The sequence below is a fragment of the Streptomyces sp. NBC_00483 genome, from assembly GCF_036013745.1.
Lineage (GTDB): Bacteria > Actinomycetota > Actinomycetes > Streptomycetales > Streptomycetaceae > Streptomyces.
Genome location: NZ_CP107880.1, coordinates 3647292 through 3704962 on the forward strand (window position 1 = coordinate 3647292; position 57671 = coordinate 3704962).

At 69.9% G+C, this 57671-nt stretch carries 48 protein-coding genes and 4 tRNA genes (2 of these 52 cut by a window edge); 11 read left to right on the forward strand and 41 right to left on the reverse strand.

The window, feature by feature from the left end; all coding sequences use genetic code 11:
• Positions 1–377, forward strand: partial view of an NADH-quinone oxidoreductase subunit NuoF family protein gene (locus tag OHA73_RS16120; protein WP_266719731.1) — the 3' end only. It extends 1201 nt beyond the left edge of the window; only the last 377 of its 1578 coding nucleotides appear in the window; the start codon falls outside the window, past its left edge; the stop codon is at positions 375–377.
• A 75-nt stretch (positions 378–452) separates the two neighbouring features.
• Here OHA73_RS16120 and OHA73_RS16125 read toward each other — a convergent pair.
• Positions 453–525: transfer RNA gene (locus tag OHA73_RS16125), tRNA-Ala, on the reverse strand.
• 148 nt (positions 526–673) lie between these two features.
• Here OHA73_RS16125 and OHA73_RS16130 point away from each other — a divergent pair.
• Positions 674–1861 carry a glycosyltransferase 87 family protein gene (locus OHA73_RS16130; protein WP_327655385.1) on the forward strand — a complete coding sequence of 396 codons (1188 nt, stop codon included), beginning with the start codon at positions 674–676 and terminating at the stop codon, positions 1859–1861.
• Here OHA73_RS16130 and OHA73_RS16135 read toward each other — a convergent pair.
• The 9 genes from OHA73_RS16135 to OHA73_RS16175 form a co-directional block, all read right to left on the reverse strand.
• Positions 1830–2063 carry a hypothetical protein gene (locus OHA73_RS16135; RefSeq protein ID WP_266719727.1) on the reverse strand — a complete coding sequence of 78 codons (234 nt, stop codon included), beginning with the start codon at positions 2061–2063 and terminating at the stop codon, positions 1830–1832. The two genes, OHA73_RS16130 and OHA73_RS16135, sit on opposite strands and share 32 nt — an antisense overlap.
• Positions 2064–2072: 9 nt before the next feature.
• Positions 2073–2267 carry a hypothetical protein gene (locus OHA73_RS16140; RefSeq protein WP_266719725.1) on the reverse strand — a complete coding sequence of 65 codons (195 nt, stop codon included), beginning with the start codon at positions 2265–2267 and terminating at the stop codon, positions 2073–2075.
• 225 nt (positions 2268–2492) lie between these two features.
• Positions 2493–2565: transfer RNA gene (locus tag OHA73_RS16145), tRNA-Ala, on the reverse strand.
• A gap of 141 nt (positions 2566–2706) precedes the next feature.
• Complete coding sequence (locus OHA73_RS16150; RefSeq protein WP_266719723.1) at positions 2707–3357, reverse strand: histidine phosphatase family protein; 651 nt, start codon at positions 3355–3357, stop codon at positions 2707–2709.
• Positions 3354–3806 (reverse strand): ribosome silencing factor, encoded by a 453-nt coding sequence (rsfS, locus tag OHA73_RS16155; protein WP_266719721.1) that lies wholly within the window; start codon positions 3804–3806, stop codon positions 3354–3356. Before rsfS ends, OHA73_RS16150 begins: the two co-directional genes overlap by 4 nt.
• A 140-nt stretch (positions 3807–3946) precedes the next feature.
• Positions 3947–5578, reverse strand: coding sequence for an LCP family protein (locus OHA73_RS16160; RefSeq protein ID WP_327655386.1), 1632 nt, complete (start codon positions 5576–5578; stop codon positions 3947–3949).
• 26 nt (positions 5579–5604) lie between these two features.
• Positions 5605–6267, reverse strand: coding sequence for a nicotinate-nucleotide adenylyltransferase (gene nadD / locus OHA73_RS16165; protein WP_267070483.1), 663 nt, complete (start codon positions 6265–6267; stop codon positions 5605–5607).
• A 43-nt stretch (positions 6268–6310) separates the two neighbouring features.
• Positions 6311–6472 (reverse strand): hypothetical protein, encoded by a 162-nt coding sequence (locus tag OHA73_RS16170; RefSeq protein WP_266719715.1) that lies wholly within the window; start codon positions 6470–6472, stop codon positions 6311–6313.
• 65 nt (positions 6473–6537) lie between these two features.
• Positions 6538–6678: a hypothetical protein gene (locus OHA73_RS16175; protein WP_266719713.1), complete on the reverse strand. Its 141-nt coding sequence runs from the start codon at positions 6676–6678 to the stop codon at positions 6538–6540.
• Between the two features lie 121 nt (positions 6679–6799).
• Between OHA73_RS16175 and OHA73_RS16180 the strand changes: the two genes are divergently transcribed.
• Positions 6800–7915 carry a M48 family metallopeptidase gene (locus OHA73_RS16180; protein WP_327655387.1) on the forward strand — a complete coding sequence of 372 codons (1116 nt, stop codon included), beginning with the start codon at positions 6800–6802 and terminating at the stop codon, positions 7913–7915.
• 37 nt (positions 7916–7952) lie between these two features.
• Here OHA73_RS16180 and OHA73_RS16185 read toward each other — a convergent pair whose 3' ends face one another.
• From OHA73_RS16185 to proB, 5 genes are all read right to left on the reverse strand, one after another.
• Positions 7953–9041, reverse strand: coding sequence for an SCO2583 family membrane protein (locus OHA73_RS16185; protein ID WP_267070481.1), 1089 nt, complete (start codon positions 9039–9041; stop codon positions 7953–7955).
• Between the two features lie 90 nt (positions 9042–9131).
• The gene (locus OHA73_RS16190; protein ID WP_443063085.1) at positions 9132–9713 is read right to left on the reverse strand and encodes an SCO2584 family spore wall biosynthesis protein; all 582 of its coding nucleotides are present in this window, start codon (positions 9711–9713) and stop codon (positions 9132–9134) included.
• A gap of 81 nt (positions 9714–9794) precedes the next feature.
• A complete protein-coding gene (locus OHA73_RS16195; protein ID WP_327655388.1) occupies positions 9795–11081 on the reverse strand; it encodes a glutamate-5-semialdehyde dehydrogenase in 1287 nt (428 codons plus the stop codon).
• Positions 11082–11228: 147 nt separating this feature from the next.
• Positions 11229–11705: a hypothetical protein gene (locus tag OHA73_RS16200; protein WP_266719704.1), complete on the reverse strand. Its 477-nt coding sequence runs from the start codon at positions 11703–11705 to the stop codon at positions 11229–11231.
• A 167-nt stretch (positions 11706–11872) separates the two neighbouring features.
• Complete coding sequence (gene proB / locus OHA73_RS16205) at positions 11873–12979, reverse strand: glutamate 5-kinase (protein ID WP_266719702.1); 1107 nt, start codon at positions 12977–12979, stop codon at positions 11873–11875.
• 306 nt (positions 12980–13285) lie between these two features.
• Here proB and OHA73_RS16210 point away from each other — a divergent pair, with 306 nt between their 5' ends.
• A complete protein-coding gene (locus OHA73_RS16210; RefSeq protein ID WP_327655389.1) occupies positions 13286–15385 on the forward strand; it encodes a hypothetical protein in 2100 nt (699 codons plus the stop codon).
• A gap of 2887 nt (positions 15386–18272) precedes the next feature.
• On the opposite strand, the gene obgE is transcribed toward OHA73_RS16210, so the two are convergent.
• The 7 genes from obgE to OHA73_RS16245 all read right to left on the reverse strand — a co-directional run bounded on the left by obgE (position 18273) and on the right by OHA73_RS16245 (position 28217).
• Positions 18273–19721 (reverse strand): GTPase ObgE, encoded by a 1449-nt coding sequence (gene obgE, locus OHA73_RS16215; protein WP_266719698.1) that lies wholly within the window; start codon positions 19719–19721, stop codon positions 18273–18275.
• A 127-nt stretch (positions 19722–19848) separates the two neighbouring features.
• A complete protein-coding gene (rpmA, locus tag OHA73_RS16220) occupies positions 19849–20103 on the reverse strand; it encodes a 50S ribosomal protein L27 (protein ID WP_266719696.1) in 255 nt (84 codons plus the stop codon).
• 14 nt (positions 20104–20117) lie between these two features.
• Positions 20118–20438: a 50S ribosomal protein L21 gene (rplU, locus tag OHA73_RS16225; RefSeq protein ID WP_266719694.1), complete on the reverse strand. Its 321-nt coding sequence runs from the start codon at positions 20436–20438 to the stop codon at positions 20118–20120.
• A 186-nt stretch (positions 20439–20624) separates the two neighbouring features.
• A complete protein-coding gene (locus OHA73_RS16230; protein ID WP_266719693.1) occupies positions 20625–21959 on the reverse strand; it encodes a phospholipase D-like domain-containing protein in 1335 nt (444 codons plus the stop codon).
• Between the two features lie 254 nt (positions 21960–22213).
• Positions 22214–26278 carry an Rne/Rng family ribonuclease gene (locus OHA73_RS16235; protein ID WP_327655390.1) on the reverse strand — a complete coding sequence of 1355 codons (4065 nt, stop codon included), beginning with the start codon at positions 26276–26278 and terminating at the stop codon, positions 22214–22216.
• Positions 26279–26527: 249 nt separating this feature from the next.
• Positions 26528–27331: a TIGR03936 family radical SAM-associated protein gene (locus OHA73_RS16240; protein WP_266719690.1), complete on the reverse strand. Its 804-nt coding sequence runs from the start codon at positions 27329–27331 to the stop codon at positions 26528–26530.
• A gap of 46 nt (positions 27332–27377) precedes the next feature.
• Entirely contained in the window at positions 27378–28217 is an 840-nt protein-coding gene (locus OHA73_RS16245) for a hypothetical protein (RefSeq protein WP_266719688.1), read from the reverse strand.
• A gap of 123 nt (positions 28218–28340) precedes the next feature.
• On the opposite strand from OHA73_RS16245, the gene OHA73_RS16250 reads away from it, so the two are divergent.
• Positions 28341–28925 (forward strand): TerD family protein, encoded by a 585-nt coding sequence (locus OHA73_RS16250; protein ID WP_266719686.1) that lies wholly within the window; start codon positions 28341–28343, stop codon positions 28923–28925.
• Positions 28926–28984: 59 nt separating this feature from the next.
• Here the strand turns inward: OHA73_RS16250 and OHA73_RS16255 are convergent, their stop codons facing one another.
• The 10 genes from OHA73_RS16255 to folC all read right to left on the reverse strand — a co-directional run bounded on the left by OHA73_RS16255 (position 28985) and on the right by folC (position 41746).
• Positions 28985–30928, reverse strand: coding sequence for a TIGR03960 family B12-binding radical SAM protein (locus OHA73_RS16255; protein ID WP_266719684.1), 1944 nt, complete (start codon positions 30926–30928; stop codon positions 28985–28987).
• A gap of 41 nt (positions 30929–30969) precedes the next feature.
• Entirely contained in the window at positions 30970–32523 is a 1554-nt protein-coding gene (locus OHA73_RS16260) for a CYTH and CHAD domain-containing protein (protein ID WP_327655391.1), read from the reverse strand.
• Between the two features lie 86 nt (positions 32524–32609).
• Complete coding sequence (rodA, locus tag OHA73_RS16265) at positions 32610–33755, reverse strand: rod shape-determining protein RodA (RefSeq protein ID WP_266725480.1); 1146 nt, start codon at positions 33753–33755, stop codon at positions 32610–32612.
• Between the two features lie 54 nt (positions 33756–33809).
• Positions 33810–36002: a penicillin-binding protein 2 gene (gene mrdA / locus OHA73_RS16270; RefSeq protein ID WP_266719680.1), complete on the reverse strand. Its 2193-nt coding sequence runs from the start codon at positions 36000–36002 to the stop codon at positions 33810–33812.
• Between the two features lie 104 nt (positions 36003–36106).
• Complete coding sequence (gene mreD, locus OHA73_RS16275) at positions 36107–36784, reverse strand: rod shape-determining protein MreD (protein ID WP_327655392.1); 678 nt, start codon at positions 36782–36784, stop codon at positions 36107–36109.
• An 18-nt stretch (positions 36785–36802) separates the two neighbouring features.
• The gene (gene mreC, locus OHA73_RS16280) at positions 36803–37792 is read right to left on the reverse strand and encodes a rod shape-determining protein MreC (RefSeq protein ID WP_266719676.1); all 990 of its coding nucleotides are present in this window, start codon (positions 37790–37792) and stop codon (positions 36803–36805) included.
• A gap of 155 nt (positions 37793–37947) precedes the next feature.
• Positions 37948–38967, reverse strand: coding sequence for a rod shape-determining protein (locus tag OHA73_RS16285; protein WP_266719674.1), 1020 nt, complete (start codon positions 38965–38967; stop codon positions 37948–37950).
• A gap of 380 nt (positions 38968–39347) precedes the next feature.
• The gene (gene ndk, locus OHA73_RS16290) at positions 39348–39761 is read right to left on the reverse strand and encodes a nucleoside-diphosphate kinase (RefSeq protein ID WP_267070475.1); all 414 of its coding nucleotides are present in this window, start codon (positions 39759–39761) and stop codon (positions 39348–39350) included.
• 99 nt (positions 39762–39860) lie between these two features.
• Positions 39861–40202 (reverse strand): DUF4233 domain-containing protein, encoded by a 342-nt coding sequence (locus OHA73_RS16295; RefSeq protein ID WP_267070474.1) that lies wholly within the window; start codon positions 40200–40202, stop codon positions 39861–39863.
• Between the two features lie 5 nt (positions 40203–40207).
• Positions 40208–41746, reverse strand: a complete 1539-nt coding sequence (gene folC / locus OHA73_RS16300) for a bifunctional tetrahydrofolate synthase/dihydrofolate synthase (RefSeq protein ID WP_267070473.1) — start codon at positions 41744–41746, stop codon at positions 40208–40210.
• Positions 41747–41879: 133 nt separating this feature from the next.
• Here folC and OHA73_RS16305 point away from each other — a divergent pair, with 133 nt between their 5' ends.
• Complete coding sequence (locus tag OHA73_RS16305) at positions 41880–42902, forward strand: rod shape-determining protein (protein WP_327655393.1); 1023 nt, start codon at positions 41880–41882, stop codon at positions 42900–42902.
• Positions 42903–42991: 89 nt separating this feature from the next.
• On the opposite strand, the gene OHA73_RS16310 is transcribed toward OHA73_RS16305, so the two are convergent.
• On the reverse strand, positions 42992–44188 hold the full coding sequence (locus OHA73_RS16310; protein WP_327655394.1) for a sensor histidine kinase: 1197 nt from the start codon (positions 44186–44188) through the stop codon (positions 42992–42994).
• 174 nt (positions 44189–44362) lie between these two features.
• A complete protein-coding gene (locus OHA73_RS16315; RefSeq protein ID WP_327655395.1) occupies positions 44363–46987 on the reverse strand; it encodes a valine--tRNA ligase in 2625 nt (874 codons plus the stop codon).
• A 115-nt stretch (positions 46988–47102) separates the two neighbouring features.
• On the opposite strand from OHA73_RS16315, the gene OHA73_RS16320 reads away from it, so the two are divergent.
• Entirely contained in the window at positions 47103–48152 is a 1050-nt protein-coding gene (locus OHA73_RS16320) for a hypothetical protein (RefSeq protein WP_327655396.1), read from the forward strand.
• Positions 48153–48254: 102 nt separating this feature from the next.
• On the opposite strand, the gene clpX is transcribed toward OHA73_RS16320, so the two are convergent.
• From clpX to OHA73_RS16345, 5 genes are all read right to left on the reverse strand, one after another.
• On the reverse strand, positions 48255–49541 hold the full coding sequence (gene clpX, locus OHA73_RS16325) for an ATP-dependent Clp protease ATP-binding subunit ClpX (protein WP_266719660.1): 1287 nt from the start codon (positions 49539–49541) through the stop codon (positions 48255–48257).
• A 155-nt stretch (positions 49542–49696) separates the two neighbouring features.
• Positions 49697–50356 (reverse strand): ATP-dependent Clp protease proteolytic subunit, encoded by a 660-nt coding sequence (locus OHA73_RS16330; RefSeq protein ID WP_266719658.1) that lies wholly within the window; start codon positions 50354–50356, stop codon positions 49697–49699.
• A gap of 61 nt (positions 50357–50417) precedes the next feature.
• Positions 50418–51023, reverse strand: a complete 606-nt coding sequence (locus tag OHA73_RS16335) for an ATP-dependent Clp protease proteolytic subunit (protein WP_266725478.1) — start codon at positions 51021–51023, stop codon at positions 50418–50420.
• A 414-nt stretch (positions 51024–51437) separates the two neighbouring features.
• Complete coding sequence (tig, locus tag OHA73_RS16340) at positions 51438–52820, reverse strand: trigger factor (protein WP_266719656.1); 1383 nt, start codon at positions 52818–52820, stop codon at positions 51438–51440.
• A gap of 150 nt (positions 52821–52970) precedes the next feature.
• A tRNA-Pro gene (locus tag OHA73_RS16345) sits at positions 52971–53047 on the reverse strand.
• 139 nt (positions 53048–53186) lie between these two features.
• On the opposite strand from OHA73_RS16345, the gene OHA73_RS16350 reads away from it, so the two are divergent.
• Positions 53187–53257: transfer RNA gene (locus tag OHA73_RS16350), tRNA-Gly, on the forward strand.
• Positions 53258–53347: 90 nt separating this feature from the next.
• Here OHA73_RS16350 and OHA73_RS16355 read toward each other — a convergent pair.
• Positions 53348–53542, reverse strand: a complete 195-nt coding sequence (locus tag OHA73_RS16355) for a hypothetical protein (RefSeq protein WP_255971564.1) — start codon at positions 53540–53542, stop codon at positions 53348–53350.
• 510 nt (positions 53543–54052) lie between these two features.
• On the opposite strand from OHA73_RS16355, the gene OHA73_RS16360 reads away from it, so the two are divergent.
• On the forward strand, positions 54053–55210 hold the full coding sequence (locus tag OHA73_RS16360) for an acyltransferase family protein (RefSeq protein ID WP_266719651.1): 1158 nt from the start codon (positions 54053–54055) through the stop codon (positions 55208–55210).
• Between the two features lie 72 nt (positions 55211–55282).
• Entirely contained in the window at positions 55283–56077 is a 795-nt protein-coding gene (locus OHA73_RS16365; protein WP_327655397.1) for an SDR family NAD(P)-dependent oxidoreductase, read from the forward strand.
• A 28-nt stretch (positions 56078–56105) separates the two neighbouring features.
• On the opposite strand, the gene OHA73_RS16370 is transcribed toward OHA73_RS16365, so the two are convergent.
• Positions 56106–56543, reverse strand: coding sequence for an HD domain-containing protein (locus OHA73_RS16370; RefSeq protein WP_327655398.1), 438 nt, complete (start codon positions 56541–56543; stop codon positions 56106–56108).
• Between the two features lie 177 nt (positions 56544–56720).
• On the opposite strand from OHA73_RS16370, the gene OHA73_RS16375 reads away from it, so the two are divergent.
• Positions 56721–57671 carry the 5' portion of a cation:proton antiporter gene (locus OHA73_RS16375; RefSeq protein WP_266719645.1) on the forward strand. The gene runs 231 nt beyond the window's last position, so 951 of the gene's 1182 nt are visible here — the first part of the coding sequence; the start codon lies at positions 56721–56723; its stop codon lies off the right edge, out of view.

Here is a 57671-nt window from a genome sequence, read left to right on the forward strand (position 1 = left end):
CGTTCACTGACGACCTGGCGGCGCACGTCCTGGGCGCCGGCTGCGGCCGCCCGGTGCTCGGTGTGCTGCCGTTGCACGCAGAGGCGCCGGCGGCCTCGACGCCGAGCGGGAAGCGGCTCGCCGTCGACTGGACGCTGTGCCGGGGCCACGGCCTGTGCGCGGACATCGTGCCGGAGCTGCTGCAGTTGGGACCCGACGGCTTCCCGACGGTCGCGGAGGCGGCGGTCCCCGGCTACTCGGAGGCGAACGCGGTACGGGCCGTGCGCCGCTGCCCCGCGCTGGCGCTGCGGATCGAGGAGGACGCATCGGCGGCCGCGCAGGACCGGAGGCCGGCGCGCCCCGCGCTCCCGCCCGGCCGCAGCCGCGCCCGGAGGTAGCCCGTCGACACAAACACCCGTGGACACGAACAAAGGCGGGCCATCCGATTCGGATGGCCCGCCTTCACGTTCCTGTGGAGCTAAGGAGAATCGAACTCCTGACCTCCTGCATGCCATGCAGGCGCTCTACCAACTGAGCTATAGCCCCGTGCTTTGGTCCTCCGGGGCTTCCCTGTCGGTCTCCCCGGCGGCGTCGCCAACATTACACGGTCACCGGGGTGCATCACCAAATCGTTTCCGTTCCGCCCCCTTCTGTAGGGAAAAGTCGCCGTTGACGACTACTAGTGTTCCCTCATGTGACTGTGCTCGCCCTGCCCCGCACCCGCCACGCACCGGCAGCGCTCGGGGCCTGCCTGCTCTCGTTCGCGGCCTTCGTGATCGCCCAGCGCGCGGCCGACGTCTCGATGATCGATCTGATGGTCTACCGGGCGGAGGGCTGGACGGTCCGCACAGGTGGCGACCTGTATGCGATGCGCGCGACCCACGCCGGTCTGCCGACCACCTACCCGCCGTTCGCCGCGCTGCTGTTCCTGCCGCTGACGTTCCTGGACGTGGTGACCATGAAGGTCGCCGCGACCGCCCTGAACCTCGCCCTCCTCTTCGGTCTTGTGCACCTCTCCCTGCGTCTCGTGCGACGCCACGCGCGCGTGGAGCACGCCTTGTGGGTGGCCGCCGCCGCCGTGTGGTGCGAGCCGGTGTGGACGACGCTGCGCTACGGGCAGGTCAATCTGCTGCTCGCCGTGCTCGTCCTGTGGGACCTGACGCGCCGGCCCGGGCACCGCTGGGCGGGCGTGGGGATCGGCATCGCGGCCGCGATCAAACTGACGCCCGCGCTGTTCGCCGTCTTCCTGCTGTGCACGGGGCTCGCGCAGTTGGCGCGGGGCGGGGCCTGGCGGCCATGGGTGCGCGGGGCCTGCGTGGCGGTGGGCTCGTTCGTCTGCGTGACCGTCCTGACGGCCGTCGTCCTGCCGCACGACTCCCGGCACTTCTGGACGCGGATGGTCTTCGAGTCGGACCGCCCCGGCCACGCCGAGGAGACCGCCAACCAGTCGCTGCGCGGCGTACTGGCCCGACTGCTGCACACCGGAGATCCCGGGACCTGGTGGGCAGTTGCCGCCGCCGTGACCGCCGTAATCGGACTCGCGGTCGCGGTCGCGGCGGCGCTGCGCGGGCGCAGGGCCCAGGCGGTGGTGGCGTGCGCGACGACGGCGCTCCTGGTCAGCCCGGTCTCGTGGTCCCACCACTGGGTCTGGTGCGTGCCGTTGGCGCTGTTCGTGTGGGAGTCGGGCCGCCAAAAGGCCGCGCTCGCCCTGGCCTTGACGTTCTGCACCTACGCACTGTGGTGGGTGCCGCACACCGACGGGCGGCCCGAACTCCACCAGAACGTAGGGGAGTCGATGCTTTCGGCGCTCTACGTAGGAGTGGCCTGCGCCTTCCTCGCGTACTCCGCGGTCAGGCTCTGGCGAACGAATAGAAGCGCTTGAGCGTGCAGTGCTCGTCCAGGAGCCGGCCGTAGATCGGCTCGCCCTCCAGCTCGCGGTACGTCTCGATCGGGTCGCCTTTTATGATCAGCGCCCGCGCGCATTCCTCGCACCAGTACTGGTAGTCGGGGTTCAGCGGCTCCATGTCCCGCACGATGGGCGTGCCGCTGCCGCACCAGTCGCACTTCCTCCTGTGTGCACCCATGTGTTCCGCTCAGCTCCAGCTGTGGCCGCAGGCCGTGCACACGTACGAGATCCCGCCGTTGTCGCCGAGCATCTGCGCGACGTGGGAGGAGCCGCAGGACGGACAGTCGAGGGACGGGACGTCTTCGGAACCGGCCGGGGGCTCGGCGGATATCGCTGCCATGCCGAGGAAGCGATCGGCTTCCTCGTTGATGCTCAAGGGCATCGCGCACTCCCTCCCCAGCGGGCCGCCTTCGTCGGTCGGACACAGCCCCGTTCCGGCCGTCCGATTCTGCCACGGCGGAAGCGACCCGGTCAGCGACGCCCGCGTACCAGTCCGGACACGACGTCCGCTGAGGTATACGCCCCGGGCGCCCTCGACGCCTCAAATCTGCCGCAAAATCGGCAACGAAAAATCCCGCCCCTTACGGGACGGGATCTTTGATTCCTGTGGAGCTAAGGAGAATCGAACTCCTGACCTCCTGCATGCCATGCAGGCGCTCTACCAACTGAGCTATAGCCCCTCGCGTTCTTCCCCCTCCGGGCTTTCCCCCGGCGGGCCGAACAAGAAGAACTTTAGCCTGCGACCTGCCGGAAAGTGAAATCCGGCCCCTGCGGCCCGAGGGGCCGGTCCTGGCAGGCACTCGGGCACCCGGCGAAGGTGCCTAGTCGTCGTCGCCGAGGACCGGTTCCGGCAGCGTGCCCGCGTTGTGCTCCAGCAGACGCCAGCCGCGAGCGCCCTCGCCGAGGACGGACCAGCAGCAGTTCGACAGGCCGCCGAGCCCCTCCCAGTGGTGGGACTCCAGGCCGAGCAGCCGGCCGATGGTGGTGCGGATGGTGCCACCGTGGCTGACCACGACCAGCAGGCCGTCGTCGGGCAGCTTGTCCGCGTGCCGCAGCACGACGGGGGCGGCCCGGTCGGCGACCTCGGTCTCCAGCTCGCCGCCACCGCGACGCACGGGCTCGCCGCGCTTCCACGCGGCGTACTGGTCGCCGTACCTGGCGATGATCTCCTCGTGCGTGAGGCCCTGCCACTCACCCGCGTATGTCTCGCGCAGGCCCTCGTCGTACGTGGCTTCGAGGCCCGTGAGCGCGGTGAGTTCGGCGGCCGTCGCCGCGGCCCGCCTGAGGTCGGAGGCGACGATCGCGTCCGGCCTCAGGGAGGCGAGCAGCCGGGCCGCGCGGCGGGCCTGGCCGACGCCGTCCTCGGTCAGCTCGATGTCCGTGGTGCCCTGGAAACGGCGCTCCAGGTTCCAGGAGGTCTGACCGTGCCGCCACAGGACGACGCGCCGCCCCCGAGGTGAGGCGCTGGTCACAGCACCTCACCACCGAGCTCACGCATCTCCTCGGCCGCGGCCTCGCGCTCCTTGGCGTGCTCCTCGCCCTTGCCGCGGGTGGCCTTGGCCTCCTCGGGCAGGTCGATCTCGGGGCAGTCCTTCCACAGCCGCTCCAGGGCGTAGAAGACGCGCTCCTCGCTGTGCTGGACGTGGACGACGATGTCGACGTAGTCGAGCAGGATCCAGCGGGCGTCACGGTCGCCCTCGCGGCGCACCGGCTTGGCGCCGAGCTCCTTGTTCAGCTTCTCCTCGATCTCGTCGACGATCGACTTGACCTGGCGGTCGTTGGGCGCCGAAGCGAGCAGGAAGGCATCCGTGATGGACAGCACATCGCTGACGTCGTAGGCGATGATGTCGTGCGCGAGCTTGTCTGCGGCCGCCTGCGCGGCGACGTTGATGAGCTCGATGGAACGGTCAGTGGCGGTCACTACAAGGCTTTCCGTCGGCGGTCTGGATCCCCTGAGAGATCCCTCAGGGGGGTACCCCAAGGGTCTCACGGTCCGCCGACACGCCTCACGGCCTTACCGGTGGCCCCACGCGCGCGGGGCGCCGGGCCACCGGTGGGCGGTCACTGACCGGTGTAGTTCTGGCCCAGCACCACGGAGACGTCCGCGTTCCTCGCCGCCTTGCCCTTGGTCACGGCCGACGTCGGCAGACCCAGAGTCTTGGCGACCTCGACGGCGTCCTTCTTGTGCGAGGCGTCCGCGTACGTCACCCGGGAGGTCGCGACCGCCGTTCCGGTTCCACCGGACACGAACGTGTAGCCGCCGTTGACCAGGGCGACGCGGGCCTTCTCGGTACGGGCCTTGTTGCCCGTGGCGTTCTCGATGCCGACGCGCAGCGAGTCGCCGCTGGACGGGGACTTCACGGTGCCGCCGAGCACGTTCTCGACCACCGAGTCCGCGGTGGACCGGGAGATGGCGCCGCCGCGCTGCACCGGCAGCACCTCGCTCTTGTAGTCGCCCTCCTTGGCCCGGTCGGCGAGCTTGGCGAGGAAGGCGCCGAGGTCCTTCTCGGTCAGCGACGGGTCGAGGATCTGGGCGAGCGTCTGCACGGTCGTCGTCGCGGCCTGCGGGTCGGACGACAGCTTGCGCAGCACGCCCTGCATGACCTGACCGAACCGCTCGAGCTGCGCCGTCTGCGGCTCGCCCTTGGCCCGGTACGTCGCGTACGCCACGGCCGCCGGGCCGCTGAGGGTCTGGTCCGCGCCCTTGTGGACGAGCACGGTGCCCTTCTTGGCGGGGTCGGGCACGGTCGCGTTCGTGGTGACGTCGATGTTGCCGACGAGCTCGACGAGGTTGTTGAGGTACGGGGTGTCGAGCCGCCAGGTGCCCTGGATGTCGGTGCCGAGCAGGGTGTCGAGGCCGTCGCTTGTTCCGGAGGAGCCGTCCTCGTCGACGGACTTGGCGAGCGTGGTGCTCGTGCCGTCCTCGTCGGACAGGGCGAGGGAGTTCGGCAGCAGGACGGAGGTGGCCCGCTTCGTGGTCGTGTTGTTCACGAGCAGCGCCGTGGACGTGCCGCCGCCCTTGGTGTTGTGCAGGTGGACGACGATGACGTCACGGTTCTGCGGACCGACCGCGGAGGCCGCACCCGCCTTCGCCGCGTCCTTCGACAGGAACGGCAGCTTGCCCTGGTACCAGAGGTAGCCGGCGCCGCCGACCAGGCACAGGGCGAGGACGACGACGAGGGCGATGCCCCGGCTGCGGCTGCGGCGCCGCGCCTCCTCGCGCCGCTCGGTGCGCGATTCGGTGAACTTCAGCCAGTCGATGACGTCTTCGGAGTCCTCGTCCGGCTCCTCGACGAACTCGAACTGCTCGGTGCGGTAGTCGCGGTCGGGCTGCTGGGCCTGCGACGGCGCGGGCGGCGGGGCCTGCTGCGGGATGTACGCCGTGGCCTGCTGAGCTTGCTGGGGCTGCTGCGACTGTTGGAACTGCTGCGGCTGTTGCGCCTGCTGAGACTGCTGGAACTGCTGCGGCGCCCCGCCGTAGGGGTCGTACGAAGGGGGCTGCTGGGGCTGTTGGTGTTGCTGCCCGGTCGGCTGCTGCTGTCCGCCCACATACGGGTCGTAGCCGTACCCGTACGCTGAGTTCTGCTCGTACGACGGCGCCTGCTGGACCGGCCGGTAGACCGGCTGGCCGAACTCGTCATAGCCGACCAGTTCGTAGTTCTGCTGGTCGTAACCGTCGTATCGGTCGTTCACCGATGCCCCTCTCGGCGGTGCAGGGTTCAGTCGCCTCGGTACAGCTGGCGCTTGTCGATATAGCGCACCACACCGTCCGGCACCATGTACCAGATGGGGTCACCCTTGGCGACCCTGTCACGGCAGTCCGTGGACGAGATGGCGAGGGCGGGAACCTCGACGAACGAGACGCCGCCCTCCGGCAGACCCGGATCGGCGAGCGTGTGGCCCGGCCGCGTGACTCCGATGAAGTGTGACAGGGAGAACAGCTCGTCGGTGTAACGCCAGGTGAGGATCTGGCCCAGAGCGTCGGCACCCGTGATGAAGAAGAGGTCGGCGTCGGGGTTGAGCTGACGCAGATCACGCAGCGTGTCCGTCGTGTACGTCGGACCACCGCGGTCGATGTCGATGCGGCTCACCGAGAACTGCGGGTTCTCGGCGGTCGCGATGACCGTCATCAGATAGCGGTCCTCGGCCGGAGAGACCTTCTTGGCGCTCTTCTGCCAGGGCTGCCCGGTGGGTACGAACACCACCTCGTCGAGGTCGAACTGCGCGGCGACCTCACTGGCCGCCACCAGGTGTCCGTGGTGGATCGGGTCGAACGTCCCGCCCATGACGCCGAGGCGTCGCTTGGCCGGTGAGGCCCACTCGTGATCCGGGCCGCCGGCCGGGCTGTTGACCGGGCCGGTAGGCATGTCCTGCGCTCCCATGCGTGCAGAGCCTACTGGCCCGTTCCCAGTGCTTCCGCCCGGGTCAGCGGTCGCGGTTGAAGCGCGTGGTGATCCACAGCAGCAGGATCAGGATGATGAAGGCGCCGCCGCCCGTCACGAGGGGGCTGAGGCTTTCGTGGTTGCCGCCGTTCTCGCCCTCGGCAGCGAGAGTGGCGAGCTGGGCAGCGGTGCTGTGGAGGCTCATCTTCAGCAGGACCTATCCGGTGTGGGATCGGGATAAAGACTTCTGACCCATCGTAAGCGGTGGGGTCAGTCGTCGCTCTTGTAGCCCCGCAACAAGAACCAGGCGAGGAAGGCCGCGCCCAGAACGCCCACGATCAGCACGCCGCGCAACAGGTTCCCCGCACCCTGGTCCGACGCCGCGCTGATGACCTGATCGATGTGCTCCATGACGGTTCGCTCCTTCGGTGTGCTGCCCCGTCACGGTATATCCGCCTAGTGTGGACTCCACCTTGGGGGCACACCGGATACGGCGGGACACGTCGCACACACGGAACATGGGGGAAGTCGGATGCCCGACGAACCGAACGAGCAGCACGAGAACGTACCCAGCAGGCAGCGTCGGCGCTTCCCGGGGATCTCCTCGCGGGCGTACGAGCACCCCGCGGACCGCTCGGCGCTCGTCGCGCTGCGCAAGCTCAGCGGGTTCGACACGGTCTTCAAGGCGCTCAGCGGACTGCTGCCCGAGCGCAGCCTCCGCCTGCTGTTCCTGTCGGACTCGGTGCGGGTCTCCGACGAGCAGTTCGCACACCTCAACACGATGCTGCGGGACGCCTGTTACATCCTGGACCTGGAGAAGGTCCCGCCGATGTACGTCAATCAGGACCCGCAGCCGAACGCGATGTGCATCGGCCTGGACGAGCCGATCATCGTCGTCACCACGGGACTTGTGGAGCTCCTCGACGAGGAGGAGATGCGGGCCGTCGTCGGCCACGAGGTGGGCCACGCGCTGTCGGGCCACTCGGTGTACCGGACGATCCTGCTGTTCCTGACCAGCCTCGCGCTGCGCGTCGCGTGGATCCCGCTCGGCAACCTCGCGATCATGGCGATCGTGACGGCGCTGCGCGAGTGGTTCCGCAAGTCCGAACTCTCCGCGGACCGCGCCGGGTTGCTGGTCGGCCAGGACCTGCAGGCGTCGATGCGCGGCCTGATGAAGATCGCGGGCGGCAACCACCTGCACCAGATGAACGTGGACGCGTTCCTCAAGCAGGCCGAGGAGTACGAGGCCGGGGGCGATCTGCGCGACTCCGTGCTGAAGATCCTCAACGTGATGCCGCGCTCGCACCCGTTCACCACGGTGCGCGCCGCCGAGCTGAAGAAGTGGGCGGAGAGCCGCGACTACCAGCGTCTGATGGACGGTCACTACCCGCGCCGCAGCGAGGACAAGGACACCTCGGTGACGGACTCGTGGCGCGAGTCGGCCTCGCACTACACGGATTCCGTGAAGACCTCGAAGGACCCGCTGATGAAGCTGGTCAGCGACATCGCGGGCGGCGCGGGCGACCTGGGCGGCCGGGTGCGGCGCGGCTTCGGCGGCTTCGGCGGCACGGGTGGCGGGGGCGCCAGCGGGAACCACGGCACCGACGACGACAGCAACGGCACCGGCACCGGCAACGGCGAGCGCTGATCCCCGAAGGCCAGACCGGCTGACCCCGCAGACCGGACTACACGTGCGGCTGGGCGTCCGGCGCGAGCGCGCCGCACAGCGCGGTCGCACTGTCCGTCGCGTACGGGTCGGTGCCGGCCGGGCCGCCCTTCTTCGCGCTCTGGCCCGCGAGCAGCGGATGCAGATACCCGGCGGAGTCGGACGAGCAGGCGAGCGGGCCCGCCTGGACGTACGAGACCAGTAGCTCGGTCTGGTGGTTGCGCAGGTCCTGGCGGTCGAAGCGGAAGTGCATGGAGCGGCGGACGGTGAAGAGGGAGGCCTCGGCCTTCTTGCCGTCGGCCGCCTTCGCCGTGGGCCGCAGCGCGTAGACGAACGTGTGGTCCGAGGTCACTTCGAGGGTGTCCGCGTCGGTCTCGGCCACATGCAGCGCGCCGCGGACGCGGATGCGTGAATCGGCGAGGGTGGCCTGCGCCGGGTCGAAGCGGACGAGCCAGCCGGTGGCCGCGTGCCGCCCGTCGGTGACCGGCCTGTTGACGCTCTGGTCGAACTGCGGGAGCTGCTGCGGGTCGATCAGCATCCGCACCGGGCGCACGGCGCCGCGCGTGAGCACGTCGGGGTCGAGCGAGGAGTCGACGAGGTAGTCCTTGGCCGTCGTCAGCGCGGTGACGACCTGGCTGTCGGAGAAGTGCGCGGTGGCCTTCGGGTCGTCCGGCAGAGCGATGGCACGGCCGGCGCGCTTGAACCGGGCGGCAGGGCTGTGCTCGTACAGCTCGTGCACGGACTCGGAGCCGGGGACGCGGCCCGTCGGGGCCAGGGGTATGACGGTCATGCGCAGCGGTTCGGTGTTCCGGGCGACCGGGGTGGTCCGGTACGGGCTTCGTACGCCCATGTAGACCGCGGTGCCGAAGGCGACCACGATCAGGACGACGAGTATGACGGCCTGCCGTGTGAGGCCCCGGCGCAGCACGGGCAGGCGGCGCACGGCCGGCGAGTGGTCGCCGATGCGCTCCTGCGCGGAGAACTCCTGGAGCCGGGCAGCCTTGACGAACGATTCGTCGAACACGACGGATCGGTACTCTTCCTCGCTGCCGCCACTACCGGGACCGCTGTCCGGTGTCCCCTCCGGTGGGTCTCCTGGCCCGCTCATACCTTCAGGGTAGGTCTCCCCGACGCCAGGTAAACGCCCTGGTGCACGGTCAACTTTCCGGACCCCCGCGCGAGCGCCTCGAGCGCCCCCTCACGGGGTCCGCGGAACGGCCGAAACCGCCGGTTGCGAGTAGTCCGCGGAGGCGGAGGGCGAGCCCGGAACGTTCTTCTCCAGTTCGGTCGTCGCGGGCGGCGGGACCTCGTCCTGGCTGCCCGAGGACGCGCCCCGATAGACGGCCGTGAAGGCGAGGGCGACCATGCCGATGCCCATCAGCAGGGCGAGCGCCCAGGCGACGGGCCTGCGCCAGCGGATACCGCCCGCTGGACGGCTTTCGCGGTCGCGCTCCTCCTCGTACAGCTCGTCCGACTCGTCCCCGTAGCAGCCGAATTCGCCGTCTTCGCCGCGGCCGTACCCGTCCACGTCGTCGTAGAACTCGTCGTCGGGCGACGGCCGGATCCGGGTCCTGCGGGACTCGGCCTCCTGGGCCTCGGCGCGCGCCTGCGCAGCGGCGAGCAGCCGCTCGACCGCGGTGGGCTCATGGACCTCGGCAGCCTTGATGAAGTCCTCGTCGAAGACCACGGAGGCGAACTCTTCGTCCCAGCCCCCGCGGTCGTGGTCGTCGTCGGGCTCCCAGCCGTCCGGGAACGGCGAGCCCCCCACGTCCTCCGGCACCCGTCCAGGGTAGACCGAAGGGGTCAATTTGGGCAGACGGTAAGGGAATTCACCACATGCGACCGTGCGCGTCGGCGGGTGTCAGCGGGTGTGACCGTCGCCCGTGACGATGTACTTCGTGCTCGTCAGCTCCGGCAGTCCCATGGGTCCGCGGGCGTGCAGCTTCTGCGTGGAGATGCCGATCTCTGCGCCGAAGCCGAACTGGCCGCCGTCGGTGAACCGCGTCGAGGCGTTGACCGCGACGGTCGTGGAGTCGACGAGCTGCGTGAAGCGGCGGGCGGCCGCCTGCGAGGTCGTGACGATTGCCTCGGTGTGACCCGAGGACCACAGGCGGATGTGCTCGACGGCCCGCTCCATGTCGTCGACGACCGCGGCTGCGATGTCGTACGAGAGGTACTCGGTCTCCCAGTCGTCCGGAGTCGCCTCGACGACCTCCGCCTTCGACTGCGGGGCGTACGCGAGGATCCGCGGGTCCGCGTGCACGGTGACGCCCGCCTCGGCGAGCGCGTCGAGGGCGCGCGGCACGAACGCGTCGGCGATGTCCTGGTGGACGAGGAGCGTCTCGGCCGCGTTGCACACGGAGACGCGGTGCGCCTTGGAGTTGACGAGGATGTCGACCGCCATTTCGAGGTCGGCGTCGGCGTCCACGTAGACGTGGCAGTTGCCGGTGCCGGTCTCGATCACGGGGACGGTCGAGTTCTCGACGACGTTCTTGATGAGCGAGGCGCCGCCGCGCGGGATCAGCACGTCGACGAGGCCGCGGGCCCGCATCAGCTCGGTCACCGAGTCACGGCTCTCGCCGGGCACGAGCTGGATCGCGTCGGCGGGCAGCCCTGCACCACCGACGGCGTCGCGCAGCACGCGCACAAGCGCGGTGTTCGACTCGTACGCCGATGAACTGCCGCGCAGGAGTACCGCGTTGCCCGACTTGAGGCAGAGGGCGGCGGCGTCGACCGTGACGTTCGGGCGGGCCTCGTAGATGATGCCGACGACGCCGAGCGGGACGCGGACCTGGCGCAGGTCGATGCCGTTCGGGAGGGTGTTGCCGCGCACGACCGTGCCGATCGGGTCGGGCAGGGCGATGACGTCGCGCACATCGGAGGCGATGGCGCGGATCCGCTCCGCGGTGAGCGTGAGGCGGTCGACGATGGCCTCGGAGGTGCCGGCCTCCCGGGCGCGCGCGATGTCCTTGGCGTTGGCCTCGATGATTTCCGCCGTACGCACTTCCAGTGCGTCGGCCATCGCGCCGAGGGCGTCGTCCTTTTCCGCGCGCGGCAGCGAGGCGAGATCGTGGGCGGCGGACCTCGCGCGGTACGCGGTCTGGGTGACCGGGGTCATCGAGTCGTACGGGGTGAGCGGCAGCGTCATGCTCCGCAGGATATCGGGGGCCGGGGGGCGGTCCAGGGGGTGTTTCGGGGGGTGAGACGTGGCTTGAAACGGCCTGGGCCACAGGGGGTGAGGTTTCCGCCTCGTGACGTCACCGTGCTTCTGCGCGCAGTTCCCCGCGCCCCTTGGTCAGAAGGGGTGGACGCCTACTGGAGTTGCCGGGAGGGGGCCGTAGCCCTCGGCGATGCGTTGGTGGTAGGTCTGGCGGTCGATGACCTCCAGGCCGACGATTTCCCAGGGCGGGAGCTGCGACGTGCGGCGGTGTTCGCCCCACAGGCGCAGGGCCACCGCCGCCGCGTCGTGCAGGTCGCGGGCCTCTTCCCAGTAGCGGATCTCCGCGTGGTCCACCGCGTAGCGGCTCGTCAGCAGGAAGGGGTGGTCGTGCGCGAGCTGTTCGAGGCCGCGGCGCACCTCAGCGAGCGGCGCCTCCGCACCGGAGACGCTGAGCGTGACGTGCCACAGGCGGGGGCCCTCCTCGGCCCTCCCCTCGGCGGCCTCCCCCGCGGTCTCCTCGTCGTACGCGTCTCCCGCGGCCACGCTCGTCAGCGCCCGCTCCGCCGACCCTCGGGGCCCCTTGGACGCGACCCCCGGGCGCGCTCGTCTCACGACGGCCTCCTTTGCGCAATGGTCGTGCGGACCTTCCCCGGATGAACTCCCTGCCTCAAGAGTTGAGCAGGACACGGAGCTTCTTGGGGCGGTTTTGGGGAAGGTCCCCCACGGGTGGCAGGCTTTCGGCCTTTCACACAGGGGGTTTCGAAGGCGCGCGGCCCGTTTCAAGCCTGGAGGATGACCAAGTCGTCCCTGTGTACGACTTCCCGCTCATAGGCGGGACCGAGGTCGCGGGCCAGCTCACGCGTGGAGCGGCCGATCAGCTGCGGGATCTCCTTGGCGTCGAAGTTGACGAGCCCACGGGCGACCGCGCGCCCGCGCTCGTCGCGCAGCTCGACCGGGTCGCCCGCGCCGAACTCGCCCTCCACGGCCGCGATCCCGGCGGGCAACAGCGACTTGCGCCCCTCGACCACGGCCCGTACGGCACCGTCGTCGAGGGTGATCGCACCCTGCGGCGTCGAGGCGTGCTGCAGCCACAGCAGGCGGTCGGCGCTGCGACGGCCGGTGCGGTGGAAGTACGTGCCGGTGTCGCGGGCCGCGAGGGCGTCGGCGGCGTACGAGGCAGAGGTGAGGACCACCGGGATGCCGGCGGCCGCGGCGATCGAGGCGGCCTCGACCTTGGTGACCATGCCGCCGGTGCCGACGCCCGCCTTCCCGGCGGAGCCGATCTTGACGTGCGCTATGTCGGCGGGGCCGCGCACCTCGGCGATGCGGGAGCTGCCGGGCTTCGCGGGGTCGCCGTCGTAGAGGCCGTCGATGTCGGAGAGCAGCACCAGCAGGTCGGCGTGGACGAGGTGGGCGACGAGGGCCGCGAGCCGGTCGTTGTCGCCGAAGCGGATCTCGTCCGTGGCCACCGTGTCGTTCTCGTTGACGATCGGGAGGGCGCCCATCGCCAGGAGCTGGTCGAGGGTGCGCGAGGCGTTGCGGTGGTGGGCGCGGCGGGCCATGTCGTCGCTGGTCAGGAGGACCTGGCCGACGCGGACTCCGTAGCGCGCGAAGGAAGCGGTGTAGCGGGCGACCAGGAGGCCCTGTCCGACGCTCGCCGCGGCCTGCTGGCGGGCGAGGTCCTTGGGGCGGCGGGTCAGGCCCAGTGGGGCGAGTCCCGCGGCGATGGCGCCGGAGGAGACGAGGACGATCTCCTTCTCCCCGCCTCCGCGCTGCTTCGCCAGGACGTCGACGAGCGCGTCGACGCGGTCGGCGTCCAGGCCCCCCGCCGCCGTGGTGAGTGACGACGATCCGACCTTGACGACGATCCGGCGGGCATCCGCCACGCCCTGCCGTGACGTCCCCGACGCTGCCCCAGTTGTAGCCCCTGACATGCCTGGCAATGTACGTGACCTGCCCCTTCGACCGCTCTTGGGTTTCGAGGTACGGACAGGGCCGTGGACGCCGGGTAACCAAGAGAGGGAGTTGGTCCCTGTCCTTTCACGCCATTTGCCCTTGTTTCCCCTGCTTACAGGCCTGGAGGATTGCTAGGGGGCCACTGAAAGTCATACGGTCAGTGGTCAGCATTCCGCGAGGTGGACCTCCCCCACGGTCCCCCCACCCTCCGAGACCCCCTGCCAGGAGCCCAGCCCGTGCCCTCCGCCGGACGTGCCTCGCGCCGCCTCGTGCAGCTTTCTGCGCTGTTCACGATGTTCGCGCTCTATGTGGCCCAGCTCGTCAGCGCGCTCGTTCCGTATGTTCCCGTCTTCGTCGCCGCGAGCGCGGCCGGACTCGCTCTAGACACCTACCTGCAGTACAAGCAGCCGGGGCTGCTCTCGCTGCTCGGCAAGATCCGCTTCGACGTCACGGTGCGGCAACTGCTGCGCGACATGCTGATCTTCGTCGGTCTGCTGCGCATCAGCGGTATCAACCCGCTCGACGAGCAGGCTCCGCTGCTGGTCATGGTGCTCGCGATGTACCTGCTGCACTTCGCCTGCCAGGCGGCCGCGGTCCTGGTGCGCCGCTCCCGCACGCTGCCGATCGTCACGCGCAACATCGACGCGTCCGCGCTGAACCTGTGCGCGTCGCCGCCGCGCCTGCTCGCCCGGCGCGCGGCCCACCGCCTGCTGACCTTCGCGATCCCGTCCACCATCGGCCTGGTGATCACGGCGGCGACGACCAACGCCGTGTGGGGCGTCATCGGCATCGGCGTCTCGATCGCCCTGTTCCTCTTCGGCACGGTCTTCCTCGGTACGTGGCTGCTGCCGAAGAAGCGTCCGGTGAGCGACGCCAAGGTCATGGAGTGGCTCGACAAGTGGCTGGCCGATTACCGGCCGACCGTCGGCATGTACTTCTCCGGCGGCACCACCTCCGCGTACCAGGCGAACATGTGGCTCTCCACGCTCGCCGCGGTCGACGGCAAGCCGCTGATCGTGCTGCGCGAGCGCTTCATGGTGAACAAGATCGACGCCACCGACGTGCCGATCATCTGCTTCCCGAAGGTCGCCACGATGTTCTCCCTGGAGAACTCGACGCTGAAGATGCTGCTGCACCCGGCGAACGCCGCGAAGACCTCGCAGGTCCTGCGCATCCCCACGATCAAGCACGCGTTCACCAACCACGGCGAGTCCGACAAGCTCTCGTCCTGCAACCCGTACGCGAAGGCGTACGACGAGGTGTGGGTGGCCGGTCCCGCGGCGCGCGACCGCTACCAGCTCGCCGACGTCGGCGTCGACGACCGGGACGTCGTCGAGGTGGGCCGCCCGCAGCTGGCGCCCATCAAGCTGGCCGACGGCCCGGCCACGGGTGAGTACACGACGGTCCTGTACGCCCCCACCTGGGAAGGCTGGGACGGCAACCCGGGCAACACGTCCGTCATCCTGGCCGGCGAGAACATCGTGCGGCACCTGCTCGCCGACCCCAAGGTCCGGCTGATCTACAAGCCGCACCCGATGACCGGTTCGCAGGTCCCCGCCGCCGGTGAGGCCAACAAGCGCATCATGGCGATGATCGAGGAGGCCAACACCCGCCGCTCCGGCGCGCGTCCCGGCCCCGAGGCCGCCGTCGAGCTCGAGCGCCGCGCCGAGGCGCTGAACGAGCTGACCTCCACCAAGTTCCGCAAGGGCACGGACGAGCAGGAGCGGATGATGCTCCAGGGCCGGCCCGACGGGGACCGGGCGGCGGCGGTGGCCGAGGCGACCGAGGCGTGGGAGGAGGCGTACTGGGCGTCGTTCCCCGAGTGGGAGCACCTGATCATCACCCAGGCGCGGCCCGCGATCTTCACCTGCTTCAACGCGGCCGACGTCCTCATCTCCGACGTCTCCTCGGTCGTCTCCGACTGGCTGAGCAGCGAGAAGCCGTACGCGGTGGCCAACACGTCCGGCCTCACGGAGGACGAGTTCCGCACCGGTTTCCCGACCGTGCGTGCCGCGACGGTCCTCGCGCCCGAGGCGACGGAGGTCCCCGAGCTGCTCGCGGTCGTCCGCGGCGAGGCGGAGGACGCCCACGCCGAGGCCCGCGCGGCCCTGAAGGAGCACCTCCTCGGCCCCTCGGACCCGCCGTCCATCGACCGCTTCAACGTTGCCGTACGCGCCCTGTGCGACAAGGCCGACGAGCGGCGTGCGCGGATGGCGGCACGTGGCGAGGACGAGGTACCGCCGACCCGTGAGGACTCCGTCGAGGAGGCTGCGGCCGAGGCGGAGGCCGCGGAGGCGGCGACCGAGTCGGAGCCGGAGGACACGGTGACGGCGTAACGCCTTTGCGGCGCGCGTGCGAGGGGCCCGGGAGACGTCTCCCGGGCCCTTCCGCGTGTGCGCCGCCCCCGTCCCCTACGCCTCGGGGCTCCACCCCGGCCCCTGCGCCTCAACCGCCGGCGGGACTAAAGAGACCGGGGCTCCACCCCGGACCCCGCGCCTCAAACGCCAGCGCGGCTGAAGAGACCGGGGCTCCACCCCGGACCCCCGCTGGCTCCCGCCCCAGAGCGGAACTCAACAGTCGTGAACGCCACGGGGCCCCGCCGCGGACGCCTGCGCGGCTGAAGAAATCGGGGCTCCGCCCCAGACCCCGCTGGCTCCCGCCCCAAAGCGGAACTCAACAGTCGTGAACGCCACGGGGCCCCACCCCGGGCCCCACGCCTCAAACGCCGGCGGCACTGAAGAGACCGGGGCTCCACCCCAGACCCCCGCTGGCTCTCACCCCAAAGCGGAACTCAACAGTCGTGAACGCCACGGGGCCCCGCTCCGGACGCCGCTGGCTCTCGTCCCAGAGCGGGGCCCAATAGCCGTGAACGCCACGGGACTTCGCTCCGGACCCTGCTACTCAATCGCCGCAGGGGCTGGGTGTGCATCGGTCCCACATGGCTCACGGTCTGCGGTGCCCCACGCCGCGGGGCTCTGCCCCGGTCCCCGCGCCTCAATCGCCGGCGGGGCTGATTGTGCTGAACCGGCGTTACGGCCTCGGGGCTCCGCCCTGAACCCTGCCAGCGTTACGGCCAACCACCCCTACGCCACAGGACTCCATCCCGGCCCGCGTCGGCGTTGCGGCCACCCGCCCCCTACGCCTCGGGGCTCCGCCCCGGCCCCCTTGTGCCGAACCGCCGTTGCGGCCTCGGGGCTGTGCCCCGGGCCCCGGGAGTCTCGTCCCAGAGCGGGGCTTGGGTTGTCCCGCCCGCCCGCAGGCAATGGCCCGACTCCCGCTCATCTCCCACCGCCCGCCCCCTCCGGGGCTTCGGCCCGACGGGGTACCGCCCCCGCGCCTTGGGCGATCCGCCGCAGCCGCGACTCCCCGGGACGGCGAAGGGCGGAGTCCCCGCCCTGGACGATCCGGCGACGGCCACGGCTCCCCACCCGTTGCGGTCGACGCCGCCCCCGCCTTAAGCGGTCCCCCGGCAGCCACGCTCAACTCCCCACCCGGAACGGCGAGGGGCGCCCCCGCCCTGGGCAACCCGCCGGCAGCGGCCACGGCTCACCACCCGTTGCGGTCGACGCCGCCCCGCCTTGGGCAACCCGCCGCCAGCCACGGCTGCCCACCCATGGCGGCCGGCCGTCGCCGACTTGGGCAATCTGCCGCCTGGGGCGGCAGGGTGGGCAAGGCGGCACCCCGGTGCCGCGCACCCATGACGCGGGGCCCGACCCCGGAACGGCCAGCACCGCACACCGGCCCCGGCGAACTCCCGCCCCGGGCCGAAGCGCCCCCGACCACCGGCCGAAGCCCCCGGAGGGGGCGGGAGGGCGGGAGGTAACCGGGCACCGGCACAGCCGGACAGGCACCGGCGCCGCGCACCGAACGCAAGGGTGACAACCCCGGCAAGGCTCCAGGCCCCGGTGCCACGCACCCCGCACCACAAGCCCCAACCCCGGCACAGCAACCCGGACTCCGGGCTGGCCGAAGCCCCCGGAGGGGGCGGGAGGGTGGGAGATGAGCGGGAACCGGCGCGGCCGGACAAGGACCAGTGCCGCGCACCCATCACATCGGCGCCGAACCCGGCAAAGCTCCGGGCCCCGGTGCCGCGCACCCGTCACATCGGCGCCCGCCCCGACAAAGCTCCAGACCCCGGCGCCACGCACCGATCACAGGGCGCCCACCCCGACAACGTTCCAGACCCCGGTGCCACATACCCGTCACATCGGCGTCGACCCCGGTAAAGCTCCGGGCCCGGTGCCGCGCACCCACCACCACAGGCCCCGGCCCCGGCCCCGGCACAGCCACGAGGGCCGAAGCCCCGGAGAGGGCAGGCGGGCGGGAGATGAGCGGGCACCGGCACAGCCGGACAGGGACCGGTGCCGCGTGCCAATCGCGGGAGCAACCACCCCGACAAAGTTCCAGGACCCGGTGCCACGCACCACAAGCCCCGGCCCCGGCCCCGGCACAGCCCCAGCCACGGGGGCCGAAGCCCCCGGAGGGGGCGGGAGGGTGGGAGACGAACGGGCAACGGCACAGCCGGACAAGGACCGGTACCGCGCACCCATCACATCGGCGCCGAACCCGGCAAGGCCACAGGCCCCGGTGCCGCGCACCCAACACGACGGGCCCCGACCCCGACACAGCGACCAAGCCCCGCGTCGGGCCGAAGCCCCCGGAAGGGGCGGGAGGGTGGGAGATGACCGGGCAACGGCGCAGCCGGAGAGAGACCGGCGCCGCGTGACGAGCGCAGGGGCAACCACCCCGGCAAAGCCCCAGGACCCCGGTGCCATGCACCCACCACCACTGGCTCCGACCCCGGCACAGCACCCCGGCCCCCGGGCAGGCCGAAGCCCCCGGAGGGGACGGGCGGGAGGGAGATGGGCAGGGGGACACGTTCGGGTACGAACCCGGACCCGGAGCCGGACCTGGAGTTGGCCCCGGACCCAGACCCGAACCCGGACCAGAAGCCGAACCCGGACCTGGACCCGGACCCAACCCCGGACCCGGACCCGGACCCGGACCAGGACCCGGACCAGGACCCGGACCAGGACCCGGACCAGGAGCAGAAGCCGAACCTGGACCCGGACCAGGCCCCAGCCCACCCCCACCCCAACAACAAAGCGGACCGCACCCTTCGGTGCGGCCCGCCCAGATGTCCCGGTCGCCGGAGGCCCAACGCCCCGGTCGCCGGAGGCCAAACGTCCCGGTCGCCAGAGGCCAGAGGCCAAAGGCCAAAGACTAAAACGGCTCGAAGTCGTCGTACTCCTGCTGCGAGTCGTCCCGCTCCGCCTGCCGGTCACGGCGACGCTGCGCCGCCGGCCGGGGCGCCTCCATACGGTGGTCCTCGCCACGCCGCCCGAGCATCTCGGCGCCCGCCATCATCGTGGGCTCCCAGTCGAAGACGACCGCGTTGTCCTCGGGACCGATCGCGACGCCGTCACCGTGCCTGGCGCCCGCCTTCATCAGCTCGTCCTCGACACCGAGACGGCTGAGCCGGTCCGCGAGGTAGCCGACGGCCTCGTCGTTGTTGAAGTCGGTCTGCCGCACCCAGCGCTCCGGCTTCTCGCCGCGCACGCGGAACAGCGGCTCGCCGTCGGCGTCCTCGCGCTTGACGGTGAAGCCCGCGTCGTCCACGGCCTTCGGCCGGATGACGACCCGGGTCGCCTCGTCCTTCGGCTTGGCGGCACGCCCCTCGGCCACCAGCTCGGCGAGCGCGTACGACAGCTCCTTGAGGCCCTTGTGGGCGACGGCGGAGACCTCGAAGACGCGGTAGCCGCGCTCCTCCAGGTCCGGGCGGACCATGTCGGCGAGGTCCTGGCCGTCGGGCACGTCGATCTTGTTGAGGACGACGAGGCGCGGCCGGTTCTCCAGACCCGCGCCGTACTCCTTGAGCTCCGCCTCGATGATGTCGAGGTCGGAGACCGGGTCGCGGTCGGACTCGAGCGTCGCCGTGTCGAGGATGTGCACGAGGACGCTGCAGCGCTCCACGTGCCGCAGGAACTCCAGGCCGAGGCCCTTGCCCTGGCTGGCGCCGGGGATGAGGCCCGGGACGTCGGCGATCGTGTAGACGGTCGAGCCGGCCGTCACCACGCCGAGGTTCGGGACCAGCGTCGTGAACGGGTAGTCCGCGATCTTCGGCTTGGCGGCGGAGAGCACCGAGATCAGCGAGGACTTGCCGGCGCTCGGGTAGCCGACGAGCGCCACGTCCGCGACGGTCTTCAGCTCCAGCTGGACGTCGCCCTCGTCGCCCGGCACACCGAGCAGCGCGAAGCCGGGCGCCTTGCGGCGGGCCGAGGCGAGGGCCGCGTTGCCGAGGCCGCCGCGACCGCCCTGCGCGGCGATGTACGTGGTGCCCTGGCCGACGAGGTCGGCGAGCACATTGCCCTGCTTGTCGAGGACGACCGTGCCGTCCGGCACCGGCAGGACCAGGTCCTGGCCGTCCTTGCCGGAGCGGTTGTCGCCCGCGCCGGGCGCACCGTTGGTGGCCTTGCGGTGCGGCGAGTGGTGGTAGTCGAGCAGCGTCGTGACGTCCTGGTCGACGACCAGGATCACGTCACCGCCACGGCCGCCGTTGCCACCGTCCGGGCCGCCGAGCGGCTTGAACTTCTCCCGGTGAACGGAGGCACAGCCGTGGCCCCCGCTACCCGCGGCGACATGAAGTTCGACGCGGTCCACGAAGGTGGTCATGGTTCAGTGCCTCCAGAAACGTACGGAAATGTCTCTACTTCAACACGCGAAAGGCGGACCCGCTTCCCCGATGGGGAAGTGAGGTCCGCCTCGCGAAAAAATCCAGGTCAGAAAGCCCTCAGGCGTTTCAGACGACCGGGACGATGTTCACGACCTTGCGGCCACGGTGAGTACCGAACTCCACCGCACCGGCGTCCAGCGCGAACAGGGTGTCGTCCTTGCCGCGGCCGACGCCGTTGCCCGGGTGGAAGTGGGTGCCGCGCTGGCGGACCAGGATCTCACCGGCGTTGACGGCCTGACCGCCGAAGCGCTTCACGCCGAGCCGCTGAGCATTGGAATCGCGCCCGTTCCGAGTGGACGATGCGCCCTTCTTGTGTGCCATCTTGTCTCAGTCCCTTACTTCGCAGCCGTGGGGATACCGGTGACCTTGATCGCCGTGTACTGCTGGCGGTGACCCTGGCGACGGCGGTAGCCGGTCTTGTTCTTGTAGCGAAGGATGTCGATCTTCGCGCCCTTGTGGTGGTCCACGACCTCGGCCTGGACCTTGATGCCGGCCAGCACCCACGGGTCGCTGGTCACGGCGTCGCCGTCGACAACGAGCAGCGTAGAGAGCTCTACGGTGTCGCCAACCTTGGCGGTGGGAAGCTTGTCAATCTCAACGATGTCGTCGACAGCAACCTTGTGCTGGCGACCACCGCTGCGCACGATGGCGTACACGCGGATCTCTCTTTCGCTCGGAACGGAACGCCCGCAGTCCAGCCGCACGAGGCAGCCTCTCCCGGATTTCACGAGGAACTCCGGGAGGAAAAAGGTTTACGGGAGTAAGGCGCATCGATGGACACGCCGACGGTCAAGGTTACGGGGCGCCCCACAGAAGGGCAAACCGGCCCCTGACCGACGGGCTCACGTGGTCTTGACCTCACCGTCCTGCGGGAGCACCTTGACGCCCTTGCACAGGTTCGTGTTGTCCGAGGCCCCCGGGTACGCGACGCCCCACACCTTGTTGAAGTGCTGCACGTACGTGTCGTGCACGGAGTCGTCGTCGATCTTGACGTACGCCTCGTCGTTCTCGCGCAGCGCCGGGTTCGAGGCGTTCTGCGAGCCGGTGAACGTGATCTTGTTGCGCGCGCCGTCGTACATGCCGTCGATCGCCACGTACTTGGTGTGGATGATGAACGGCGTCCCGAGCTTCGCACCGCCGGGGTTCAGCGGGTCCCGGTTGTCGTTGTAGCAGCGCAGCGGCGGGGCGCCGGTGGTGTGCATCGACTTCCAGGTGCCGCTGTCGGACGTCGCGTACTCGATCTGGACCGTGCAGCCCGCCTTCTTCAGCGAGACCAGCTTGTCGGCGATGGCCTGCCGGGTGATCTGGAAGACCGCAGCGCGCACGATCGTCTTCTTCGTGGCGCCGGTCGCCGCGTCCTTGTAGGTGCACGAGACGTTGTTGAGCACCGAGTGCAGCGTGTCCGTGGAGTTCGTGGTGCCGGCCCGCGGGAAGAAGTACGCCTTGTAGTGGCCGTTGCTGACCGTGCGGTAGTCCCAGTTCGCCCAGTCCTTGACGACCATGTCGTCGAAATAGTCCGCGTACGCGCCGTACAGGACCGGGTTGTTGGGCAGCTGGAGCGCGTCGTTGAAGAACCTCGTGCTCGCGGACGGCGTGGAGTTCGCCGTGGTCTGCACGACGACGTTCGTGGCGCCCTCGACGGCCGAGAACAGCCAGAACTTGTTGTGCATGATCGACTTCCCGAACTTCGGGTCGCCGAGGCAGGACTTGTTCGTGGGGCACAGCGACACGAAGGACGGGTTGGCGCGGCTGGTGCCGAACAGCGCGACCAGCTGCGAGTACACCGTGTTGTCCGGCCGGTCCGTCTTGCTCGTCGAGTCGAGCAGGATCTGTACGCGTACGCCGCGGTCCCTGGCGCGCTTCAGAGCGTCGACGATCGTCTGCTCCCACACGTGGTACACGGCGACCTTGATGGTCGAGCCCGGCAGCGCCGCGTCCGTCAGCTCGACGAGCCTGGTGCGGATGGCGTACTGCTCCTGGGCGGTGCCCAGCGGATCGTTGAAGATCGGCCCCTCGGTCCAGGTCCTGGCCTCGTCCGCCTGCGCGGTTCCCGCGGCGACCCCCGCCTGCACTCCCGCCGCCGAGAGCACGGTGGCCAGGGCCACCATCTGCCGTCCGGCCTTGACCGGCTTCACGGCACGGTGTCTGCCCGTGCCTCTGAGACGCACGTGCGCCATCGCATTCCCTCCCCTGACACGAGTACGCGTCTCCCCAACGCCCACCCATGTCCTTCACCTGTATGACTGCATGATTTTTACAGGCAGTTGGCCGCGCACCAAGAGGCAGGGGGCGAATCGAGCGCTCTTCGAGACCTCTCACGTCGCCCACGTCGCCGAAAACCACGGCAATGACCGACTTGCCCGTACATACGGCGACGCCCCGCACAGCAGCGCTGTGCGGGGCGTCGTCACTCGGTCTGGGCGGCGGAGCCTCAGGCCTCGTCGGCCGCGGCCGAGACGGACGGCAGCGACTGCTGCTCGGCCGCCGCGGTCTTCTTCGCGGTCGTCTTCTTGGCCGTCGTCTTCTTGGCGGTGGTCTTCTTCGCCGCCGTCGTCTTCTTGGCGGTGGTCTTCTTCGCCGCCGTCGCCTTCTTGGCCGTGGTCGCCTTCTTGGCAGCCGTCGCCTTCTTGGCGGCCGTCTTCTTGGCAGCCGTCTTGGGGGCGGCTTCGTCGGTCGCGGCTTCGTCGGCCGGGGCCTCCTTGGTCGCGGCCGTCTTGGCGGCAGCCGTCTTGGGCGCGGCCGTCTTCTTGGTGGCGGCCTTCTTCGCCGTCGCCTTCTTGGCCGTCTTACGGGCGGCCTTCTTGGCGGCGGGCGCCTCCTCGGCCTCCTCCGGCGCGGGCGCCTCGGCGGCCTCGTCCGAGGCCGAAGGGACGACCACGACGGCCGTGTCCTCAGTGGTGGTGGTCGGAGCGGTCGCCTTGCGGACGGCGCGACGACGCGGGCGGGCCGGGGCCGCGGCCTCGGTCACCTCGGCCTTCGGCGCCTCGGGCTCGACGGCCTTCGACTCCTCCACGGGCTCGGCCTTGACCGGCTCCGTGACGGTCACCGCAGCGGCCTCCTCCGAGGAGGCCTTCGGGGAACCGGCGGGAGCGGACGCCTTGCGCGTGGCACGGCGGCGCTGACGGGGCGCGGGGGCCTCGTCCTGCACGGGCTCGGGCGCGGGGGCCGGGGCCGGCTCGGCGACCTTCGGCTCCTCGACGACCGGCTCGGGCGCCGGAGCCTCGGCCTCAGCGGCCTTCCGCTCCTCCAGCTTCGCGGCCCGCTCGGCCCTCGACTTCCTGCCGGACCTCGCCGGCTTCTCGGCCGCCTCCGCCTGCGGGGCACCGGCCGGGGCCGACGCCTTGCGCGTGGCGCGGCGACGCGAGCGGCCACGACCCGCGGCGGCCTCGGCCTCCGCGGCGCTGGAGTACAGCTCCTCGTCCGCAACGAACTCCGGCTCGGGCAGCGCCGCCGGGGCGGCCGCCTCCGCGGCGACCTCGGCCTCGCTCTCGGGCTCGGACTGCTCCGCGGCCGGAGCCTCGTGCGTCTCGTGCTGGTGGTCCGCACCGTTGCCGCCGCGGCCGCGCTTCTTGCGCTTGCCACCGCCGCCATTGGCTGCGGGCTGCTCCATGTGCACGATGACGCCGCGGCCGTTGCAGTGCACGCAGGTCTCGGAGAAGGACTCCAGGAGGCCCTGGCCGACGCGCTTACGGGTCATCTGGACCAGGCCGAGCGAGGTCACCTCGGCGACCTGGTGCTTCGTACGGTCCCTGCCCAGGCATTCGAGCAGGCGCCGCAGCACCAGGTCCCGGTTGGACTCCAGGACCATGTCGATGAAGTCGATGACGACGATGCCGCCCAGGTCGCGCAGCCGCAGCTGGCGGACGATCTCCTCGGCCGCTTCGAGGTTGTTCCTCGTCACGGTCTCTTCGAGGTTGCCGCCCTGGCCGGTGAACTTACCGGTGTTGACGTCGACGACGATCATCGCCTCGGTCTTGTCGATCACCAGGGAGCCGCCGGACGGCAGCCACACCTTGCGGTCGAGCGCCTTGGCGAGCTGCTCGTCGATCCGGTACGTCGCGAAGACGTCGACCTCGGACGTCCACTTGGACAGCCGGTCCGACAGGTCGGGCGCCACGTGGTTGACGTAGCCGTGGATGGTGTCCCACGCCTCGTCACCGCTGACGATGACCTTGGAGAAGTCCTCGTTGAAGATGTCGCGCACGACGCGGACGGTCATGTCCGGCTCGCCGTACAGCAGGCTCGGCGACGACGTCGAGATCTGCTTGGACTTCTTCTGGATGTCCTCCCACTGCTCCTGCAGACGCTCGACGTCGCGGCGCAGCTCGTCCTCGCTCGCGCCCTCGGCGGCGGTGCGCACGATGACGCCCGCGTCCTCGGGGACGATCTTCTTGAGGATGGTCTTCAGACGCGCGCGCTCGGTGTCGGGCAGCTTGCGGCTGATGCCGGTCATCGAGCCCTCGGGCACGTAGACCAGGTAGCGGCCGGGCAGCGAGACCTGGCTGGTCAGGCGGGCGCCCTTGTGGCCGATCGGGTCCTTGGTGACCTGCACGAGCACGGACTGGCCGGACTTGAGGGCGGTCTCGATGCGGCGCGGCCCGTGGGCCATGCCGAGCGCCTCGAAGTTGACCTCACCGGCGTACAGGACGGCGTTGCGGCCCTTGCCGATGTCGATGAAGGCGGCCTCCATCGACGGCAGCACGTTCTGGACCTTGCCCAGGTACACGTTGCCGACGTAGGAGGTCGACTGCTCCTTGTTGACGTAGTGCTCGACGAGGATGTCGTCCTCGAGCACGCCAATCTGGGTGCGCTCGCCGTGCTGGCGGACCACCATGACGCGCTCGACGGCCTCGCGGCGCGCCAGGAACTCGGCCTCGGTGATGATCGGGACGCGGCGGCGCCCCTGCTCCCGGCCCTCGCGGCGGCGCTGCTTCTTGGCCTCCAGACGCGTGGAGCCCTTGATGGACTGCACCTCGTCCGAGGACGTCGACCGCTCGGCCTTCTCTTCCTTCTTGCGCGGCTCGCGGACCTTGACGACCGTGCGCTCCGGGTCGTCGGTCGGCTGCTCGCCGTCGGAGCCGTTGTCACCGGCGCGACGGCGACGGCGACGGCGGCGACGGCTGCTGCTCGAACCGCCGGAACCGGCGGAGTCGTCGCGCTGCTCGTCGGACTCGGACCGGTCGTCGTCGGACTCCTCGGCGGCCGGCTCGACGTCGTCGTCGGACTCGTTGTCGTTCTCGGCGTCGTTGTCGATGTCGCCGGACTCGCCGCGGCGACGGCGACGGCCACCCCGGCGACGGCGGCGGGCCGGGCGGTCCCCGTGCTCGTCCTGCTCGTCGTTCTCCTCGGCCCGCTGGTCCTGGACCTCGGGCTCGGTCTCGGGCTCGGGCTCGGTGACCTCGGCGTCCTTGGCGGCCTCGGCCGCGGCGGGCTGCTCGTCGGAGGCGCGACGGCGGCGACGACGGCGCGGCCCCTGCTCCTCCTCGACGACGGCGGCGGCCGGCGTGGGCTCGGGCGCGGACGTGGGCGCGGGCTCGGGCTCGGGCTCGGGCTGCTGCTCGACGGCGGCCTCGGCCGCGGCAGCGGCGGCGGCGCGCTCCGGCGTCTGGAACATCGGCTCGGTGAAGACCGGGGCCTGGAACGTGGCGACGGAGGCGCGCTTCGGGCGCGTCTCGTCGGCCTGCTCGTCCCGGCCGGCCCGCGCCGGCTTCGATCCGGACTTGGCGGACTTCGCAGCCTTGGTGGCCCTGGTGGCCTTCGGCTCGGCGAAACCACCGGCGGCCTTACGGGTGGCGCGGCGCCGGCGGCGCGGCGACTCGTCCTCGGCGTTCTCGGCGTTCTCGGTGTTCCCAGCGGACTCCGGGGTCTCCACGGTCTCGGCCTCCGTCGTCTCGGCGGCGATGGCATCGGAGATCTCGGGCGGACCGGCGGGCGCGCTGGGCGCGGAGGCGCCACGAGTGGCACGGCGACGGCTGCGACGCGGGCCGGAACCCCCGTCGGCGACCGGCTCCGGCTCGGCGGCGGGCTCAGCGGCGGCCTCGGCCTGCGGCTCCTCGGTGGAGGCGGCCGGGGCGTCCGGGGTCGACACGGTGCGGGTGGCGCGGCGACGGCTGCGGCGCGGGGCCGCGGGCTCCTCGGCGGCGGCCGGCTCCGGCTCGGCAACGGGCTCGGCGGGCTCCGCCACCACGGTCGTCGTCTCTGCCTGCTCGGCGGGTGCACCGGTGGGCGCGGAGGCGCGTCGGGTCGCGCGGCGGCGCGGGCGGCCGGCGGGCGCCGGGGCCTCGGTCGCGGAAGTCTCGGGGGTCTCGACGGGCGCCTCGGCGGCGGCCGGAGTCTGGGTGGCAGTGGCCGGTATGGCCACTGCGGCGTCCTCGGTGCCTGCGGTCGCCGCTACCGGCGGGCCCGCGGGGCGCGACGCGGCCCGGCGCCGACGGCGCGGGGGCAGGGTGTCGCTGGGGCTGTCCAGCTGAGGGTTGGTGGCTTCGGTCTCGGGCATGCGGGTGGATCTCCCGTCGGGCCTCCGGGCGCCGCGCCTGATCCGTGACCGGTGACGTCTGCGGCTCACGCGCATCATGTCGAGCGCGGTGCCGCCGGTCCGGGGCGCGGGCGCCGCACGGAGGCTCTCTGTCTGTTCTCGCCGGTTCCGGTACGCGATGTACGTACGGCCTGGCGAAAGTCCTTGGGGTGGGTGCGCTGCCCGACCCAGATGGCTCCCGAGTACAAGGGCGGCGCTACGACGACCGCCTTACGCGGGACCTTCCACGGCAGGCGCCGTCGCGGTGGCAGTTCCTGCGGCCGCCTTTTGTGGGGCGGCCCGGTCTGCCTCGCGGTCGAGCGCGAGCGGGTCGGTCACCGTGCCTGTCTCTGCGTCGAAAAGCCCCTGCGCCAGCCTGGTCACCGCTGCGGGGACCGGCGGCGCCAGGTCGGCCACGGCGCGAAGACCGGACAGGACGTCGTCGGGTCGTACGGCAGGCGTCACGTGCCGAACAACCAGCCGCAGTATCGCACAGGCCGACTCGCTGGGCCTATCAGCCGGACCAGCCGAAACGTCGGAGACCTCGAGCGCGTCCAGACTGACGACGGCCTCACGGGCGTCGAACGTCCGGATCCCGCTCTTTGTCTTCCTCTGTACCTCGACGGTCTCGGCGGCGCGGAACGCCTCCGCGGCGCGCGCGGCCTCCTCGACGCTCACGCCGTCGAGCCGCAGCTCCCACACGGAGGCGGTGAGCCGGTCGGCGAGGCCCGAGGTGCGGGCCTCGACGGCGTCCACGATGTCGAGGCCCGTGGGCATCGACTCGTCGAGGAGAGCCCTGAGCTTCTCGGGGTCGCGCGGCGCGGTGAGCGCGATCTCCAGGTACTCGGCCTCACTGCCCGTGCCGGTGGGTGCGGCATTGGCGTAGGACACCTTCGGGTGCGGCGTGAACCCCGCCGAGTACGCCATGGGTACCTCGGCGCGGCGCAGCGCACGCTCGAAGGCGCGCTGGAAGTCACGGTGGCTGGTGAACCGGAGGCGGCCGCGCTTGGTGTAGCGCAGTCGGATGCGCTGCACCGCGGGTGCGGGCGGCGGGCCTACGGGCTGTCGCTTGCCCAGTGTCCTAGTCCTTAATGAATGCGTTCTTCGTGCGTGCGGTCGTACTGCTGTCAAGACTACGTCCCTGCGCGCCGCCGGGTTCCCGCCGGTCGCTGACCTGCGGTTCAGGCCGCGGCGCCGCCCCGAACAGCACCCGGCGCACGTCGGTCCGTGCCTGCCGGGCCGCTGCGCGGACGCTCGCGGCGACGCGCGCGACGGGCCGCAGCACGTAGTCGCGCACGACGTGCCCGACCGGGGTGAGCACGGTGCGGTACACCCAGCGCAGCGGATCCACGATCAGCCACCGCAGCGCCCGGCCGACGGCACGGGACACATACCCGGCCACCCGCCAGGCAACCCGCAGCGCGTCCCAGATCTCGCGCCCGATGACGCCGAGCACCCGGCCGACCGGCACGAGGACGTAACGCCACACCGCGAGCAGCGGCACCACGACCAACACCCGTACGAGCCAGGCGAGTCCACGACCGATCGGCACCAACACGTAGTCCCGCAGCGCCCTTCCGACGGGCGCGAGGACATGGACGTACAGCCACACCGCGGGGACGACCAGCAACACCCGCCCGAGCCACCGCAGTCCGCGCCCGACGGGCGCGAGCACGTAGCGCCACAGCATCAGGCACGGCCACACAAGGAGTCCGTACAGCACCCATCCGATCGCCCGCGCGAGCGGCAGCAGCAGCCATCTGCCCACGAAGCGGCCGACCGCCACGAGCGCGTCCCACACGAGGCGCAGGGGCACCACGAGGACGACCATCACGATCCGCAGCGGCAGCCGGATCGCGGCAACAAGGCAGCCTTCGGGGGCCGGTTCAGGGGCCGGTTGGGGGCGCTTCTCCAAGTCCATGTCTCTCCAGACGCTCGCGACGCCTTCGCGGATGCGGCCCGGCGTGGCCCGCCCTATTCGCACGTCGTATCTTCGGGGAAGTCTGCAAAACCGCAGTTCTACCTGTAGGGGGAGGAATTACGCATGATCACGCTGACGAAGGAAGACGGCCCCGCCGACCTGGACGGAGTGACCCATCTGTCCATCGGGGTGTCCTGGGACCCCACCGCCGGCAGCAGCGGAGGCGTCCTCGGCGCGCTGCGCCGCAAGCAGGGAACGGACCTCGACCTGATCGCCATCGCGATGCAGGGCGGCGATCCGGTGCGCCTGGCCGGCCTCGACTCACTGGACCCGATGGGCAACGGCGCCCTCATCCACAGCGGCGACAACCAGACCGGCAAGGGCGACGGTGACGACGAGACGGTCACCGTCGAGTTCTCGCGCCTTCCGCAGCAGATCACGTCGATCGTGTTCGTGGCCGCCGCGTACAAGAAGGGCAGTTCGTTCCAGAAGGCCCGCAACATCAGCTTCAAGGTGTACGACGCGACGGGCGGCAGCACGCAGCAGGTCGCCGACATCTGGCCGAGCCTGATGACCAGCGACAACGGCTGCGCGGTCGCCAAGGCCATGCGCGTGGGCAGCTCCTGGAAGCTGGAGGTCATCAACACGCCGGGCAAGATCAAGCAGGGTGACGAGCGCGCCCTGATGCGGTTCGCCGCCGGACAGTAGCCCAAGTACCGCGAAGGGGCGGCCGGTTGGAGAACCGGCCGCCCCTTCGGGGTTGCGCGCTACTTGACGACGGTCAGCGGCAGGAGCTTCTTGCCCGTCGGGCCGATCTGGATGTCCGTGTCCATCGCCGGGCAGACGCCGCAGTCGAAGCACGGCGTCCAGCGGCAGTCGTCGACCTCGGTCTCGTCGAGCGAGTCCTGCCAGTCCTCCCAGAGCCAGTCCTTGTCGAGACCGGAGTCCAGGTGGTCCCAGGGCAGGACCTCCTCGTACGTGCGCTCACGCGTCGTGTACCAGTCGACGTCCACGCCGTACGCGGGCAGCGTCTTGGCGGCGCAGGCCATCCAGCGGTCGTAGCTGAAGTACTCGCGCCAGCCGTCGAAGCGGCCGCCGTCCTCGTAGACGGCGCGGATGACGGAGCCGATGCGGCGGTCACCGCGCGAGAGCAGTCCCTCGACGATGCCGGGCTTGCCGTCGTGGTAGCGGAAGCCGATGGAGCGGCCGTACTTCTTGTCGCCGCGGATCTTGTCGCGGAGCTTGGCCAGGCGCTCGTCCGTCTCCGTGGAGCTGAGCTGCGGCGCCCACTGGAACGGGGTGTGCGGCTTCGGGACGAACCCGCCGATCGACACCGTGCAGCGGATGTCGTTGCCCGCGACCTCGCGGCCCTTGGCGATCACGTTGGCCGCCATGTCCGCGATCTGCAGGACGTCCTCGTCGGTCTCGGTGGGCAGGCCGAGCATGAAGTACAGCTTCACCTGGCGCCAGCCGTTGCCGTACGCGGTCGCGACCGTACGGATCAGGTCCTCTTCGGAGACCATCTTGTTGATGACCTTGCGCATGCGCTCGCTGCCGCCCTCGGGGGCGAAGGTGAGGCCGGAGCGGCGGCCGTTGCGCGTCAGCTCGTTGGCGAGGTCGATGTTGAAGGCGTCCACGCGGGTCGACGGGAGGGACAGACCGATCTTGTCCTCCTCGTACCGGTCCGCCAGGCCCTTCGCGACGTCACCGATCTCGGAGTGGTCCGCGGAGGACAGCGAGAGCAGGCCGACCTCCTCGAAGCCGGTCGCCTTGAGACCCTTGTCGACCATCTCGCCGATGCCGGTGATGCTTCGCTCCCGCACGGGGCGCGTGATCATGCCGGCCTGGCAGAAACGGCAGCCGCGGGTGCAGCCGCGGAAGATCTCGACGGACATCCGCTCGTGGACGGTCTCCGCCAGCGGCACGAGGGGCTGCTTCGGGTACGGCCACTCGTCGAGGTCCATGACGGTGTGCTTGCTGACCCGCCACGGGACGCCCGACTTGTTCGGCACGACGCGGCCGATGCGGCCGTCCGGCAGGTACTCGACGTCGTAGAAGGCCGGGATGTAGATGTTCCCGGTCTTCGCGAGACGGAGGAGGACCTCCTCGCGTCCGCCCGGACGCCCCTCGGCCTTCCAGCCGCGGATGATCTCGGTCATGTCGAGCACGGCCTGCTCACCGTCGCCGATGACCACGGCGTCGATGAAGTCGGCGATCGGCTCGGGGTTGAAGGCCGCGTGGCCGCCCGCGAGGACGATCGGGTCCTCGACAGTGCGGTCCTTGGACTCCAGCGGGATGCCGGCCAGGTCGAGCGCGGTCAGCATGTTCGTGTAGCCGAGCTCGGTGGAGAAGCTGAGCCCGAAGACGTCGAAGGCCTTCACGGGGCGGTGCGAGTCGACCGTGAACTGCGGAACCTTGTGCTTGCGCATCAGTTCCTCGAGGTCCGGCCACACGCTGTACGTGCGCTCGGCGAGGACGCCCTGGCGCTCGTTGAGCACCTCGTACAGGATCATGACGCCCTGGTTGGGCAGGCCGACCTCGTACGCGTCCGGGTACATGAGCGCCCAGCGGACGTCGGTCTCCTCCCACGGCTTGACCGTGGAATTCAGCTCACCGCCGACGTACTGAATCGGCTTCTGCACATGGGGCAGCAAGGCTTCGAGCTGCGGAAAGACAGACTCCACCGTCGAGGCGGCGGCATCGGCAGGCATAACCGTTGACCTTCGTGAGCTGACAGGGGTGACCATCTAGCCTAACCCGCCGAAAGCTCCCGCCTCTCCGCCCTTGCCCAGACCCCCGGCAGCTCGCGCTCGCGGTCGGCGGCGGCCGCCTGCTCCTGCCCGTACAACAGGCCCCACGTGAACGCGGTCTCCCCCGCCCCGTGCGCCTGGATCCCCAGCTGGCGCAGGGCCTCCCGGGCGACGACGGAGTCCTGGTGATCACCGAGCACGCTCTGTACGCCCTTCATGCGCTTGGCGAACTTCTTCGCCTGCTTGCCGAGGACGGGCCGCGCCGCCTCCCCGGCGTAGCGGGCGCGCTTGGCGGCCTTGCGGGCTTCGTGCAGCGCGACGTCGCGGCGCGTGCCCGGTTCCAGGGACAGGGCGTGCTCGACGCGGGCGGCGAGGCGGGCCTTGTCCTTGCGGGCGGCCTTCACCATGACCTCGGCGGCGGGCTTGTCGGCGGCGGGCAGCAGCGGCGGGTCTGCGAGCAGCGCGTCCAGGCTGTTGAGCAGGGCCATGTACCGCTTGCCGTCGAGTACGGCGACGGTGTGGCGGCGCGAGCCGTGGCGGCGGGCGACGGCCCAGATCCGCAGCCGGCCACGGACCGGGCCGAGCAGCAGCGTCCTGGGCACCGCGTCGATCCGCCCGGTGAGCCGCTCGGTGAGCACCTCGCGGTCCCGGTCGATGCCCAGCTCGGCCGCGAGCCACTTCAGCTCCTCGCCGACGGCCCCGGTGACGGCCGGGTCGAGCACCTTCTTGTACGTCTTGAACGCGCTGCGCATCCGGCGGGTGGCCACGCGCATCTGGTGCACCGAGTCCGGCAGATCGCGGCGCACGGCGGGGTCGAGCTCGACGAGGGCGTCGCGCTGGGCGCGGAGGCGGGCGAGGACGCGGGCGCCCGCGGTGTCCGGGCCCGGGGTGTCAGGGGTGTCCGGTTCCGCTCCGGCTCCGGCGGACGTCTCCGGATGCGTACGTTGCTCGGCCCCGGTCTCCTCCAGGGCGCGGGCCAGCTTCGACGCGGAGGCGGACCGCTCGACGCCCGCCTTGCGCAGCCGCTTCTCGACCTTGCCGAGGAAGGCCGGGTCGGCGCCGTCCGCCAGTTCGACCTCGATCTCGGTCCAGGCGGTGGCCCGCTCCCCGTCGGCCCGCTCGGCGCGCACGGCGTCGACACACACCTCGGCGAGCAGCGAGCCGTCGGCGTCGGTCAGGTGGGACACGTCCCGCGACGAGCGGAGCCGGACGACCGGAATGAGCTCGTCGCCGCGGACCCGGGAGCGTACGAGGCCCGCGAGGGCGCGCGGCAGGGTGTCGGACGGCGGGGCCTGCACCTCGTCGCGGACGCCCTCGCTCAGTGAGACCGGCAGTTTCAGGTGCCAGCCCGCGTCGGCGCCGCCGCTGCGGTGGCGCAAGGTGATCCTGTCCTCGGCGAGGCGCTGGTCCTCGGTGTCGTAGTAGACGGCGTCGAGTTCGACGACGCCCTTGTCGATGACGGCCGATACACCTGGGACCTTGAGCAGGTCGGGCAGCCGGAAGTTGTCGGTCGGGGCGTCGTACTTTCGCTCGATCTCGCGCTTTGTCTCCGCCATAACCCGAATTTAGACGTCACCGGCACCGGGGCCAAGGTCTCGGGGCGCTGCCCCGGACCCCGCTGCTCAATCGCTGCAGGGGCTCGTCATGCCGACATCGGCCTCTGCACCTTGATCGATTGCAGCAGCCCGACCGCCACCCACACCGCGAACATCGATGAACCGCCGTACGACACGAACGGGAGCGGGAGGCCCGCCACCGGCATGATGCCCAGCGTCATGCCGACGTTCTCGAAGGCCTGGAAGGCGAACCAGGCGATGATGCCCGCCGCGACGATCGTGCCGTACAGCTCACTCGTGCCGCGCGCGATCTTGCACGCCCGCCACAGCACCACGCCGAGCAGCAGCAGGATCAGGCCCGCGCCCAGGAAGCCGAGCTCCTCACCGGCCACCGTGAACACGAAGTCCGTCTGCTGCTCCGGCACGAACTGGCCGGTGGTCTGCGAGCCGTGGAAGAGGCCCGCGCCGGAGAGCCCGCCCGAACCGATCGCGATGCGCGCCTGGTTGGTGTTGTAGCCGACGCCCGCCGGGTCGAGCGCGGGGTTGGCGAAGGCCGCGAAGCGGGCGATCTGGTAGTCGTCCAGGACGCCCAGCTTCCAGACCGCCACCGCGCCCGCCGCGCCGACGCCGATGAGCCCGAGCACCCACCGGTTCGAGGCGCCCGACGCGAGCAGCACGCCGAGCACGATCATCACCATCACCATGACGGACCCGAGGTCCGGCATCAGCATGACGATCATCATCGGGACGGCGGCGAGGCCGAGGGCCTGCAACACCGTGCGGTGGTCGGGGTGTTCGCGGTCGCCCGCGTCGACGCGGGTCGCCAGCAGCATCGCCATGCCCAGGATGATCGTGATCTTCACGAACTCGGAGGGCTGGAGGGAGAAGCCGCCGGGGAAGAGGATCCAGGCGTGCGCCCCGTTCACCGTGGCGCCGAGCGGGGTGAGGACGAGGAGCACGAGGAAGACGGAGATCCCGTACAGGATCGGCACCGCCGTGCGCAGCGTCCGGTGCCCGAGCCAGATCGTGCCCGCCATCAGCGCGACGCCGATGCCGGTGTTCATCAGGTGCCGGAACAGGAAGTAGTACGGGTCGCCCTGGTTGAGCTCGGTCCTGTTGCGCGTGGCCGAGAAGACGAGCGCGGCGCCGATGAACGACAGCGCGATCGCCGAGAGCAGCATCGGCCAGTCGAGCCTGCGCACCACCGAGTCGCGGGCCATGAGCCGCGTCATGGTGGAACGCTGCGGCCCGTAGCCGGAGACGGAGAAGCCATTACCGGCCACCGGTCAGTCCCTCCTGCTGTTGCCGTACGAGGAGGTGGGCAGCGTCGCCGCCAGCTCCTGCTGGGCGGGCGTCGTGTCCTTGCCCGGCTGGAACGGCTTGATCTCCGGGGCGTCGATCGAACCGTCCTTCTGGATCTTCGGCAGGCTCTTCTCCGGCTCGGGCAGCAGGGCCTTCTTCTTGTTGATGCCGCCCTTGTTGTCGACGCCGTAGAGCGCGTCGTAGATCTTGCGGACGGCGGGGCCCGAGGCTCCGGAACCCGTACCACCCTGGGCGATCGTCATGACGACCGAGTAGTCCTTCGTGTACGTCGCGAACCACGACGTCGTCTGCTTGCCGTAGACCTCGGCCGTGCCGGTCTTGGCGTGCATCGGGATCTTGTTCTGCGGCCAGCCGCCGAAGCGCCAGGCGGCGGTGCCCCGGGTCGCCACGCCCGCGAGGGCCTGGTCGATGTGGCGCTGGGTCTGCTTCGTCATGGGCAGCTTGCCCTGCGCCTTCGGCGCGATCTCGCTGACCTGCTTGCCGTCGGGGCTGATCACGGCCTTGCCGACCGCGGGCTGGTAGAGCGTGCCGCCGTTGGAGATGGCGCCGTAGATCCTGGCCATCTGGATCGGGGTGACGAGCGTGTCGCCCTGGCCGATGGAGTAGTTGACCTCGTCACCGGCGCGCATCACGTTGCCCTGGCGGCAGTTCTCCCAGTTGAGGCGCTCGACGTAGGTGCCGTCCCGCTTGCCGCCCTTGCACCAGGCGTCCTTGTTGGCCTTCCAGTACTGCTGCTTCCACTTCCGGTCGGGGACCCGGCCGTTGACCTCGTTGGGGAGGTCGATGCCGGTCTCCTTGCCGAGACCGAACTGGTGGGCCGTCTTGTAGAAGGAGTCGTCGGTGTTGACGCCGGCCTTGGGGTGGATGCCGCCGAGCTTCTGCCACTCCTTGTGGGCGATGCCGTAGAAGACGGTGTCGCAGGAGACCTCGAGGGCGCGGCCGAGGCTGATCGGGCCGAAGTTCTCGGACTCGAAGTTCTTGAAGACCTGGCTGCCGATCGAGTACGAGCTGGTGCACGGGTAGCGGCCGTTGAACGGGTAGCCGGCGTTGACCGCGGCGGTGCTGGAGATGACCTTGAAGATCGAGCCGGGCGCCGACTGGCCCTGGATCGCCCGGTTCAGCAGCGGGTAGTTGGACTTCTTGCCGGTGAGCTTGGAGTAGTCCTTGCCGGAGATGCCGCCGACCCAGGCGTTCGGGTCGTACGTCGGGTTGGAGGCCATGGCGACGACGCGGCCGGTCTTGGCCTCCATCACCACGACCGAACCCGCGTCGGCCTTGTAGTTCGTGCCGGTGTTCTTGTCGAACTCGTGCCGGGCGGCCTTCATCGCCGCGTCCAGCTCCTTCTCGGCGACGGACTGCACACGGGCGTCTATCGACGTGACGACGTTCGCTCCGGGCTCGGCCTTGTCGCTCTCGGCGCGGCCGATGACGCGGCCGAGGTTGTCGACCTCGTAGCGGGTGACACCGGCCTTGCCGCGCAGGTCCTTGTCGTACGTGCGCTCCAGGCCGCTGCGGCCGACCTGGTCGGAGCGCAGGTACGGCGAGTCGGAGTTCTTGGCCTTCTCGATCTCCGCGTCGGTGACCGGGGAGAGATAGCCGAGGACCTGCGCGGTGTTGGAGCCGCCGGGTCCCGCGTAGCGGCGCACGGCGGTGGGCTCCGCGGTGATGCCGGGGAAGTCCTCGCTGCGCTCGCGGATCTGCAGGGCCTGCTTGGGCGTGGCCTCGTCGGTGATCGGGATCGGCTGGTACGGCGAGCCGTTCCAGCAGGGCTGCGGCGTCTTCGCGTCGCAGAGCCGCACCTTCTCCTGGACCTGCTTGGGCTTCAGCCCGAGGACCTTGGCGAGCTTGGCGAGGACGGCCTTGCCGTCGTCGTCCATCTTCATCAGGTCGGTGCGGGAGGCGGAGACGACGAGCCGGGTCTCGTTGTCGGCGAGCGGGATGCCGCGGGCGTCGAGGATGGAACCGCGGGTGGCGGGCGTGACGACCTGCTGGACGTGGTTCCCGGAGGCCTCCTTGGCGTACTCGTCGCCGTTGCGGATCTGGAGGTACCAGAGGCGGCCGCCGAGGGTGAGCAGGAGGGAGAGGACGAGGATCTGGAGGATGATGAGGCGGATCTGGACGCGGGGTGTCCGGCCCGTCTCGGGGATGTTGGTCACTGTGGCGTGCTCCCCCTCTCAGTACGAGGACGTGTACGAGTACGAGTAGGTGTACACGCCGAAGCTGTGCGTGCCTGCGCTGTCGTCGGTCAACTGCCGTGCGCTCACAGGCGCTTGACCCCCTTGATGCGGCCCGCACGGGAGGCGCGCGCCTTGACCGTCCGCATGCGCAGGCCGCCGCTCTTGCCGCCGATGCTCAGGCCCGTGCCACCGCCGGAGAGCCAGCCGGAGGAGACGTCGGCGGCCTTGGCGGAGCTGCCCGAGGTCTCGCCCAGCGGATCGTTCTCCGCCCGTCTGGCGAGCGCCATCACCCCGGGTACGACGAACGGGGCGAGCAGCAGGTCGTAGAGGGCCGCGGTGAAGATGAGGCTGCCGAGGCCGACGTCGCGGGCGGCGGTGTCGCCGACGAGCGCGCCCACACCCGCGTACAGCAGGGTCGTGCCGATGGCGGCGCCGACGACCACGAGCATGGGTCCTGCGGCCGAACGCAGCTGGCCGCTCTCGGGCTTGGCGAGGCCCGCCAGATAGCCGATGACGCAGAGCACGAGGGCGTAGCGGCCGGCGGCGTGGTCGGCGGGCGGGGCGAGGTCGGCGAGCAGTCCCGCGCCGAAGCCGACGAAGGCGCCGCCCACGTGCCCGTACACGAGGGCCAGGCCGAGGACGGTGAGGAGCATCAGGTCGGGGACGGCGCCGGGCAGTTGCAGCCGGGCCAGGACACAGACCTGGAGGACGAGGGCCACGACGACAAGGACCGTGGACAGCAGCATTCGGTTGAAGCGCATGATTCCTTGCTCCTCCTGCTACTGCTGGTCTGCGTTGTTGTCGGCGGCGTTCTCGCCATTGCCGGCGGCGTTGCCTTCGCCATTGCCCTCGCCGTTCGCGCCCGGGGTGGCCGTCACGGTCACGGTGGGCGTCGGCTTGGGCTTGGCGGGTTTCTTCGGCAGCACCGTGTCCCTCGGGTCGGTGCGCGGTGCCTGCACGACCACACCGACGACGTCGAGCTTGGTGAAGCCGACGTACGGCTTCACGTAGACGGTGCGGGTCAGGTCGCCGCCGGAGGGGTCGACGCGGACGACGCGGCCGACCGGGACGCCGGGCACGAACGGCTTGTCGGCCTGCGAGCCGAAGGTGACGAGCCGTTCGCCCTTGCTCACCTTGGCCTTGCCGTTGAGCAGTTGGACGCGCAGCGGGCGGTCGCCCTGCCCGGAGGCGAAGCCGAGCTCGTCGGACTTCTCCATGCGGGTGCCGACGGTGAAGTCCGGGTCGTTGGCCAGCAGCACGGTGGCGGTGTTCGGGCCGACGGTGGTCACACGGCCGACGAGTCCGTCGCCGTTGAGCACCGTCATGTCGCGCTTGAGGCCGTCGTTGGCGCCGGCGTCGATGGTCACGGTCCAGGAGAAGCCCTGGGCCGAGCCGATGGCGATGACCTGGGCGCCCTTGATGCCGTACTGGCCCGCGCCCGCCGTCTTCAGCATGGCGTCGAGCTGGCGGACCTTGCTGCGGTTGCGGTCCCCGCTGCCGAGCTTCGCCTTCAACGCGGCGTTCTCGTGCTCCAGTTCGCCGATGCGGTTGTGCCGCTTGTCGGAGTCGCGGACCGCGCTTATGGCGTTGCCGATCGGGTCGACCGCGCCCGAGACCCCGTTCTCCACCGGGCCGAAGACCGTGGCGGCGGCGTGTCGGGCACCGTCGACAGGCGAGTCCTCGCCGCCGCGGATGTCCACCGTGATCAGCGCGAACGCGATGGCGATCAGCAGCACCAGGAGCAGCCGGCTCTCTCGTGTGTCCCTCACGTGCGGCGGCCGTGCCTTCCTCTGTCGTTTGCGTCGAGCGGTGCCCGGCAGTGCCGAGCGCTGCTGGGGAGGATTTCTTGTGCGCCTTGCCTATATATCAACGATCCGCCGCACGAGGTGGCAGGCACCCGTACGGCGGACGTTTTCACTTCACATCATCTGCGCGGTGAGGCGTCCAGAACCTGCTGGAGCGCCTCGAACTCCTCGACGCACTTGCCGGAACCGAGCGCCACGCTGTCCAGCGGGTCCTCGGCGATATGGATCGGCATGCCGGTCTCGCGGCGCAGCCGTTCGTCGAGGCCGCGCAGCAGAGCGCCGCCACCGGTGAGAACGATGCCGCGGTCCATTACGTCACCGGACAGCTCGGGCGGGCACTTGTCGAGGGTGGTCTTCACGGCGTCGACGATCGCGTTGACCGGTTCCTCGATCGCCTTGCGGACTTCCGCCGCCGAGATGACGACGGTCTTGGGCAGCCCCGACACCAGGTCGCGGCCGCGGATCTCGGTGTGTTCGTCGGAGTCGAGGTCGTACGCGGAGCCGATCGTGATCTTGATCTGTTCGGCGGTGCGCTCACCGAGGAGGAGCGAGTACTCCTTCTTGATGTGCTGGATGATCGCGTTGTCCAGCTCGTCGCCCGCGACGCGGATGGACTGCGCCGTGACGATTCCGCCGAGCGAGATCACCGCAACCTCGGTGGTGCCGCCGCCGATGTCCACCACCATGTTGCCCGTGGCCTCGTGGACCGGGAGGCCGGAGCCGATGGCCGCGGCCATGGGCTCCTCGATGATGTGCACCTGGCGGGCACCGGCCTGCGAAGAGGCCTCGATGACCGCGCGGCGCTCGACGCCGGTGATGCCGGACGGCACGCAGACGACGACACGAGGCCGGGCGAGGTAGCGCCGCTTGTGCACCTTCAGGATGAAGTAGCGGAGCATTCGCTCGGTGATCTCGAAGTCGGCGATCACGCCGTCCTTCAGCGGGCGGACCGCCACGATGTTGCCCGGCGTACGCCCGATCATCTTCTTGGCTTCGGCGCCGACCGCGAGGATGCCACCGGTGTTGGTGTTGATAGCGACCACGGACGGCTCATTGAGCACGATCCCTCGACCCCTGACGTACACCAGCGTGTTGGCGGTCCCGAGGTCGACAGCCATGTCACGGCCGATGAACGACATTGAGTTCCCCATCAGGATTCGTCTGGCCTTCCCAAGTGGAGCGTTTGATGGCTTGTCAGGTAGGCGAGAGGTGGACGCGGTGTGGCGTGGAGGCTCCATCGTAGTCTCGCCTGCACGATCACGGCGCGAGGGTCTTCGCCATTGTCAGCATGGGAGTCCCCGCCCCGCTAATGGGGACGTCCCGACGGAGGAGTGCGTTCCCCCAATCGGGCCGCATATGCAAAAGAGCGGCCCGAATTCTCGGGCCGCTCCTGGTCAGTGGCGCTCCGTGACTGACGCTGCATCAGAAAACGAACTCGCCGGTCTCATGGAGCGGACACCGGGTGTCTCACGCGAGTGAGCCGAAGTCCGGAATGCGAGAAGACCGGATAGACGACCCGTTACGCGAAATCAGGGAAGAAAAGCTTCATCTCGCGCGCCGCCGACTCCTCGGAGTCGGAGGCGTGGATCAGGTTCTCACGAACGATGCTGCCGAAGTCACCACGGACCGAACCGGGCGCGGCGGCGATCGGGTCCGTCGGACCGGCCAGCTGGCGTACGCCGTCGATCACGCGCTCACCCTCGACGACCAGGGCGACCACCGGACCCGAGGACATGAAGTCGACCAGCGGCTCGTAGAACGGCTTGCCCTTGTGCTCGCCGTAGTGCGCCTCCAGCGTCTCCTGGCTCAGGCTGCGCAGTTCGAGCGCGCTGATCGTCCAGCCGGCCTTGCGCTCGATGCGGCCGATGATCTCGCCGATCAGGCCGCGGCGGACGGCATCGGGCTTGAGCAGGACGAGCGTGCGCTGGGTCATTCGCGGGACTCCTTGTAGGCCTGGATGTGCGGTGACGCCCGAGGTTACAGGGCGTGACCATCACCCTGGCAGGCGGGCGGCACCGGGTCCCCAGGGCCCTCAGGCCTGCTCGGCCTGCGCCGCCCACCGTGCCTTTGCCTCGTCGACCTTGCGGCCGAAGTGGACCGAGGCCCACCACAGGCCCGCGAAGCAGGCGCCGAGGAAGAACATGACCGGGACGAAGAAGCCGCTGATGATCAGGGCGATCTGCAGCGCCCAGCCGAGCTGCACGCCGCCGGGCCGCGTCACCATGCCGCACAGCAGCACGCTGAGCAGCATCGCGACGCCGCTCACCGTCCACACCAGGGCGGCCGACAGGTCGGGCTCCTTCATGGCGACGAGCCCGGCGAAGCCGATGACGAAGAACTCGGCGAGCAGCGTCGAGGAACACAGGATGCGCACGGCGATCAGCCCTTCCCGAGGAGCAGCCGGGCTTCGCCGACCGTGATCACGGAACCGGTGACGAGCACTCCCCCGCCCGCGTACTCGCCCTCTTCCTCGGCGAGCGTGATCGCGGCCTCCAGCGCGTCGTCGAGGCGCGGCTCGACCTGGACGCGCTCGTCGCCGAAGACCTCCACCGCGATGCCCGCCAACTCGTCGGCGTTCATGGCCCGGTGGCTGGAATTCTGCGTGACGACGACCTCCGCGAAGATCGGCTCGAAGGCCTCGAGGAGCCCCCGTACGTTCTTGTCGCCGCTGGCGCCCACGACACCGATGAGGCGGCTGAAGTCGAAGACCTCGCCGATCGCCTCGGCGGTGACTCGGGCGCCCGCCGGGTTGTGCGCGGCGTCGAGCACGACCGTCGGCGAGCGGCGCACGACCTCCAGGCGGCCCGGCGACGTGGCCGAGGCGAACGCGGTGCGGATGGTGTCGATGTCGAGCAGGCGTGCGTGCTGCGAGCCGATGCCGAAGAACGCCTCGACTGCGGAGAGCGCCACCGCCGCGTTGTGCGCCTGGTGCGCGCCGTGCAGCGGCAGGAAGATGTCCTCGTACTCGCCGCCGAGCCCGCGCAGAGTCACCAACTGGCCGCCGACGGCGACCTCGCGCCGGACGACGCCGAACTCCAGGCCCTCGCGGGCCACGGTCGCGTCCGTCTCCACGGCCTTCTTGAGGATCACCTGCGCCGCGTCCACCGGCTGCTGCGCCATGATCACGGAGGCGTCCTGCTTGATGATCCCGGACTTCTCGCCGGCGATCTCGCCGGGCGTCTCACCGAGCCGGTCGGTGTGGTCGAGGTCGATGGGCGTGATGACCGCGACCGATCCGTCGATCACGTTCGTCGCGTCCCAGCTGCCGCCCATGCCGACCTCGACGACCGCCACGTCCACCGGGGCGTCGGCGAAGGCCGCGTAGGCCATGCCGGTCAGCACCTCGAAGAACGAGAGGCGGTACTCCTGCCGGTCGTCGACCATCTCGATGTACGGCTTGATGTCGTCGTACGTCTCGATGAAGCGCTCGTGGTCGATCGGGGCGCCGTCCAGGCTGATCCGCTCGGTGATCGACTGGACGTGCGGCGAGGTGTACCGGCCGGTGCGCAGGTCGAAGGCCGTGAGCAGGGCCTCGATCATGCGGGCCGTGGACGTCTTGCCGTTCGTGCCCGTGATGTGGATCGAGGGGTACGCGCGCTGCGGCTCACCGAGCACGTCCATCAGCGCCGCGATGCGGTCGACGGAGGGCTCGAGCTTCGTCTCGCCCCAGCGGGTGGCGAGCTCCGTCTCCACCACCCGCAGCGCCTTCTCCACCTCGGGGTCCTGCGGGCGGGCCGGAATGCCGTCGCCCTGCGGCGGGGTCGACTGGGTGCGCAGGGTGCGACTGCCGGCCTCGATCACCGCGAGGTCGGGGTCGCGGGTGGTCTCTTCGCCGACGATCTCTTCGAACTGGTCGGCGTCGTCGGGGTTGTCGGGGGAGCCGTAGTCGCTGCTGTCGCGCGGGGGGAGGTCACTCACGCACGCCAGTCTACGGAGGTCCACCGACAGCGCGCCCGACGCCACCCGACGTCCCGGTTCGGGACTTTAGGCCTGTCCGTTTCGGGACCTTGGTCCCTCCGGAACGCCCTTCCGCCCGGCAAACTTGCTGATCATGGACATAGGCATCGATCTCGGCACCGCCAACACCCTTCTCTACGTGCGCGGTCAGGGGATCGTGCTGAACGAACCGTCCGTCGTCGCCGTGAAGGCCGGTTCCGGCAAGGGCGGTGGCCACGGTGAAGTGCTCGCCGTGGGCAGCGAGGCGAAGGAGACCATCGGGCGCACGCCGGGGTCGATCACCGCGATCCGGCCCCTGCGGGACGGTGTGATCAGCGACTACGAGGCGGCCGAGGCGATGATCCGGCACTTCGTCCGCAAGGCGGTGCCGGGACGGCGCCCCCGTACGCGCATGGTGGTGTGCGTGCCGAGCGGGGTCACGCCCGTGGAGCGGCGGGCCATCGAGCACGCGGCACAGCGGGCCGGGGCGAGGGCCGTGCACCTGATCGAGGAACCGATGGCGGCGGCGATCGGGGCGGGGCTCCCGGTCGCCGATCCGCGCGGGTCGATGGTCGTGGACATCGGCGGCGGCACGAGCGAGGTGGCCGTCATCTCGCTGGGCGGCGTGGTCACTTCGCAGTCGCTGCGGGTCGGTGGCGACCGGTTCGACGAGGCGATCACGGACTACGTGCGCAAGGAGCACGGGCTGCTGATCGGCGAGCGCACGGCCGAGGACATCAAGGTCGCGATCGGCTCGGCGTGGCCCGTACCTGGTGAGGACGCGTTCGAGATGCGGGCGTTCACCGTGCGGGGGCGGGAGAAGGTGGTGGGCCTGCCGAAGACTGTCGAGCTGACGGTGCGCGAGGTGCGGGCCGCGCTGGACGAGCCCGTGGAGTCGGTGATCGCCGCGGTGAAGGCGACGCTGGAGGAGTGCCCGCCGGAGCTGTCCGGGGACGTGATGGAGCACGGGATCGTACTGACGGGTGGGGGCGCGCTGCTTCCCGGCCTTGATCTGCGGATCGCTTCCGCGACGGGGATTCCGGTGTTCGTGGCGGACGATCCGCTGGACAGCGTGGCGTTGGGGTGCGGGAAGTGTGTGGACGACTTTGACGGGTTGCAGCGGATGCTTGCGGCGTAGGTCGCCGGTGGGGCCGGGTTTGTGCGGCGGGTGCGGACTCGCTGTGGTTGCGTTTTTGCGCAGTTCCCCGCGCCCCTAAAAGACACCCACTACGTCCTGGCCGGGAAAGCCGCCTCCACCTCGTACGTGGACTGGTCCGTCGGGCCCGCCCTGAATGTGCCGCCCAAGGAGTCGACGCGTTCCGACATGCCGGCCGTGCCGGTACCCGCCGAGACCGGGGCGACGGTCGGCGTATCGGTCGGCAGCGGGTTCGTGACCGTTGCGCGGAGGCGGTTCGCTGTTACCGCTACGGTCACCGTCACCGGTTGGCCAGGGGCGTGTTTCGCGGCGTTCGTGAGGCACTCCTGGACCACGCGGTAGACCGCGGCCTGGCGCAGCGGGGACTGGGCGCGGGCGGCGGCGTCCACGTCGACGGCGACCTCGTTGCCGGCCGCCGCGCTCTCCTCGGCGAGCCGGGGCAGCGCGTCGAGGCCGGGGGTGGGGGCGCCGCCTCCGCTGCCGCGGCGCACGACGATCTCGTTGAGCAGCAGGTGCGCCCGCCGCGCCGTCTCGGACAGCTCGTCGAAGTCCTGCTCCCAGTGCTCGCCGCGGGCCCGCCGCGACAGCACCTCCGCCCGCACCGAGAGCATCGTCAGCTCGCGGCCCACGAAGTCGTGCACGTCGCCCGCGACATCGGCGCGCTCCTGCTGCACGGCCTGGAGCAGCGCGGTCTCGGCGCCCTTGACCTCCAGGGCGCGCACGAGGTCGATGCGGCGCGCGGCGATGCCGACGCCGGTGGCGAGCACCCCTATGGGCACGGCGAGGGCGAGGAACTGGCTGACGCTCTCGCCGCCCCGGTACGCGGGCCATTCGAAGAGCGCGAACGCGGCACAGGCCCAGACGAGGTAGCCGCAGCAGGCGAGGATGCCGGATCCCCGGCCCCGGTAGCGGGCCACGGAGTACAGGGCGAACTGGATCAGGGTCACATCGTGCAGCCAGCCGAGGAAGACCATCCCGACGGCGAACGACAGCCAGGGCCCCCACGGCCCGCGCCTGCGCAGCAGCAGCGTCGCGGCACCGAGGGCGAGCACGAGCGTGGCGGACGTCCCGTTGAGCGCGTTGTCCGCCCTGGCCAGGCCGGGGATGTCCAGGCCCATCAGGGCGAAGCAGCCGGCGGCCGTGACGAGGTCGACGGCGTGCGGGGTGCCGCGCCAGCGCTCCAGGCGCGACCAGAGACGGCCGAGGCGACGGCCCGCGACACTCGCCGCCGCTCCGCTCGTCGCCGGCCCGTCGGCCTCGTCGTGCATTGAGCCCCATCTCCCCGTGACTACGCCCGGTACGTCCCCTTTCTTACCTTGGCCGGGTACGTCCGGGCATCTTGTGCCACCGCGAAGCACGGGCGCCTCGCCCGCGCCGTCGGCCCCAGAACGCGCGAGGGCCCCCGGAACCCTGCGGTTCCGGGGGCCCTCGTGTACGTACGGTCAGGCCTGCGGCAGCCGGTCCAACTGGGCCTGGATCCGGGCGATGTCCTCGTCCGCCTTGGCGAGGCGGCCCTTGATCTTGTCGACCACGTGGTCCGGGGCCTTGGCGAGGAACGCCTCGTTGCCCAGCTTGCCCTCGGACTGCGCCTTGTCCTTCTCGGCGGCGGCGAGGTCCTTGGCGAGGCGCTTGCGCTCGGCCGCCACGTCGATCGCGCCGGACAGGTCGAGCGCCACCTCGGCGCCCGCGACCGGCAGCGTGGCGGTGGCCGTGAAGCCCTCGCCCTCCGGCTGCAGCTTGAGCAGCTGGCGGATCGCCGGCTCGTGCGCGGCGAGCGCGGTGCCGTCCAGGGTGAGGCGGGCCGGGACGCGCTGGCCCGCCTTGAGGCCCTGGTCGCCCTTGAAGCGGCGGACCTCGGTGACGACCTGCTGGAGCGTCGCGATCTCCTGCTCGGCGGCGTCGTCGCGGAAGCCGCTGTCCGTCGGCCAGTCGGCGATGACCACGGACTCGCCGCCCGTGAGCGTCGTCCACAGCGTCTCGGTGACGAACGGGACGACCGGGTGGAGGAGGCGCAGCATGACGTCCAGGACCTCGCCGAGGACCCGGCTCGACACCTTCGCCGGCTCGCCGCCCGCCATGAACGTCGTCTTCGACAGCTCGACGTACCAGTCGAAGACCTCGTCCCACGCGAAGTGGTAGAGCGCGTCGGAGAGCTTCGCGAACTGGTAGTCGTCGTAGAACGCGTCGACCTCGGCGACCGTCTTGTTGAGCCGCGACAGGATCCAGCGGTCCGTCGCCGTCATCTCGGACGGCTCCGGCAGCGGGCCCTCGACGGTCGCGCCGTTCATGAGCGCGAAGCGCGTCGCGTTCCAGATCTTGTTGGCGAAGTTGCGGGACGCCTGGACCCAGTCCTCGCCGATCGGGACGTCGATACCGGGGTTGGCGCCGCGCGCGAGCGTGAACCGCAGCGCGTCGGAGCCGTAGGTGTCCATCCAGTCCAGCGGGTTGACCGCGTTGCCGAAGGACTTCGACATCTTCTTGCCGTGCTCGTCACGGACCATGCCGTGGAACGCGATGGTCTTGAAGGGGATCTCCCCGTCCATCGCGTACAGGCCGAACATCATCATCCGGGCGACCCAGAAGAACATCAGGTCGTAGCCGGTGACCAGGGCCGAGTTCGGATAGAACTTGGCCAGGTCCTCGGTCTGCTCCGGCCAGCCCAGCGTGGAGAAGGGCCACAGGCCGGACGAGAACCAGGTGTCCAGGACGTCGGTGTCCTGGTGCCAGCCCTCGCCGCTCGGCGCCTGCTCGTCGGGGCCGACGCAGACGATCTCGCCGTTCGGGCCGTGCCAGACGGGGATGCGGTGGCCCCACCACAGCTGGCGCGAGATGCACCAGTCGTTGAGGTTGTCGACCCAGTCGAAGTAGCGCTGCGACAGGTCGGCGGGGTGGATGTTCACCCGGCCGTCGCGGACCGCGTCGCCCGCGGCCTTGGCGAGCGTCTCGACCTTCACCCACCACTGCAGCGAGAGCCGCGGCTCCAGCGTCGTCTTGCACCGCGAGCAGTGCCCGACCGAGTGCACGTACGGCCGCTTCTCGGCGACGATGCGGCCCTCGGCCCGCAGCGCGGCGACGATCGCGGAGCGCGCCTCGAAGCGGTCGAGTCCCTCGAAGGGGCCGTGGGCGGTGATGATGCCGCGCTCGTCCAGGACTTCGAGCGCCTCGAGGTCGTGGCGCTGGCCGATCGCGAAGTCGTTCGGGTCGTGGGCAGGGGTGACCTTGACGGCGCCGGTGCCGAACTCCGGGTCGACGTGCGTGTCCGCGACGACGGGGATCGTGCGCCCGGTCAGCGGCAGCTTGATCTGCTTGCCGATCAGGTGCGCGTACCGCTCGTCGTCCGGGTGCACGGCGACCGCGGTGTCGCCCAGCATCGTCTCGGCGCGGGTGGTCGCGACGACGATGGTGTCCTCGCCCTCGCCGTACTTCATGGAGACGAGCTCGCCGTCGTCGTCCTGGTAGTCCACCTCGATGTCCGAGATGGCCGTCAGGCAGCGCGGGCACCAGTTGCTGATGCGCTCGGCTCGGTAGATCAGGCCGTCGTCGAACATCTTCTTGAAGACGGTCTGGACCGCGCGGGACAGGCCCTCGTCCATCGTGAAGCGGTCGCGGCTCCACGCCACACCGTTGCCCAGGCGGCGCATCTGACCGGCGATCTGGCCGCCGGACTCGGCCTTCCACTGCCAGACCCGCTCGACGAACGCCTCACGGCCCAGGTCGTGCCGGGACAGGCCCTCCTTGGCGAGCTCGCGCTCCACCACGTTCTGCGTGGCGATGCCGGCGTGGTCCATGCCGGGCTGCCACAGCGTCTCGAAGCCCTGCATGCGCTTGCGGCGCGTGAGGGCGTCGATCAGCGTGTGCTCGAACGCGTGGCCCAGGTGCAGGGAGCCCGTGACGTTCGGCGGCGGGATGACGATCGTGTACGGCGGCTTCTCGCTCTTGGGATCGACATCGAAGTAACCGCGCTCTACCCAGCGCTCGTACAGCGGCCCCTCTACTTCGGCCGGCGCGTACTGGGTCGGCAGTTCGGAGGTGGGCGCTGGCGTCTGCTGCTGAGAGTTCTCGGTCACCACGCCAGTTTAGAGGGGTCACAAGCTCGTACTGAAACCGAATCCGGTGGAACGGATCGCACCTACGTACGTCAGGATGTCGGCAGCACATAAGCAACGGGAGGGAACGCCAGTAATGAGCCACAACCAGCCGGGCCCCTATGGGAACCAGCCGCCCCAGCAGCCGGGCCCTTACGGCCAGCAGCCGCAAGCGCCGGGGCCCTACGGTCAGCCGCAGCAGCCGGGTCCGTACGGCCAGCCGCCGCAGGCGCCGCAGCCCGGCTACGGTTACCCGCAGCAGCCGCCCCAACAGGCACCCCAGGGCGTTCCGCCTCAGCAGCAGCCGGGCCCGTACGGTCAGCCGCCGCAGCAGGCGCCCGGCGGTTACGGCCAGCCCCAGCAGCCGGGTCCCTACGGTCAGCCGCAGCAGGCTCCGTACGGCCAGTACCCGCAGCAGCCGCCCACCGGCGGGGGCGGCAACAAGAAGGTGCTGGGCATCGTGATCGGCGCGGTGGTCGTGGTGGCGGCTCTCGGGGCGGGGGGCTACTTCATCTTCGGTGGCGGTGACAGCGGCAGTGGCGGCGGCGGGTCCGTGGCGGACGACGGCTCGCACAAGCTGACGACCCCGGCCACGGTCCTCGGCGAGTACCAGAAGAGCAGCTCGAACACCTCCAGCAGCGGCACCTTCAGCGACAGCGACCTGGAGGAAGCCAAGAAGTGGGGCGTGACCGACCCCAAGAGCGTGAACGCCAGCTACAAGGCGGGCTCCGGCACCTCGGTCAAGGCGATCAACTTCGGTGGCGTCTACGGCAAGATCGAGGACCCGGAGAAGGTCGTCGACTCGATGTTCACCGAGATGGAGAAGAAGTCCCAGGAAGAGGCCGGCGGCGCGAGCGGCGCCAAGGTCTCCTTCGAGGGCTCGCCCCAGAAGTTCGAGCCGGCCGGCTTCAAGAACGGCGTCATGAAGTGCCAGAACGCCAAGTACGAGATGCCCGGCGGCAGTTCGTCCACCGCGGGCGTGCCGTCGAGCTTCAAGATGCCGATGTGCATCTGGGGTGACCACAGCACGGTCACGTACATCGTGTACTCGGACAGCGGCGCCATCATCTCGAAGAAGGAGCAGCCGCTGAGCGAGGCGGCCGACACGACGGCGAAGCTGCGCAACGAGGTACGCGTCAAGTCCTGACGGGTCAAGTCCTGACGGCAGGAACGCGCATGAGAAGGGCCCCGGTCGGAGATCCGACCGGGGCCCTTCTCGTGCCGACTGGCGTTGCCGACTGGCGTGCCGCTACGCCGACTTCTGCTCGCCGCTGCCGCCGCCGCGGGCGTCCCGCGGGATCAGCGTCGGGTTCACGTTCGAGTGGACGGCTTCCGCGGTGATGACGACGCGGGCCACGTCCTTGCGGGACGGGACCTCGTACATCACCGACTGGAGGACCTCCTCCATGATGGCGCGCAGCCCTCGCGCGCCGGTGCGGCGCAGGATCGCCTGGTCGGCGATGGCCTCGAGCGCCTCGCGCTCGAAGTCCAGCTCCACACCGTCGAGTTCGAAGAGCCGCTCGTACTGCTTGACCAGAGCATTCTTCGGCTCGACGAGGATCTGGAGCAGCGCCTCACGGTCGAGGTTCTGGACCGCGGTGATGACCGGGAGGCGGCCGATGAACTCCGGGATCATCCCGAACTTCACCAGGTCCTCCGGCATGACCTCCTGGAACTGGTCCTTCTCGTCGAGCTCGCGCTTGGAGTGCAGGGTCGCGCCGAAGCCGATGCCCTTGGCGCCCGCCCGCGACTCGATGATCTTCTCCAGACCGGAGAACGCGCCGCCCACGATGAACAGCACGTTCGTCGTGTCGATCTGGATGAACTCCTGGTGCGGGTGCTTGCGGCCGCCCTGCGGCGGAACCGAGGCGCTGGTCCCCTCAAGGATCTTGAGGAGCGCCTGCTGTACACCCTCACCGCTCACATCACGCGTGATCGACGGGTTCTCCGACTTGCGGGCGACCTTGTCGATCTCGTCGATGTAGATGATCCCGGTCTCGGCCTTCTTGACGTCGTAGTCGGCCGCCTGGATCAGCTTGAGCAGAATGTTCTCGACGTCCTCGCCGACGTAGCCCGCCTCCGTCAGCGCCGTCGCGTCGGCGATGGCGAACGGGACGTTGAGCATGCGCGCCAGCGTCTGTGCGAGGAGCGTCTTGCCGGAGCCGGTCGGGCCGAGGAGAAGGATGTTGGACTTCGCGAGTTCGATCGCGTCGTCCCGCCCGTTCGCCCCGCCGTTCTCGCCGGCCTGGACGCGCTTGTAGTGGTTGTACACCGCGACGGACAGGGCCTTCTTGGCGGCTTCCTGTCCTACGACGTAGCTCTCGAGGAACTCGTAGATCTCGCGCGGCTTGGGCAGTTCCTCCCAGCGCACTTCGCTCGTCTCCGCGAGCTCTTCCTCGATGATCTCGTTGCAGAGGTCGATGCACTCGTCGCAGATGTACACACCGGGGCCTGCGATGAGCTTCTTGACCTGCTTCTGACTCTTTCCGCAGAACGAGCACTTGAGCAGATCGCCGCCGTCACCGATGCGTGCCACGAGGTGCTTCCCCTTCGCCTGGGAGACGCCACGTTCAGCGGCTCCTGGTGCCTGTATCCGACGGTACCTTGCCGGGCCCCCCGTTCGGGCCCCCCTTGGCAGGGTTCACTTTTACGTGGCCCCTGCCAAGGGGACGGCAGACGATACAGCGCGTGTTACGCGATCGCCTCGTTGTTCATCTTGCGCGTCGAGACGACCTGGTCGACCAGACCGTACGCCAGCGCGTCCTCGGCCGTGAGGATCTTGTCGCGCTCGATGTCGTCGCGGATCTTCTCGATCGGCGTCGTCGAGTGCTTGGCCAGCATGTCTTCCAGCTGCGCACGCATACGCATGATCTCGTTGGCCGCGATCTCCAGGTCGGAGAGCTGCTCACGGCCGGTGCCACCGGAGGGCTGGTGGATCAGCACACGCGCGTTGGTCAGCGCCATGCGCTTGCCCGGGGTGCCGGCGGCCAGCAGGACGGCGGCCGCGGAGGCGGCCTGGCCCATGCAGACCGTCTGGATGTCCGGCTTCACGAACTGCATCGTGTCGTAGATGGCCGTGAGGGCCGTGAACGAGCCGCCGGGGCTGTTGATGTAGATGGAGATGTCGCGGTCCGGGTCCATCGACTCCAGGCACAGCAGCTGCGCCATGACGTCGTTGGCCGACGCGTCGTCGATCTGCACGCCGAGGAAGATGATGCGCTCCTCGAAGAGCTTCGCGTACGGGTCGTACTCGCGCACACCCTGCGAGGTGCGCTCGACGAAGCGCGGCACCACGTAGCGGTTGTCGACCTGGGGGCCCTGGTACAGGCCGCTGCCGGGGAAGTTGTTCATGGTCGGTGTTCCGTCCTGGTGAAGGTGGGCTTGGCTGGCTGTGCCGACGTGATCGCGAGGATCAGGCGCCGGTGCCGCCGCCGCCCGGAACGCCCGTAGCGGCAGTGATGATCTCGTCGATGAGGCCGTACTCCTTGGCCTCCTCGGTGGTGAACCAGCGGTCGCGGTCACCGTCACGGATGATCGTCTCGACGCTCTGGCCCGAGTGTCGCGCGGTGATCTCGGCCATGCGCTTCTTCGTGCGCAGCAGGTACTCGGCCTGGATCTTCACGTCCGACGCGGTACCGCCGATGCCCGCGGAGCCCTGGTGCATCAGGATGTCGGTGTGCGGCAGCGCGAAGCGCTTGCCCGCCGAGCCGCCGGTCAGCAGGAACTGCCCCATGGAGGCGGCCATACCCATGCCGATGGTGACGACGTCGTTCGGGATGTACTGCATGGTGTCGTAGATCGCCATGCCGGCCGTCACCGAGCCGCCAGGGCTGTTGATGTACAGGAAGATGTCCTTGTCCGGGTCTGCGGCAAGGAGCAGCATCTGTGCGGTGATCTTGTTCGCGATGTCGTCGTCGACCTGCTGGCCGAGGAAGACGATGCGCTCGCCGAGCAGCCGGTTGTAGACATGGTCGCCGAGGCCACCACCGATGGACGGCTCGCCTGCGGCGGAAGGCATCAGATTCGTCACGGATCCACCTGCTCGTCTCTGACGGCTACGCGCCGTCTCGCGTCTTTAGCTGGGGCCGGGGGTCACGCTCGCGACTCCCCTGCCCTCCTCTTCATGGACCCTAACGCGCGGCCCCCTCCGGGGAATCCCGCGGAAGGAACTGTTCGCTGTGAGCGCAGGTACGTTGCACTCGCGTGTGAGCAGGGTGGAAGCGCCCCGTAAGGGGCGCGGGGCTGTGTCGATATGCGGCTCCGCCGCGTGGGCGCGCGCAACTCACGACGAGCGCCATGGGCCACAGGGCGTGACGTCGTCGCGGCTGCGAGCCGGATGTGGTTGCGCGCGCAGTTCCCCGCGCCCCTTAAAAGCAGGCCCCCGGAACCATCACGGTTCCGGGGGCCTGCTCACACGTTCCTGGCGGAGCGCTTACTTGTCCTCGGCCTCAGCGGCCTCGGTGGAGTCGGCGGCGGCCTCGGTGGCCTCCTCCGTCTCCTCCTCGTCGTCGGACAGGTCGACGACCTCGCCGTTGGTGTCCTTGACGGTGGCGGCCTCGACGACCACGGCAAGGGCCTTTCCGCGGGCGACCTCGCCGACCAGCATCGGGACCTGGCCACCCTCGACGACCGCCTGGGCGAACTGGTCGGGGGACATGCCGGAGGAAGCGGCGCGGCGCATGAGGTGCTCGGTGAGCTCCTCCTGGCTGACGTTCAGCTTCTCCTTGTTGACGAGCTCGTCGAGGACGAACTGCGTCTTGATGCCCTTGACGGCCTGCTCACTCGTCTCGGCGTCGAACTCCTCGACCGTCTTGCCCTGGATCTCGAGGAACTTCTCGAGGTTCAGGCCCATCTGGCCGAGCTGGTGGTTCTCGAGGTTGTGCTTGCGGGTCTGGACCTCGTCCTCGAGCAGCTTCTCCGGGACGGGAACCTCGACCAGCTCGAGCAGCTTCTCCAGGACGCGCTCCTGGGCCTGCGTGGCCTGGTCGTTCAGCTTCTGGTTCTCGAGGCGCTTGCGGCTGTCGGCCTTCAGCTCGTCGAGGGTGTCGAACTCCGAGGCGAGCTGCGCGAACTCGTCGTCCAGCTCCGGCAGTTCACGCTTGGCGACCTGGCTCACCTTGACGGTGACCTCGGCGTCCTTGCCCTCGGCGGAGCCGCCCTTGAGCTCGGAGGTGAAGGTGGCCTCGCCACCGGCCTCCAGGCCCTTGACGGCGTCGTCGATGCCGTCGAGGAGCTCGCCCGAGCCGATGGTGTACGAGACACCGGAGGCGACGCCGTCCTCGAGGACCTCGCCCTCGACCTTGGCCTCCAGGTCGATCGTCACGACGTCGCCGTCCTCGGCGGCGCGCTCGACCGGCGCGGTGGAGGCGAAGCGGTCGCGCAGCTGCTCGACGGCCTTGTCGACGTCCTCTTCGGTGACCTCGGTGGCGTCGACCTCGACCTCGATGCCGGAGTAGTCCGGGATCTCGATCGTCGGGCGGACGTCGACCTCAGCGGTGAAGTTCAGCGTCTCGCCGTCCTTCAGGTCCGTGATGTCGACCTCGGGCTGACCGAGGACATTGAGCTCCGCCTCGTTGACGGCCTCGGTGTAGAACTTCGGGAGCGCGTCGTTGACAGCCTCTTCGAGCACCGCACCGCGGCCGAAGCGCTGGTCGATGACGCGGGCCGGGATCTTGCCCTTGCGGAAGCCCTTCACCGTGACCTGCTGGTTGATCTTCTTGTACGCCGCGTCGAGGCTGTCCTTGAGCTCCTCGAAGGGCACCTCAATGCTGAGCCGAACCCGGGTCGGGTTCAGGGTCTCGACGGCGCTCTTCACGGTGGGTCTCCTTGGGGGCTGACTTCTGGGATCGTGCCCGGCTTAAGAGACACACGGGCATGCAGCTTGCATAGTAACGGCACGCCGCTGCGGACCCACAATGCGATCTTGGAGAATCCCGGGGCGGCCTCGCGGCCTGCGCCCGAACGCTGGTCGGGGTGGCGGGATTTGAACCCACGGCCTTCCGCTCCCAAAGCGGACGCGCTACCAAGCTGCGCCACACCCCGTCGGTGCGACACGTAGGGTACATGCCTGCAGGCAGTGCGGCTCCCGCGCTGCGGGCCGCGAACAAAGGGGTGTGCACTCGACGCCCTCGACCCGCTACGATGCCTGCGTGCCGCGGTCACCGACCTGCGGTGCAGCCGTGCGGGCGTAGCTCAATGGTAGAGCCCTAGTCTTCCAAACTAGCTACGCGGGTTCGATTCCCGTCGCCCGCTCTCGTGAAAAGCCTCCGGCCCGGATCCACTTCTCGTGGACCGGGCCGGAGGCTTTTTCGCGGACCTCCGTGGGGCCTCCTGGCCGCCGCCTCAGAAATTGATCGCGCTGATGCTGTCCGCGACCGAGTTGAGGAAGTTGTTGATCGCAGGCGCCATTCCGGTCGATGCGAGGAAGAAGCCGAAGAGCACCGCCACTATGGCGGGTCCCGCCTTGATCGAGCCGCCGCGCATGAGGACGACGAGGACGATCGCCAACAACAGCACCACTGACAGCGAAATGGCCACACTGATCACACCCTAGGTCGGTCCGCTCTCCCGGCCCGGGGGGTACAGCCCCACCCCCCGCCAGAACCATCGTGCCACCAACACGGCCCCCCTATGCGGCCCGTGACGCATCGTCGGCCACGTACCGGCCGGTTTCGGCTTGATCGTTTCTATCGTCCCGGCCGCCCCACGCGCCCGCCGTCACCACGACCTGCAGGCTTTCTCTCAGTTTCCCCTTGGTTTGCACACAGGAAAATCAAGGAAATGCGATGTCCAATTACTGACCAAGCCGTACGGGACGAATCGGTCATTTCACCAGGGGCGGGCAAAGCGATGGAGCACAACCGCACAAACTCCATGTCAACTTCCGCACAAACGGGGTACCTGGAAACACCAAGGAGGAATCGAGTTGATGGTTTTACGAAATCACAGGGGCCCCACTAAGGTGCCTCAGATGTTCCACACTGCCATCATCCCCACCGGCGCAGTGCGGCCCCCCACGATCTCCCCGAGTTCCTGGTGGGAGGGCCTGTGACCAACTCGCTGCACCCGCAGAGCTCGCACCGCACCCCACTGCCACCGACCGCGCGGCCCGCGGCGGAAGCCGCTCCCCGGCCCCAGCAGAAACCGGCCCCCGCTCCGGCCGACTCCCCCAAACCCAAACAGCGCGACGCGTTCTTCGACAACGCCAAATACCTGGCCATCGTCTTCGTCGCGATGGGCCACTCCTGGGAACCCCTCACGGACGGCAGCCGTACCGCCGAAGCGCTGTACGAGATCGTCTACACGTTCCACATGCCGGCGTTCATCATCATCTCCGGCTATTTCTCGCGCAGCTTCGACATGCGGCCCGACCGGCTGCGGCGCCTCATCACCGGCGTCGCCGTGCCCTATGTGATCTTCGAGGTCGCGTACAGCCTCTTCAAGAAGTACGCGGACAACGACCCCACGCATCCGATCAGCCTGCTCGACCCATGGTTTCTGACCTGGTTCCTCGTCGCGCTGTTCATCTGGCGGCTCACCACTCCGCTGTGGAAGGTCGTCCGCTGGCCGATCCCGCTCTCCATCGCCGTCGCCGTGCTCGCGTCGGTCTCCCCCGACATCGGCGACGACCTGGACCTGCAGCGCGTACTGCAGTTCCTGCCGTTCTTCGTGCTCGGCCTGTTCCTGAAGCCCGAGCACTTCCAGCTCGTGCGGCGGCGCGAGGTGCGGATCCTGTCCGTGCCGATCGCGGCGTGCGCCTTCCTGCTCGCCTACTGGGCGGCTCCGCGCATGACGTCGGTGTGGTTCTACCACCGGGACAGCGCGCAGGAACTGGGCGTCCCGTGGTGGGTCGGCGTCGTCATGACGCTCGCCCTGTTCGGCTGCTCGATCGTGCTCACCGCGTGCTTCTTCGCGTGGGTGCCGGGCCGCAAGATGTGGTTCACGGTGCTCGGCGCCGGGACGCTGTACGGCTATCTGCTGCACGGGTTCCTGGCGAAGGGCTCCCGGTTCTGGGGCTGGTTCGACGCGGACTGGACCCACACTCCGTACGGCGAGGTCGCCGTCACGCTCATCGCCGGCGCGGTCGTCACCGCCCTGTGCACTCCACCGGTGCAGCGGGCCTTCCGTTTCGCCATGGAGCCGAAGATGCCGTGGGCGTTCAAGAAGGACGCCACCGAGACGGCACGGGCCAGGCAGCGCGCCTGACGTGGTTCGGGTAAGGGTGGGACGGGAAACCGACCCGCCCACCCTTACCCGAACCACGAGGAGCCCGGCCTCATGCAGATCGATCTGACGGGACGCACCGCCCTGGTCACCGGATCCACCCAGGGCATCGGCGCCGCCATCGCGACGGGCCTGGCCCGGTCCGGGGCCCGCGTCGGCGTCAACGGACGGACGCGGGAGCGCGTGGACGAGGCCGTGTCCCGCGTCCGCGCCGAAGTACCCGACGCGGATCTGGTGCCGGTCGCGGCCGACGTCACCACGGAGGACGGTCTGCGGGACGCCGCCGAGGCGCTCCCCCACATCGACATCCTGGTCAACAACCTGGGGATCTTCGGCTCCGCCGACCCGCTGGAGATCACCGACGCCGAGTGGCGCCGCTACTTCGAGGTCAACGTGCTGGCCGCGGTGCGGCTGATCCGCCACTATCTGCCCGGCATGACCGAGCGCGGCTGGGGCCGGATCCAGAACATCGCCAGCGACTCGGCCATCGTGATCCCCGCCGAGATGATCCACTACGGGATGTCCAAGACGGCGCTGCTCTCGGTGACCCGTGGCTTCGCGAAGCAGGCCGCCGGCAGCGGCGTGACCGTCAACTCCGTCATCGCGGGTCCCACCCACACGGGCGGCGTCGAGGACTTCGTCTACGAGCTGGTCGACCGCTCCCTGCCCTGGGACGAGGCGCAGCGCGCCTTCATGCGCGAGCACCGCCCGCAGTCCCTGCTGCAACGGCTCATCGAGCCCGAGGAGATCGCGAACATGGTGGTCTACCTGGCCTCCGACCTCTCCAGCGCCACGACCGGCGGCGCCCTGCGGGTGGACGGCGGTTACGTGGACTCGATCCTGCCGTAGGGCCGTTACGGCTTTACGGCCGTAAATATCAGGCGATCCCCAGCAGCGCGCGCATCGTCGCGTACTTCTGGGTCAGTCGATTCCGGGTCGGCTCGTCGAGGACGGCGAGGCGGCCCGGATCCGCGTTGTGGGCCAGGTCCGCCTCCTTGACCAGGCGGGCGCCGGGGGTGGCGAGGATGCGCCGCGCGTACGCCTCCGGGGGCTCGCCCTTGCGCTTGGTCAGCGCGCGGACGACCGCCTTCGTCTCTGCCGGGAGCGGGGCCGCGTCCAGCCACTCCTCCGTGAGCGCGTCGTCCTCGATCGCGTCGTGCAGCCAGGCCGCGGCGATCTGGGCATCGTCGCCTCCCCTGGCGCGCGTGCCCTCGGCCACGGCCGCCAGATGCTCCGCGTACGGGCGGCCCGCCTTGTCCTTCTGGCCTTGGTGGGCCTGCCGCGCGAGGGCCTCGACTTCCGTCAGCGTGAGCATGCCGCCGACCCTCTCACACGGCTCAGGACTGGACCCCCAGGTCCTTTGGTAAGCTAAGTATTGACGTTTTCTTGACACTCTCTTGACCAAAGCCTCTGGTCGACCCATCGACCTTTACGTACGGCTTCAAGACCAAGGAGGAACGGGCCCATCGGACACGCAGACACCTTGATCGCCATGGGCGGCGCCTTTCTCGCGGCCGCCGTCCTCGCCCGCCTGGGAGGGCGGATAGGCCTCCCCACCATTCCCCTGTTCATCCTGGCCGGGATCCTGCTCGGCCCCCACACGCCGGGCGTCGTGCTGCTCTCCGACCCGCACGACCTGGAGATGCTCTCCGCGCTCGGACTCGTACTTCTGCTCTTCTATCTCGGCCTCGAGTTCCACATGGACGACCTGAAGACGGGTGGCCGCAAGATGGCCCTCGCCGGCGGGACGTACCTCGCGCTGAACGTCGGCGCCGGCCTCGGTTTCGGATTCGCCCTCGGCTGGGGCACATCCGAAGCTCTGGTCCTCGCCGGGGTGCTCGGCATCTCGTCGTCCGCGATCGTCACCAAGGTTCTTGTCGACACCGGCCGGCTCGGGAATCCCGAGACCAAGCCGATCCTCGGGATCATCGTGGTCGAGGACATCTTCCTCGCCCTGTATCTGGCCGCGCTGCAGCCGATCCTGTCCGGGGCGGACTCGCTGTCGGCGGCCGTGCTCGACGGCGGCAAGGCCTTCGGGTTCCTGCTGCTGCTCGCCCTCGCGGCGCGCTTCGGCACCCGGCTCGTCGGCAAGCTGTTCAACACCAAGGACGACGAGCTCCTCGTCATCTCCTTCCTCGGTGCGGCGGTGTTCGTGGCCGGGGTCTCCGAGTGGTTCGGGGTCGCCGACGCCATCGGGGCGTTCATGGTCGGCCTGATGCTCGGGTCCACCACGTCCGGCGAGCGGATCATGAAGCTGGTGCACCCGCTGCGGGACGCCTTCGGCGCGATCTTCTTCTTCGCGTTCGGCCTCTCCATCGACCCCGGCGACCTGCCGACGGTGCTGTGGCCCGTGCTCGCGGCGGTCGCGGTGACGCTCGTCATGAACGTGCTCGCGGGACTCGGGGCGGCGAAGATCTACGGATTCGGGAGCGGGCCCGCCGCG

Coding starts and splice junctions, on each gene's coding strand:
- OHA73_RS16135 (WP_266719727.1), bottom strand. CDS start 2,063: ATGGGTGCACACAGGAGGAAGTGCGACTGGTGCGGCAGCGGCACGCCC.
- OHA73_RS16140 (WP_266719725.1), bottom strand. CDS start 2,267: ATGCCCTTGAGCATCAACGAGGAAGCCGATCGCTTCCTCGGCATGGCA.
- nadD (WP_267070483.1), bottom strand. CDS start 6,267: ATGGGAGCGCAGGACATGCCTACCGGCCCGGTCAACAGCCCGGCCGGC.
- OHA73_RS16170 (WP_266719715.1), bottom strand. CDS start 6,472: ATGAGCCTCCACAGCACCGCTGCCCAGCTCGCCACTCTCGCTGCCGAG.
- OHA73_RS16175 (WP_266719713.1), bottom strand. CDS start 6,678: ATGGAGCACATCGATCAGGTCATCAGCGCGGCGTCGGACCAGGGTGCG.
- OHA73_RS16180 (WP_327655387.1), top strand. CDS start 6,800: ATGCCCGACGAACCGAACGAGCAGCACGAGAACGTACCCAGCAGGCAG.
- OHA73_RS16185 (WP_267070481.1), bottom strand. CDS start 9,041: ATGAGCGGGCCAGGAGACCCACCGGAGGGGACACCGGACAGCGGTCCC.
- OHA73_RS16195 (WP_327655388.1), bottom strand. CDS start 11,081: ATGACGCTGCCGCTCACCCCGTACGACTCGATGACCCCGGTCACCCAG.
- obgE (WP_266719698.1), bottom strand. CDS start 19,721: ATGACCACCTTCGTGGACCGCGTCGAACTTCATGTCGCCGCGGGTAGC.
- rpmA (WP_266719696.1), bottom strand. CDS start 20,103: ATGGCACACAAGAAGGGCGCATCGTCCACTCGGAACGGGCGCGATTCC.
- OHA73_RS16230 (WP_266719693.1), bottom strand. CDS start 21,959: ATGGCGCACGTGCGTCTCAGAGGCACGGGCAGACACCGTGCCGTGAAG.
- OHA73_RS16235 (WP_327655390.1), bottom strand. CDS start 26,278: ATGCCCGAGACCGAAGCCACCAACCCTCAGCTGGACAGCCCCAGCGAC.
- OHA73_RS16245 (WP_266719688.1), bottom strand. CDS start 28,217: ATGGACTTGGAGAAGCGCCCCCAACCGGCCCCTGAACCGGCCCCCGAA.
- OHA73_RS16250 (WP_266719686.1), top strand. CDS start 28,341: ATGATCACGCTGACGAAGGAAGACGGCCCCGCCGACCTGGACGGAGTG.
- OHA73_RS16255 (WP_266719684.1), bottom strand. CDS start 30,928: ATGCCTGCCGATGCCGCCGCCTCGACGGTGGAGTCTGTCTTTCCGCAG.
- OHA73_RS16260 (WP_327655391.1), bottom strand. CDS start 32,523: ATGGCGGAGACAAAGCGCGAGATCGAGCGAAAGTACGACGCCCCGACC.
- rodA (WP_266725480.1), bottom strand. CDS start 33,755: ATGACGCGGCTCATGGCCCGCGACTCGGTGGTGCGCAGGCTCGACTGG.
- mreD (WP_327655392.1), bottom strand. CDS start 36,784: ATGCGCTTCAACCGAATGCTGCTGTCCACGGTCCTTGTCGTCGTGGCC.
- OHA73_RS16285 (WP_266719674.1), bottom strand. CDS start 38,967: ATGTCGTTCATCGGCCGTGACATGGCTGTCGACCTCGGGACCGCCAAC.
- ndk (WP_267070475.1), bottom strand. CDS start 39,761: ATGACCCAGCGCACGCTCGTCCTGCTCAAGCCCGATGCCGTCCGCCGC.
- OHA73_RS16305 (WP_327655393.1), top strand. CDS start 41,880: ATGGACATAGGCATCGATCTCGGCACCGCCAACACCCTTCTCTACGTG.
- OHA73_RS16310 (WP_327655394.1), bottom strand. CDS start 44,188: ATGCACGACGAGGCCGACGGGCCGGCGACGAGCGGAGCGGCGGCGAGT.
- OHA73_RS16320 (WP_327655396.1), top strand. CDS start 47,103: ATGAGCCACAACCAGCCGGGCCCCTATGGGAACCAGCCGCCCCAGCAG.
- OHA73_RS16330 (WP_266719658.1), bottom strand. CDS start 50,356: ATGAACAACTTCCCCGGCAGCGGCCTGTACCAGGGCCCCCAGGTCGAC.
- OHA73_RS16335 (WP_266725478.1), bottom strand. CDS start 51,023: ATGCCTTCCGCCGCAGGCGAGCCGTCCATCGGTGGTGGCCTCGGCGAC.
- OHA73_RS16365 (WP_327655397.1), top strand. CDS start 55,283: ATGCAGATCGATCTGACGGGACGCACCGCCCTGGTCACCGGATCCACC.
- OHA73_RS16370 (WP_327655398.1), bottom strand. CDS start 56,543: ATGCTCACGCTGACGGAAGTCGAGGCCCTCGCGCGGCAGGCCCACCAA.